Source organism: Pseudomonas sp. MS19 (genome assembly GCF_013277615.1).
In the GTDB taxonomy this organism is placed as follows: Bacteria; Pseudomonadota; Gammaproteobacteria; order Pseudomonadales; family Pseudomonadaceae; genus Aquipseudomonas; species Aquipseudomonas marincola.
Window position 1 is genome coordinate 56,961 of the sequence record NZ_VBTO01000011.1, and the last position, 56,594, is coordinate 113,554.

At 57.9% G+C, this 56,594-nt stretch carries 54 protein-coding genes (2 of these 54 cut by a window edge); 18 read left to right on the forward strand and 36 right to left on the reverse strand.

Annotation, left to right across the window (positions count from 1 at the left end):
• The 8 genes from FEZ62_RS12225 to FEZ62_RS12260 all read right to left on the reverse strand — a co-directional run.
• Nucleotides 1–798, reverse strand: the 5' portion of a protein-coding gene (locus FEZ62_RS12225) for an OprD family porin (RefSeq protein WP_090512837.1). Its footprint begins 441 nt before the window's first position; the window shows 798 of its 1,239 coding nt (coding positions 1–798); its start codon is at nt 796–798; its stop codon lies off the left edge, out of view.
• Between the two features lie 554 nt (nt 799–1,352).
• Complete coding sequence (locus FEZ62_RS12230) at nt 1,353–2,243, reverse strand: aldose 1-epimerase (protein WP_172927813.1); 891 nt, start codon at nt 2,241–2,243, stop codon at nt 1,353–1,355.
• Between the two features lie 57 nt (nt 2,244–2,300).
• Complete coding sequence (locus FEZ62_RS12235; protein ID WP_172927814.1) at nt 2,301–3,212, reverse strand: DMT family transporter; 912 nt, start codon at nt 3,210–3,212, stop codon at nt 2,301–2,303.
• A gap of 72 nt (nt 3,213–3,284) precedes the next feature.
• Nucleotides 3,285–4,565: a TRAP transporter large permease gene (locus FEZ62_RS12240; RefSeq protein WP_069900409.1), complete on the reverse strand. Its 1,281-nt coding sequence runs from the start codon at nt 4,563–4,565 to the stop codon at nt 3,285–3,287.
• Nucleotides 4,565–5,095 (reverse strand): TRAP transporter small permease, encoded by a 531-nt coding sequence (locus tag FEZ62_RS12245; protein WP_172927815.1) that lies wholly within the window; start codon nt 5,093–5,095, stop codon nt 4,565–4,567. The genes FEZ62_RS12240 and FEZ62_RS12245 overlap by 1 nt, the downstream gene beginning before the upstream one ends.
• Nucleotides 5,096–5,162: 67 nt before the next feature.
• Nucleotides 5,163–6,134, reverse strand: a complete 972-nt coding sequence (locus FEZ62_RS12250; protein WP_069900407.1) for a TRAP transporter substrate-binding protein — start codon at nt 6,132–6,134, stop codon at nt 5,163–5,165.
• 75 nt (nt 6,135–6,209) lie between these two features.
• Nucleotides 6,210–7,091: an SMP-30/gluconolactonase/LRE family protein gene (locus FEZ62_RS12255; RefSeq protein ID WP_172927816.1), complete on the reverse strand. Its 882-nt coding sequence runs from the start codon at nt 7,089–7,091 to the stop codon at nt 6,210–6,212.
• Nucleotides 7,092–7,139: 48 nt separating this feature from the next.
• Nucleotides 7,140–7,961 carry an NAD(P)-dependent oxidoreductase gene (locus tag FEZ62_RS12260; RefSeq protein ID WP_172927817.1) on the reverse strand — a complete coding sequence of 274 codons (822 nt, stop codon included), beginning with the start codon at nt 7,959–7,961 and terminating at the stop codon, nt 7,140–7,142.
• 390 nt (nt 7,962–8,351) lie between these two features.
• Here FEZ62_RS12260 and kdgD point away from each other — a divergent pair, with 390 nt between their 5' ends.
• From kdgD to FEZ62_RS12295, 7 genes are all read left to right on the forward strand, one after another.
• Nucleotides 8,352–9,263 (forward strand): 5-dehydro-4-deoxyglucarate dehydratase, encoded by a 912-nt coding sequence (gene kdgD / locus FEZ62_RS12265; RefSeq protein WP_069900404.1) that lies wholly within the window; start codon nt 8,352–8,354, stop codon nt 9,261–9,263.
• Between the two features lie 87 nt (nt 9,264–9,350).
• Complete coding sequence (locus FEZ62_RS12270; protein WP_069900403.1) at nt 9,351–10,793, forward strand: aldehyde dehydrogenase family protein; 1,443 nt, start codon at nt 9,351–9,353, stop codon at nt 10,791–10,793.
• Between the two features lie 99 nt (nt 10,794–10,892).
• Nucleotides 10,893–12,248 carry a glucarate dehydratase gene (gene gudD, locus FEZ62_RS12275; protein ID WP_150548602.1) on the forward strand — a complete coding sequence of 452 codons (1,356 nt, stop codon included), beginning with the start codon at nt 10,893–10,895 and terminating at the stop codon, nt 12,246–12,248.
• A 140-nt stretch (nt 12,249–12,388) separates the two neighbouring features.
• Entirely contained in the window at nt 12,389–13,756 is a 1,368-nt protein-coding gene (locus tag FEZ62_RS12280; protein ID WP_069900401.1) for an MFS transporter, read from the forward strand.
• 18 nt (nt 13,757–13,774) lie between these two features.
• On the forward strand, nt 13,775–15,331 hold the full coding sequence (garD, locus tag FEZ62_RS12285; protein WP_172927818.1) for a galactarate dehydratase: 1,557 nt from the start codon (nt 13,775–13,777) through the stop codon (nt 15,329–15,331).
• Between the two features lie 24 nt (nt 15,332–15,355).
• The gene (locus FEZ62_RS12290; protein ID WP_172927819.1) at nt 15,356–16,294 is read left to right on the forward strand and encodes a 2-hydroxyacid dehydrogenase; all 939 of its coding nucleotides are present in this window, start codon (nt 15,356–15,358) and stop codon (nt 16,292–16,294) included.
• A 202-nt stretch (nt 16,295–16,496) separates the two neighbouring features.
• Complete coding sequence (locus tag FEZ62_RS12295; protein ID WP_069900398.1) at nt 16,497–17,357, forward strand: LysR family transcriptional regulator; 861 nt, start codon at nt 16,497–16,499, stop codon at nt 17,355–17,357.
• A gap of 26 nt (nt 17,358–17,383) precedes the next feature.
• Here the strand turns inward: FEZ62_RS12295 and FEZ62_RS12300 are convergent, their stop codons facing one another.
• The 6 genes from FEZ62_RS12300 to FEZ62_RS12325 form a co-directional block, all read right to left on the reverse strand.
• Entirely contained in the window at nt 17,384–18,526 is a 1,143-nt protein-coding gene (locus FEZ62_RS12300) for an HPP family protein (RefSeq protein ID WP_172927820.1), read from the reverse strand.
• 119 nt (nt 18,527–18,645) lie between these two features.
• The gene (locus FEZ62_RS12305; protein WP_172927821.1) at nt 18,646–18,873 is read right to left on the reverse strand and encodes a hypothetical protein; all 228 of its coding nucleotides are present in this window, start codon (nt 18,871–18,873) and stop codon (nt 18,646–18,648) included.
• Between the two features lie 10 nt (nt 18,874–18,883).
• Nucleotides 18,884–20,335, reverse strand: coding sequence for a cytochrome-c oxidase, cbb3-type subunit I (gene ccoN, locus FEZ62_RS12310; RefSeq protein WP_172927822.1), 1,452 nt, complete (start codon nt 20,333–20,335; stop codon nt 18,884–18,886).
• A gap of 208 nt (nt 20,336–20,543) precedes the next feature.
• Entirely contained in the window at nt 20,544–21,245 is a 702-nt protein-coding gene (locus tag FEZ62_RS12315; protein WP_172927823.1) for an anti-sigma factor, read from the reverse strand.
• The gene (locus FEZ62_RS12320) at nt 21,242–21,796 is read right to left on the reverse strand and encodes a sigma-70 family RNA polymerase sigma factor (protein WP_242454950.1); all 555 of its coding nucleotides are present in this window, start codon (nt 21,794–21,796) and stop codon (nt 21,242–21,244) included. The genes FEZ62_RS12315 and FEZ62_RS12320 overlap by 4 nt, the downstream gene beginning before the upstream one ends.
• A 109-nt stretch (nt 21,797–21,905) precedes the next feature.
• Nucleotides 21,906–22,448, reverse strand: a complete 543-nt coding sequence (locus FEZ62_RS12325; protein ID WP_172927825.1) for a DUF3455 domain-containing protein — start codon at nt 22,446–22,448, stop codon at nt 21,906–21,908.
• A gap of 253 nt (nt 22,449–22,701) precedes the next feature.
• Between FEZ62_RS12325 and FEZ62_RS12330 the strand changes: the two genes are divergently transcribed.
• From FEZ62_RS12330 to FEZ62_RS12340, 3 genes are all read left to right on the forward strand, one after another.
• Nucleotides 22,702–22,884 (forward strand): PLD nuclease N-terminal domain-containing protein, encoded by a 183-nt coding sequence (locus FEZ62_RS12330; RefSeq protein ID WP_069901022.1) that lies wholly within the window; start codon nt 22,702–22,704, stop codon nt 22,882–22,884.
• Between the two features lie 37 nt (nt 22,885–22,921).
• Nucleotides 22,922–23,452, forward strand: coding sequence for a histidine phosphatase family protein (locus FEZ62_RS12335; RefSeq protein ID WP_172927826.1), 531 nt, complete (start codon nt 22,922–22,924; stop codon nt 23,450–23,452).
• A 270-nt stretch (nt 23,453–23,722) separates the two neighbouring features.
• Entirely contained in the window at nt 23,723–24,391 is a 669-nt protein-coding gene (locus tag FEZ62_RS12340; protein WP_172927827.1) for a TIGR04211 family SH3 domain-containing protein, read from the forward strand.
• Nucleotides 24,392–25,118: 727 nt separating this feature from the next.
• On the opposite strand, the gene FEZ62_RS12345 is transcribed toward FEZ62_RS12340, so the two are convergent.
• From FEZ62_RS12345 to FEZ62_RS12365, 5 genes are all read right to left on the reverse strand, one after another.
• Entirely contained in the window at nt 25,119–26,270 is a 1,152-nt protein-coding gene (locus FEZ62_RS12345) for an acyl-CoA dehydrogenase family protein (protein WP_172927828.1), read from the reverse strand.
• A gap of 54 nt (nt 26,271–26,324) precedes the next feature.
• Nucleotides 26,325–27,416 (reverse strand): enoyl-CoA hydratase/isomerase family protein, encoded by a 1,092-nt coding sequence (locus tag FEZ62_RS12350; RefSeq protein WP_172927829.1) that lies wholly within the window; start codon nt 27,414–27,416, stop codon nt 26,325–26,327.
• 2 nt (nt 27,417–27,418) lie between these two features.
• Entirely contained in the window at nt 27,419–28,312 is an 894-nt protein-coding gene (gene mmsB / locus FEZ62_RS12355; protein ID WP_172927830.1) for a 3-hydroxyisobutyrate dehydrogenase, read from the reverse strand.
• A 57-nt stretch (nt 28,313–28,369) separates the two neighbouring features.
• Entirely contained in the window at nt 28,370–29,143 is a 774-nt protein-coding gene (locus FEZ62_RS12360) for an enoyl-CoA hydratase (RefSeq protein ID WP_090512785.1), read from the reverse strand.
• A 62-nt stretch (nt 29,144–29,205) separates the two neighbouring features.
• The gene (locus FEZ62_RS12365) at nt 29,206–30,717 is read right to left on the reverse strand and encodes a CoA-acylating methylmalonate-semialdehyde dehydrogenase (RefSeq protein ID WP_172927831.1); all 1,512 of its coding nucleotides are present in this window, start codon (nt 30,715–30,717) and stop codon (nt 29,206–29,208) included.
• Between the two features lie 180 nt (nt 30,718–30,897).
• Here FEZ62_RS12365 and FEZ62_RS12370 point away from each other — a divergent pair, with 180 nt between their 5' ends.
• Nucleotides 30,898–31,803, forward strand: coding sequence for a LysR family transcriptional regulator (locus tag FEZ62_RS12370; RefSeq protein WP_172927832.1), 906 nt, complete (start codon nt 30,898–30,900; stop codon nt 31,801–31,803).
• Here FEZ62_RS12370 and FEZ62_RS12375 read toward each other — a convergent pair.
• The 13 genes from FEZ62_RS12375 to FEZ62_RS12435 all read right to left on the reverse strand — a co-directional run bounded on the left by FEZ62_RS12375 (nt 31,800) and on the right by FEZ62_RS12435 (nt 44,807).
• Nucleotides 31,800–32,705, reverse strand: coding sequence for an allantoinase PuuE (locus FEZ62_RS12375; RefSeq protein ID WP_172927833.1), 906 nt, complete (start codon nt 32,703–32,705; stop codon nt 31,800–31,802). The genes FEZ62_RS12370 and FEZ62_RS12375 overlap by 4 nt on opposite strands.
• A gap of 46 nt (nt 32,706–32,751) precedes the next feature.
• Complete coding sequence (locus FEZ62_RS12380) at nt 32,752–33,624, reverse strand: MurR/RpiR family transcriptional regulator (RefSeq protein WP_172927834.1); 873 nt, start codon at nt 33,622–33,624, stop codon at nt 32,752–32,754.
• Nucleotides 33,625–33,655: 31 nt separating this feature from the next.
• The gene (locus FEZ62_RS12385) at nt 33,656–34,891 is read right to left on the reverse strand and encodes a cysteine desulfurase-like protein (RefSeq protein ID WP_172927835.1); all 1,236 of its coding nucleotides are present in this window, start codon (nt 34,889–34,891) and stop codon (nt 33,656–33,658) included.
• Nucleotides 34,892–34,910: 19 nt separating this feature from the next.
• Complete coding sequence (locus FEZ62_RS12390; protein WP_274600630.1) at nt 34,911–35,645, reverse strand: amino acid ABC transporter ATP-binding protein; 735 nt, start codon at nt 35,643–35,645, stop codon at nt 34,911–34,913.
• Nucleotides 35,642–36,319 carry an amino acid ABC transporter permease gene (locus FEZ62_RS12395; RefSeq protein ID WP_069900996.1) on the reverse strand — a complete coding sequence of 226 codons (678 nt, stop codon included), beginning with the start codon at nt 36,317–36,319 and terminating at the stop codon, nt 35,642–35,644. Before FEZ62_RS12395 ends, FEZ62_RS12390 begins: the two co-directional genes overlap by 4 nt.
• Nucleotides 36,320–36,385: 66 nt before the next feature.
• Nucleotides 36,386–37,162, reverse strand: a complete 777-nt coding sequence (locus tag FEZ62_RS12400) for a transporter substrate-binding domain-containing protein (protein ID WP_069900994.1) — start codon at nt 37,160–37,162, stop codon at nt 36,386–36,388.
• A 329-nt stretch (nt 37,163–37,491) separates the two neighbouring features.
• Nucleotides 37,492–38,502, reverse strand: coding sequence for an NAD(P)-dependent alcohol dehydrogenase (locus FEZ62_RS12405; protein WP_172927840.1), 1,011 nt, complete (start codon nt 38,500–38,502; stop codon nt 37,492–37,494).
• A 78-nt stretch (nt 38,503–38,580) separates the two neighbouring features.
• The gene (locus tag FEZ62_RS12410; protein ID WP_172927842.1) at nt 38,581–39,615 is read right to left on the reverse strand and encodes an NADP-dependent oxidoreductase; all 1,035 of its coding nucleotides are present in this window, start codon (nt 39,613–39,615) and stop codon (nt 38,581–38,583) included.
• 181 nt (nt 39,616–39,796) lie between these two features.
• Entirely contained in the window at nt 39,797–40,381 is a 585-nt protein-coding gene (locus FEZ62_RS12415) for a TetR/AcrR family transcriptional regulator (protein ID WP_150548616.1), read from the reverse strand.
• An 82-nt stretch (nt 40,382–40,463) separates the two neighbouring features.
• The gene (gene mapR / locus FEZ62_RS12420; RefSeq protein ID WP_172927880.1) at nt 40,464–41,873 is read right to left on the reverse strand and encodes a GntR family transcriptional regulator MpaR; all 1,410 of its coding nucleotides are present in this window, start codon (nt 41,871–41,873) and stop codon (nt 40,464–40,466) included.
• Nucleotides 41,874–41,939: 66 nt separating this feature from the next.
• Nucleotides 41,940–43,355, reverse strand: a complete 1,416-nt coding sequence (ccoG, locus tag FEZ62_RS12425; protein ID WP_172927845.1) for a cytochrome c oxidase accessory protein CcoG — start codon at nt 43,353–43,355, stop codon at nt 41,940–41,942.
• Nucleotides 43,356–43,553: 198 nt separating this feature from the next.
• A complete protein-coding gene (locus FEZ62_RS12430; RefSeq protein WP_172927848.1) occupies nt 43,554–43,955 on the reverse strand; it encodes a hypothetical protein in 402 nt (133 codons plus the stop codon).
• Nucleotides 43,956–44,063: 108 nt separating this feature from the next.
• A complete protein-coding gene (locus tag FEZ62_RS12435) occupies nt 44,064–44,807 on the reverse strand; it encodes a siderophore-interacting protein (RefSeq protein ID WP_172927851.1) in 744 nt (247 codons plus the stop codon).
• 71 nt (nt 44,808–44,878) lie between these two features.
• Between FEZ62_RS12435 and FEZ62_RS12440 the strand changes: the two genes are divergently transcribed.
• Nucleotides 44,879–45,319, forward strand: a complete 441-nt coding sequence (locus tag FEZ62_RS12440; RefSeq protein WP_197737969.1) for a MarR family winged helix-turn-helix transcriptional regulator — start codon at nt 44,879–44,881, stop codon at nt 45,317–45,319.
• Nucleotides 45,320–45,381: 62 nt separating this feature from the next.
• Here FEZ62_RS12440 and FEZ62_RS12445 read toward each other — a convergent pair whose 3' ends face one another.
• The 3 genes from FEZ62_RS12445 to FEZ62_RS12455 all read right to left on the reverse strand — a co-directional run bounded on the left by FEZ62_RS12445 (nt 45,382) and on the right by FEZ62_RS12455 (nt 47,526).
• Nucleotides 45,382–46,239 carry an alpha/beta hydrolase gene (locus tag FEZ62_RS12445; RefSeq protein ID WP_172927853.1) on the reverse strand — a complete coding sequence of 286 codons (858 nt, stop codon included), beginning with the start codon at nt 46,237–46,239 and terminating at the stop codon, nt 45,382–45,384.
• Between the two features lie 165 nt (nt 46,240–46,404).
• On the reverse strand, nt 46,405–46,953 hold the full coding sequence (gene thpR / locus FEZ62_RS12450) for an RNA 2',3'-cyclic phosphodiesterase (protein ID WP_090512754.1): 549 nt from the start codon (nt 46,951–46,953) through the stop codon (nt 46,405–46,407).
• A gap of 15 nt (nt 46,954–46,968) precedes the next feature.
• Nucleotides 46,969–47,526: a cysteine hydrolase family protein gene (locus tag FEZ62_RS12455; protein WP_172927855.1), complete on the reverse strand. Its 558-nt coding sequence runs from the start codon at nt 47,524–47,526 to the stop codon at nt 46,969–46,971.
• Nucleotides 47,527–47,690: 164 nt separating this feature from the next.
• On the opposite strand from FEZ62_RS12455, the gene FEZ62_RS12460 reads away from it, so the two are divergent.
• Together FEZ62_RS12460 and FEZ62_RS12465 are read left to right on the forward strand one after the other, a co-directional pair.
• Complete coding sequence (locus FEZ62_RS12460; protein ID WP_172927858.1) at nt 47,691–49,307, forward strand: 5-guanidino-2-oxopentanoate decarboxylase; 1,617 nt, start codon at nt 47,691–47,693, stop codon at nt 49,305–49,307.
• A gap of 127 nt (nt 49,308–49,434) precedes the next feature.
• Complete coding sequence (locus FEZ62_RS12465; protein WP_075723368.1) at nt 49,435–50,460, forward strand: LacI family DNA-binding transcriptional regulator; 1,026 nt, start codon at nt 49,435–49,437, stop codon at nt 50,458–50,460.
• 78 nt (nt 50,461–50,538) lie between these two features.
• Here the strand turns inward: FEZ62_RS12465 and FEZ62_RS12470 are convergent, their stop codons facing one another.
• Nucleotides 50,539–51,435, reverse strand: coding sequence for a LysR substrate-binding domain-containing protein (locus FEZ62_RS12470; protein ID WP_345940444.1), 897 nt, complete (start codon nt 51,433–51,435; stop codon nt 50,539–50,541).
• 176 nt (nt 51,436–51,611) lie between these two features.
• Here FEZ62_RS12470 and FEZ62_RS12475 point away from each other — a divergent pair, with 176 nt between their 5' ends.
• The 4 genes from FEZ62_RS12475 to FEZ62_RS12490 all read left to right on the forward strand — a co-directional run.
• On the forward strand, nt 51,612–52,352 hold the full coding sequence (locus FEZ62_RS12475) for a class II aldolase/adducin family protein (protein ID WP_172927860.1): 741 nt from the start codon (nt 51,612–51,614) through the stop codon (nt 52,350–52,352).
• A 130-nt stretch (nt 52,353–52,482) separates the two neighbouring features.
• Nucleotides 52,483–53,820: a YjiH family protein gene (locus FEZ62_RS12480; protein ID WP_172927862.1), complete on the forward strand. Its 1,338-nt coding sequence runs from the start codon at nt 52,483–52,485 to the stop codon at nt 53,818–53,820.
• A gap of 128 nt (nt 53,821–53,948) precedes the next feature.
• A complete protein-coding gene (locus FEZ62_RS12485; protein ID WP_172927869.1) occupies nt 53,949–55,685 on the forward strand; it encodes an amidohydrolase in 1,737 nt (578 codons plus the stop codon).
• A gap of 50 nt (nt 55,686–55,735) precedes the next feature.
• On the forward strand, nt 55,736–56,594 hold the 5' portion of the coding sequence (locus FEZ62_RS12490; protein ID WP_172927871.1) for a GTP-binding protein. 110 nt of this gene lie beyond the right edge of the window; only the first 859 of its 969 coding nucleotides appear in the window; its start codon is at nt 55,736–55,738; the stop codon falls past the right edge of the window.

The window sequence follows — 56,594 nt, forward strand, 5'->3', positions numbered from 1 at the left end:
GTCCATCTTGCCGGCCAGTTCGCTGCCGTCTTCGCCGCCGATGAAGTAGCCGAGGTTGGCGCCCAGCGTCCAGTCGCCCACCGGTTGGGTGTGCACCAGATTGAAGAACTGCTGGTTGTACACATCTTTCAGTTCCGCGCCCCAGACGCCAATCATTGTGCGGTCTTCGTTGAAGCGGAATTCACCACCGCCGAAATTGAAGCGGTCCGAAACGCCTTTGCCAAAGGTCATGTCGTCCATGCTGGCGTCATCGCGTGGGCTGTTGCCACGGAACTGGCCGCCGTAAAGGGTCAGGCCAGCAATTTCGCTGGAGGTCAGTTGCCCGCCCTGAAAGGTTTGTGGCAACGAACGACCATCGTCGGATCGCAGAATCGGCAGCACCGGCATCCACTCACCAATCTTCAATTCGGTCTTCGAGATACGCGCCTTGCCGGCAATACCAAGGCGGCCGTAATCATCCGCCGGGCGACCGTCATCATGCACTGGCAGCAAACCGGTTCTGGTTGTGCCGCGGCCGCCATCGAGTTTGATCGCGGTCAGGCCAAGTACGTCGACACCAAAGCCGACCGTGCCCTCGGTGAAGCCCGAGCGCGCATCCAGAATGAAACTCTGGGTCCATTCTTCAGCCTTGCCCTGCGGGTAAGCCGGGTTGGTGAAATTACGGTTGATATAGAAGTTGCGCAGGCCAAAGTTGACCTTGGCATCATCTGCAAAACCAGCAGCCTGGCTGCTCAGTGGCAGTGCAGCTGCGCCGATGGCGCTGAGTACAGCAAGAGAGAGGGCGTTGCGTGCAGTCATTATTATTTTGCTCCAGTGTGTGACCGAGTTGCATCCGTCATCGAAACCGCGCGCAGGGCTGTTCTACAGGCAATAAGTGCGAGCCGGTTCGGGGTGCGGATAGTTTTTTTGGGGTTGAGTGACAGCTACTGGGCGCAATTCGCCAGGCTGAAATTCGCCAGTATCGGGCGGTGCAATTGAGTGATGCGAACAAGCGACAGATGGGGAGTGCGGATTGATAGCTTCATGCTGAACCTGTTTTTTGTGATTATTATTGGTGTTATACGTCGTCGTACAACTTGCCTGATTATTCATAGCTGGGTTTGTTGTTGTCAATGTCTACTTTTGGCTAATTTGAGATGTTTTTTTTGTTTTATAACCCTTTTTTTGCTGATTTTCGGCTTTATTTCGGCCGAATTTAGCCTGATGTCTGATTTTTAAGATCAGCCACTGGGTTAGGGGTTGGTAATGCTAAAAAACTTTAGTTGTAGGATGACATCGTGTTTTCTTCCCTCGCGTGAAGCATCGGTAAGCATTGTGCTAACGCGCCAGCGTTGGCCCTGAATCTCGCCCGGTCAGCCTGTTTCGAGCGGCGCGTTTAACGGCTGGTAGTGCAGGCTGAAATCCAGTTCGGCTGCCTCATTCTTGCGCAGCAAGCGCAAGCCGGGTCGGCCTGGCAAGTGATGCGCGTTGATCGGGTGGCTCACAGGTTCAAAGCAGAAGAACTCGCTGCCTGGAGGGCAGAACAGCAAAAAGTAATCCGCGCCGCTGGCCCGACAGCTCAGTTGGTAGCCGGCGTCTTCCTGGCTAATCACGCAGCGGCCATCCCAGCCGCTGAAGGCATGATCAACTAGCGTGTCTGGCAGGCAGTTGCGTTGCCCGAAGTCCCATTGCGCGGGTATCGCGCCCGGCTGACTGGGCAGCTCGCCGGATGCGCCAAGCCACACTTGGCTGGCCAATGCCTGTAAGCGCGTTGCGGCGGTGCGGGGTAAATAGGGGTGCAAGCCCAGACCATGCCACGCGGGTTCATCGGCCAGATGAGTGACCTGTAAGCGCAGACGCAAACAGCCTTCATCCAGCGAAATATCCAGCTCGGCGCGGTATGCAAAGGGTTCGCGGCTATCGAGGCTCAGGCGTGCATGACCGGCGCTGTGTTGTTCAACGTGCCACGCCTGTTGCCAGGCGCTGCCATGAATCGGGTAAGGATCGTGATCAGTATTGGCCGAAAGTGCCAGCCAGCCGTCGGGGCAGTCGAATCCGCCGTTGGCAATCCGGTTCGACCAGGGCGCCAGTGGGTAGCAGGCCAGTCGCCTCGGCGTGCCAGCTGCAAGCGCGGCGTCATCGCTGGGGCGCAGCAGCGGCTGGCCTGTGGCCTTGATTGTCCAGTTGACCAGGCTGGCGCCTCGCTCCGGGAGCAGGCTCAGGCGGGTCAGCGAATCTTCGAGATACAGTAATGCGGGTTGCATGCTTGATCCCCAGTTGAACGCTGCCGGTTTCGGCGGCGCGCTATTCAACGTTGCTGATTACTTTTGCTTGCTGTAGGCCAGCAGCACCACAGCGCAGACCACGATAAGGCCGCCGATGATCTGTATGCCGTTAAGATGCTGATCGAGAATAAGCCAGCCAAACACCAGGCCCGCCACCGGCTCCATGTTCATCACCGGAGCATTGCGGGTGATGTCGAGGCGCGAGACGAATATAAACAGGGTGGAGAAGGCTGCCCCGTAAAGCAGAACCAGGCAGGCGAGGGCGATCCATCCGGTGGTAGCGCTTGGCAAGTGCATGCCGTTCTCGACCACGCCACTGCTGCCGACCAGAGCTGCAGCGACAAACACCACAAGCAGCGTCAGCACGCTGCGCACCATGCCGGGTACAGCGTGTAATTTGTGTTCGGTAATCCACAGGGCAAAAGCAAACACCACAGCGCCTGTGACGCTGAACATCACGCCTTCGATCCAGCGTGCGTCGATTTCGGTTTGGCTCGAAAGCTGTTCTGCAACATTCAGTGCCAGGACCAGGCCGAATAAAATCAGGCCCATTAATATGGCCGCGCGGCGGGTGGGTCTGGGCCCGCCCAATGCCCAGTTGAGCAGGGCGAGAAAAATCGGCGCCATGTTTACCAGCAACAAGGCGAGCGCCACCGGAATACGCATCACGGCGGAATAGATACAGAAACTCTGGATGGCAATGAGTAAGCCGAGTAGCAGTTGCCAGCCCCATGTTGTGCGGCTCAGAGCAACCCATTCACGGCGATAGAAGATCAGTGCGGCGAGCGCCAGCATTGTCACGCCAGCGCGGCAGAGCATGGCCAGCAACAGGCCAGTATCGTGATCGAAGGCGATGCGCGCAGCAATGTGATTGCCCGCGAACGAGCAGGCTAATGATGCCAGTAGCAGCACGGCAATGTGCCGTGGCAGCGGGGTTGAAATAGACATTGCGGGGTTTGCATCCTTGGCCAATTCAAGCATGCGCCGCCCGCAGGCGGCGCTCCCTGAGTTATGCAGCGCTTACAGCAGCGCGTGCGGTAACCACAACGAAATAGCCGGAATGTAGGTCACGGCCATCAGTACCATCAGCAGCGCGGCATAGAATGGCAGCAATGCTTTGACGGTGTTTTCGATGGTCACTTTGCCCACGGCTGCGCCGACGAATAACACGGCGCCAACGGGCGGGGTAATCAGGCCAATACCCAGGTTCACCAGCATGATCATGCCGAAGTGCACCGGATCGATGCCCAGACCGGTAATCACTGGCATCAGAATCGGCGTGAGAATGAGGATCAGCGGCGCCATGTCCATCAAGGTGCCAAGTACCAGCAGCATGGCGTTGATACACATCAGGATCACATAGCGGTTATCTGACAAGGTCAGGAACGCGGTGGTGATTTTCGCGGGGATCTGCATCAGGGTCATGATGTAGCCGAAGCTGGCGGCGAAGGCGATCAATACCATCACGATCGACAGCGTGCGCACGGTGCGGTGCATCAGCTTGGGCAGGTCACGCCATTTATAGTCGCGATAAATGAACATGGTCACGAAGAACGCCCAGACCACGGCGATGGCTGCGGATTCTGTCGCGGTGAACACGCCGCTGAGAATGCCGCCGAGAATGATGAACATGGTCATCAAACCCCAGAGTGCTTCGACGCAAATCTTCAGCGCCTGCTTGAGCGGGATCACTTCGCCTTTCGGGTAGCTGCGGCGTTTGGCGAAGAACAGGCACATGCCCATCATCACGCAGGTGAGCAAAATCCCCGGCCCGATTCCTGCAATGAACAAGGCTGAGATCGACACCGTGCCGCCTGCTGCCAGCGAGTACAGCACCGAGTTATGGCTGGGCGGCGTCAGCAGTGCCTGCACCGAACCGCTTACAGTTACGGCTGTCGAGAATTCACGCGGATAACCCTTGCGGGCCATTTCCGGAATCAGCACCGAGCCCACCGAGGCGGTGTCGGCAACTGACGAGCCGGAGATCGCGCCGAAGAACGCCGAAGCCATGATATTCACGAGAGACAGGCCGCCACGGACGAATCCGACCAGCACGCTGGCAAATGCGACCAGGCGCCGGGACATGCCGCCCTCGGCCATGATCGCGCCGGCAAGAACGAAAAATGGAATGGCCAGCAGGGAGAATTTATTAACCCCGCCCGCGACCTGAATCATCACCGCATGAAACGGGATATTGATCCAGAAGGCGCCTGCCAATGCCGACAAACCGAGGGCGTACGCCACGGGCATGCGCAGCACGATGAGCAGAATAAAGGTGCCAAGAAGTATAAAAGCGTCCATTACGACAGGACCTCACTGCTTTCTTCGTGTTGTTCGTAATTGACCGCTTTGCGGTGGCTCTGGTCGCCAAACACCATGCGCTCGACAATGAAAATCAGAGTCAGCGCACCGCCCAGCGGGATCGGCGAATAGCACAGGCCGACGCGCAAACTTGGCAGAGACGGGTTGAACTGGTTCCAGGTGGCCGCGCACAGTTTGATGCCCCAAATGAGCATGAACAGGCAGATGGTCGCCATCAGCAGTTGCACCAGCACTTCTAAATAGCGCTGAACATGTTGCGGCATGCGATCGGTGGCCATCGACACGGCCATGTGCGCGCCTGCGCGGTAGCTGGCAGCAGCACCGATAAAGGTGAACAGCACCATCAGCAAAATCGCCACGGGCTCGGGCCAGCTGGAACCGCTGCCGAGTGCGTAACGGGTGAAAATGCCCCAGGGAATAATCAGGGCCATGGTCGCAACCGACAGACCTGCAACCCAGATGCAACTGGTGTAGATCACGTCGTTGACGCGTAAGAAGGTATCTTTCATCAGGCTTCACCACTGCCTTGGCGACGCATTGCAAACCGCCGCCAAGGCGCTTTCAGGGAGTAGGGTATTACTCGACAGCTGCAATGCGCTTCATCAGATCGGCGTAAGGCGCGCCGTACTTCTCGCGTACTGGAGCGGTGGCATCAAAGAAAGGTTTTTTGTCGACCGTGATGAACTCGACACCGGCGGCTTTGAGCTTCTCTTCACTGGCTGCGGACTTGGCATCCCAGAGTTTGCGCTCTTCGAGTTGGGCTTCCTTGGCCACTTTCTTGACCAGCGCCTGCTGCTCTTCGCTCAACGAGTTCCAGGTGTCCTTCGACATCACCACCGGCTCCGGCAGAATCAGGTGGCCGGTCAGGGTGTAGTACTTGGCGTTCTGGTAATGGTTGTGCTCAAGCATGGTTGGCGGGTTGTTCTCCGCACCGTCGATTACCCCGGTCTGCAGGGCACTGAAGATCTCGCCGGTGTCCATGGCAATGCCGTTGGCGCCCATGGCCGTCATCATGTCGATGAACAGCGGGTTACCTTGAACACGGATTTTCATGCCTTTGAGGTCTTCGATGTTGCGCACCGGCTTCTTGGTGTAGAGGTTGCGGGTGCCGCCATCCATCCAGGCCAACGCGACCAGGTTGAATTCGGAGTTGGTGATCTTGTCGAGAATTTCCTGACCGATTTCACCGTCGATGATCTTGCGCATGTGCGCCTGATCGCGGAACACGAATGGCATGTTGAAGACGTTCACGTCCGGTACAACCGGGCCGACAATGCCGAGGCTGACGCGGGTCATCTGAATCGCGCCGATCTGAGTCTGCTCGACAACTTCTTTTTCCGAGCCGAGTACGCCGCCTGGGAACATCTTGAAGCTGATGTCGCCGTTGGTGGCCGCTTCAAGCTTCTTGCCCATCGCCTCTTCGGCTACAACGGTTGGATAACCTGCCGGATGAATCTCTGCGAATTTGATTTCCAGTGCGTGAGCAGCACCCGACATGCAGAACATCAGAGGAAGGGCAGCGACGAGCAACTTGCGTTTGAAGTTCATTGGAATCTCCAGTTTTGTTTTTGTTGGTATGCAGTGTTGCGAACAGCGTTGGTTACAGCAGAAAACCCTGGGGCCTTAGCCCCGGAAATCAGGTTCGGGCAAGCCTTTCACCCCCGGTTGCAGAGCAAACACGCCGCCAGCCAATGGCTGATCGGAGAGGTCGCCGCCGGGACGGATCGAGGTGACGAACAGGGTGCTCAGATCCGCGCCGCCAAAGGCGCACATGGCTGGTTTTTTCACCGGTACGGCGAGTGAGCGATCCAGCTTGCCTTGCGGGGTGAAGCGATGAATCAGGCCTTCATCGTTACCGCAGATCCAGTAGCAACCGTCGGCATCGACCGCCGCGCCATCCGGGCGGCCAGGGAAATGATTCATGTCGACGAACACGCGGCGGTTATGCGCCGTGGCGGTGTCGGTGTCGTAATCGAATGCCCAGATGAGTTGCATGCTCGGGTGAGAGTCAGACAAATACAGGGTGCGGCCATCCGGGCTGAAACCGAGGCCGTTGGGCACGATGAAGCCGTCGAGTTGCTGGCTCAGTTGGCCATCGGCAAACCGATAAAGCGCGCCGGCTGGAATACCCGCTGCCATGTCGAGCAGCATGCTGCCGACCCAGAAGCGGCCTTGCCGGTCACAGCGGCCGTCATTGAAGCGCATATCAGCGTGGCTGTGATTGACGTTCGCCAGCAAGCGGCTTTGCAGGGTGCCGTCGGCTTGCGGTTGCAGGTCGAAAATGCCGCTCTGCATCGCGCCAATCCAGCCTTTGTTGTCTGCACGATGAGCGATACAGGCGAGCATTTCATCGGCCTGCCAGCTTTGGCTCTGGCCGCTTGCGGCGTGCCAGCAATGCAGGCGGCGCGCCGGAATATCGGCCCAGTAAAGTGCTTGCTGCTGAATGTTCCAGACCGGGCTTTCGCCGACGGCATTTCGGGCGTCGAGTATCAATTCGGCTTGCATGGAGGCGTCTCTTATTATTGTTCGCGGGCCGGGTTAAGTCGCGTCGACTTATTCGAACGGGCCAGCGGCAACAAAAGCGCCACCCTGATACACCGCCGCCGGATCATCGGCGGCAACAGGCGGCTGCGCCTCGACCTTGTCGCGGAATACTTCGGAGCTGTCCTTGGCGTGGAAGCCGAGGTGTGCTGCGTAGCGATTGTCCCACCAGACTTTGGCGTTATCGGACATGCCGTAAACAATGGTGTGGCCGACATTAGCTGTGAACAGGGATTTTTCGAGCAGTTGGGTGAGGTCGTCAAAGCTCAGCCAGGTGGACATCATCCGGCGGTTTTGCGGTTCCGGGAACGATGAGCCGATACGGATGCTGACTGTTTCGATGCCGTAGCGATCGAAGTAAAAACTGGCCATGTCTTCGCCGTAGGATTTGGACAGGCCGTAGTAGCCATCCGGGCGGCGAGGGGAGAGTGCGTCCAGTTCCTGATCCTGCTTATAGAAGCCGATCACATGGTTGGAGCTGGCAAACACCACGCGTTTAACGCCGTGGCGCCGCGCCGCTTCATAAATGTGGAAGGTGCCGCTGATATTGGCGCCAAGAATCTCTTCGAACGGGCGCTCTACTGAAACACCACCGAAATGCAGAATCGCATCAACGCCTTCTACCAGTGCGTGCACGGCGGCTTTATCAGACAAATCGCACGGCACAACTTCTTCGTGTGGGCCGCTGGCAGGTTCCAGCTGAGCAATGTCGGAGAGGCGCAGGATGTCGGCATACTGGCCCAGACGCTGGCGCAGTACCTTGCCGAGGCCGCCGGCAGCGCCGGTCAGCAGGAGGCGGTTAACACGTGGTTGGGCTGATGAGGTAGGAGTCATTAGGCGGCCCTGAATCAAAGATTGTTATTGTTTGTACGGTCATACGTTGTCGTATGACTTGAAGTTGGCTGATTTCAACAGGACTTGTTTGGGATGTCAACGTGACTAAAGTCGAAAAGGCTTGCACATGCGCGTTACGTTAAAGGGTGTAAATCTAGCCAGATGCAGTGAATTGCTGGGCTTATGCGGTGATTTGTGGCCTGTGGATGGCGGTTATATCCATGTTATATGACCGAAATACCAGCGTAATTATTTGCAGCAGCGAACGGTATTCTGTCGGTTGGGGGTGAAAATCCAGTTGGCAATATGCGTAGTTGTACGATAACGTATTTCTTCAGTTTAGTACCTGTACTGACTCACATAACCGTTTTCCCCCAGGGTGTTCGAATAATGAATCCACAAGAACTGAAGTCCATCCTCTCTTCCGGTCTGCTGTCTTTCCCGGTGACCGACTTTGACGCTGCCGGCAATTTCCGTGCTGACACTTATGCGCGTCGTCTTGAGTGGTTGTCGCCTTACGGCGCGTCTGCATTGTTTGCTGCAGGCGGCACCGGCGAGTTTTTCTCGCTGGCCCCCGATGAATACTCCGCAGTTATCAAAACAGCTGTTGATACCTGCGACGGCGGTGTGCCGATCCTGGCCGGTGTCGGCGGCCCGACCCGTCTGGCGATTCAATACGCTCAAGAAGCCGAGCGTCTGGGCGCCAAAGGTTTGCTGCTGTTGCCGCATTACCTGACCGAAGCCAGCCAGGAAGGCGTTGCGGCTCACGTTGAAGCGGTGTGTAAGTCAGTGAAAATCGGCGTGGTGGTCTACAACCGCAACGTTTGCCGCCTGACGGCGCCGCTGCTGGAGCAGCTGGCTGAGCGTTGCCCGAACCTGATCGGCTACAAAGATGGTCTGGGTGATATCGAGTTGATGGTGTCGATCCGTCGCCGCCTCGGTGATCGCTTCAGCTATCTGGGCGGTCTGCCGACTGCCGAAGTCTATGCCGCTGCTTATAAGGCTTTGGGCGTACCTGTTTACTCGTCTGCAGTGTTCAACTTCATCCCGAAAACCGCGATGGATTTCTATCAGGCGATCGCCCGTGACGATCACGCCACCGTTGGCAAGATCATTGATGACTTCTTCCTGCCGTACCTGGATATCCGCAATCGCCGTGCAGGCTACGCGGTGAGCATCGTTAAAGCCGGCGCCAAAATCTCAGGCTTCGATGCTGGCCCGGTTCGCGCCCCGCTGACAGATCTGCTGCCTGAGGAATACGAGCAACTGGCTGCTCTGATCAAGGCACAAGGCGCGCAGTAATAAACCCCGGAACCCCTGTGTTGTTCGGGGTTCACTTACATTCGACGTGCCGTTGCATTGCAGCGGCCTGTTATCAGGAGGTCACTTGTGGCTGAGACAAAACGCTTTGAAAACTTCATCGGTGGCGAGTGGGTGGCTGGCGCTACTTATTCGGTAAATCGCAACCCATCCGATCTGGCTGATGTAATCGGCGAATTCGCTCAAGCTGACGCGGCGCAAGTTGAACAGGCTATCGCTGCAGCTCGTGCAGCATTCCCAGCCTGGTCGACGTCTGGTATTCAGGCGCGCAGCGACTCACTGGATAAAATCGGCAGCGAAATTCTCGCGCGCCGCGAAGAGTTGGGCACTTTGCTCGCTCGCGAAGAAGGTAAAACCCTGCCTGAAGCCATCGGCGAAGTCAGCCGTGCCGGTAACATCTTCAAGTATTTTGCCGGCGAATGCCTGCGCCAAGCCGGTGAAGTGCTGGCGTCGGTTCGCCCTGGCGTATCGGTTGAAGTCACCCGCGAGGCATTGGGTGTTGTTGGCCTGATCACGCCCTGGAACTTCCCGATTGCAATTCCGGCCTGGAAAATCGCGCCGGCGCTGGCTTACGGTAACTGCGTGGTGATCAAGCCGGCTGATCTGGTGCCGGGCTGCGCCTGGGCCATTGCCGAAATCATTTCGCGTTCGGGCATCCCGGCTGGCGTATTTAACCTGGTTATGGGCAGCGGCCGGGTGGTGGGCGACGTTATCGTCAACAGCCCGAAGGTCGACGGTGTCAGTTTCACCGGTTCGGTTGGCGTTGGCCGTAGCATCGCTGCCACCTGTGTGGGGCGTCAGGCCAAGGTTCAGCTGGAAATGGGCGGCAAGAACCCGCAAATCATCCTCGATGACGCCGACCTGAAAACGGCGGTCGAACTGGCTGTGCAGAGCGCGTTTTACTCGACTGGTCAGCGTTGCACAGCGTCCAGCCGTTTGATCGTGACAGCGGGTATTCACGACAAGTTCGTTGAGGCGATGGCCGAGCGCATGCGTTCGATCAAGGTGGGTCATGCCCTGCACAAAGACACAGATATTGGCCCGGTTGTTTCGCAGTCGCAGTTGGATCAAGACCTGCGTTACATCGACATCGGCCGCGATGAAGGCGCGCGTCTGGTCAGCGGTGGCGGCTTAGTAACGTGCGACACCGAAGGTTACTTCCTGGCGCCGACGCTGTTTGCCGACAGTTCTGCCGACATGCGCATCAGCCGTGAAGAGATCTTTGGCCCGGTGGCCAACGTGGTTCGCGTTGCCGACTACGAGGCGGCACTGGCGATGGCCAACGACACCGAGTTCGGTCTGTCTGCCGGTATCGCAACCACTTCGCTGAAGTACGCCAACCACTTCAAACGTCACGCTCAGGCGGGGATGGTGATGGTCAACCTGCCGACCGCCGGGGTTGATTACCACGTGCCGTTTGGTGGCCGTAAAGGTTCGTCCTACGGCTCCCGCGAGCAAGGCCGTTACGCGCAAGAGTTCTACACCACTGTCAAGACGACCTATATCGGCTGACTGTAAACGCCTCCCCTCCGTCACAATAGGCGGGGAGGCGCTGCTGCACGGTTTCATGGAATACGCAGACCCTTTATAAAAATAATTTGGGACCCGCTTATGAACGCTTCCGCAACTGCACAAACTCGCGCAACTGCCCCCAAAATTACCGAACTGACTGTCGTGCCGGTTGCCGGTCAGGACAGTATGTTGATGAACCTGTCCGGGGCTCATGGCCCGTATTTCACCCGCAATATCCTCATTCTCAAAGACAGCGCCGGTAATGTCGGTGTTGGCGAAGTACCGGGCGGCGAGTCCATCCGCCAGACCCTCGAAGATGCACGCGCTTTACTGGTTGGCCAATCCATCGGCAACTACAACGAAATTCTCAACCGAGTTCGCCGCACTTTTGCCGACCGTGATTCGGGCGGTCGCGGCCTGCAAACATTCGACCTGCGCATCACCATTCATGCGGTGACTGCACTGGAGTCGGCGTTGCTCGACCTGCTCGGCCAATACCTCGGTGTGCCGGTTGCAGCCTTGCTCGGTGAAGGCCAGCAGCGCGATGAAGTCGAGATGCTCGGCTATCTGTTCTATGTCGGTGATCGCAACCAGACCGACCTCGATTATCGTCAGGAAGACAACGCCGACGACGCCTGGGAACGTGTGCGCAATATGCAGGCGTTGTGCCCGGAAACCATCGTGCGTCAGGCCGAAGCGGCGCATGCGCGTTACGGCTTCAACGATTTCAAACTCAAAGGTGGCGTGCTCAGCGGCGAGCAGGAAGTCGAGGCGATTCGCGCACTGGCTGCGCGTTTCCCCGAAGCGCGTATCACTCTGGACCCGAACGGCGGCTGGTTGCTCAAGGATGCGATTCGCCTGTGCCGTGATCTGCACGGAATTCTGGCCTATGCCGAAGACCCATGCGGCGCTGAAAACGGTTACTCCGGGCGTGAAGTCATGGCTGAGTTCCGCCGTGAAACCGGCCTGCCAACCGCCACCAACATGATAGCCACCGACTGGCGTCAGATGGGCCATTGCATTCAGTTGCAGTCAGTCGACATCCCGTTGGCCGACCCGCACTTCTGGACCATGCAAGGTTCTGTGCGCGTTGCGCAAATGTGCAACGAGTGGGGGCTGACCTGGGGCTCGCATTCGAACAATCACTTCGATATCTCGCTGGCCATGTTCACCCACGTCGCTGCCGCTGCGCCGGGTAAAGTCACGGCCATCGACACCCACTGGATCTGGCAGGACGGCCAGCACCTGACTCACAATCCTTTGCAGATTGTGCAGGGCAAGGTGGCCGTGCCTAAAACCGCCGGTCTCGGTGTGCAACTGGATTGGGATGCATTGGCCAGAGCTCATGAACTTTATCAGCAAAAAGGGCTGGGTTCTCGCGATGATGCGATTGCCATGCAGTACCTGATCCCGAACTGGAAGTTTGATAACAAGCGCCCCTGCCTGGTGCGCTGAACCCTGGCGTTAGGCCATCACCCGCACACTTTTCCGGTACACGTTTACAGGGCTCTCTGGCCCTGTAAGCAAACCCTCTGGGTGTGGGGTGGCGGTCGCTGTACTCCGTTATAAAAATAAGCTGTAGGAGTGTTCGTTCCGTGCAAGACCTGAAACAAACGCGCGTGCGTTACCTGATTTTGCTGATGCTGTTTCTGGTAACAACCATCAATTATGCCGACCGTGCGACCATCGCCATTGCCGGTTCCAGCCTGCAGAAAGACCTCGGTATTGATGCTGTCACTCTGGGTTATGTGTTTTCGGCTTTTGGCTGGGCATACGTGCTGGGGCAAATTCCGGGCGGTTGGTTGCTGGATCGCTTCGGCTCGAAGAAGGTCTATGCGCTGGGCATTTTTACCTGGTCGTTTTTTACCCTGTTGCAAGGTTATATCGGCGAGCTGAACGCCTCTACCGCAGTAGTTGGCCTATTCATGTTGCGCTTTCTGGTTGGCCTGGCCGAGGCACCATCTTTTCCGGGTAATGCGCGCATCGTGGCCGCGTGGTTCCCTACCGCCGAGCGCGGTACTGCATCGGCGATTTTCAACTCGGCGCAGTACTTCGCCACTGTTTTGTTCGCCCCGCTGATGGGCTGGATTGTTTATACCTTCGGCTGGCAGCACGTATTTATCGTCATGGGCGCTGCCGGAATTATCTTCTCGGGCATCTGGCTCAAAGTTATCTACAGCCCGCGCGAGCACCCGCGAATCAACGCGGCTGAGTTGGATTACATCGCCAGTAATGGCGGTCTGGTGGATATGGACCAGCCGAAAAAGGCGGGCGCCGATGCCGGGCCAAAGTGGGATTACATTCGTCAGTTGCTGACCAACCGGATGATGCTCGGCGTCTATCTCGGCCAGTACTGCATTAACGGCATCACCTATTTTTTCCTGACCTGGTTCCCGGTGTATCTGGTGCAGGAACGCGGCATGACCATTCTCAAAGCCGGTTTCATTGCCTCGCTGCCTGCGGTGTGCGGTTTTATCGGCGGTGTACTTGGCGGGGTGATTTCCGATTACCTGCTGCGCAAGGGCCATTCCCTGACATTCGCGCGCAAGGCGCCCATCGTCTGCGGCTTGCTGCTCTCGACCAGCATGGTGCTGTGTAATTATGTCGAGGCCGAGTGGATGGTGGTCGGCTTCATGGCGCTGGCGTTTTTCGGCAAGGGGGTCGGTGCGCTGGGTTGGGCCGTGGTTTCAGACACCTCGCCCAAGCAAATCGCCGGGCTCAGTGGTGGCCTGTTCAATACCTTTGGCAATCTGGCTTCGATCACCACGCCCATCGTCATCGGTTACATCATCAGCGCCACCGGTTCGTTCAAATGGGCGCTGGTGTATGTCGGTGCCAATGCCTTGATTGCAGTTATCAGTTATCTGGTGATTGTGGGTGATATCAAGCGGGTTGATCTGCAGGAGCCACCTGTTGATTCAGCTAAACCCGATTCCGATACCGCCATCCTTTCTCACGCCTGATTTGTAGGAGTCTGCGTTATGTCGCAGTTAATTGAACATTCTGACTCGCCGCGTTTTATTCGCCTGCATCCACAGGACAACGTGATGGTGGTGGTTAACGATCAGGGCGTTCTGGCCGGCACCGCGTTTGCCGAAGGCCTGGTCACCGTTGATCACATCCCGCAGAGCCATAAAGTGTGCCTGGAAGATGTTCCCGAAGGCGGGCGCATTATCCGATACGGCCAGACCATCGGTTACGCCAAGCAACTGATCCCGTGCGGCAGTTGGGTGCGTGAAGATCAGTTGCGCATGCCGACCGCGCCGGAGCTGGCCAATCTGCCGCTTTCAACCGACGTGCCTGAAGCGCAGGAGCCACTCGAAGGCTATACCTTCGAAGGCTATCGCAATGCCGATGGCACTGTCGGGACGCGCAACATTCTCGGTATTACAACCACCGTGCAATGCGTGACCGGCGTGCTGGATCATGCGGTCAAGCGCATCCGTGAAGAGCTTTTGCCCAAGTACCCGAATGTGGATGACGTGGTCGCGCTGACCCACAGCTATGGCTGCGGCGTGGCGATCACCGCCACTGACGCTTACATCCCGATTCGTACCGTGCGCAACCTGGCGCGCAACCCTAACTTGGGTGGCGAGGCGCTGGTGATCAGCCTGGGCTGTGAAAAACTTCAGGCCGAGCAGGTTATGCATCAGGGCGACAGCTCGGTTGATCTCACCGACCCGTGGTTGTATCGCCTGCAAGACTCGTCGCACGGCTTCGCTGAAATGATTGAGCAGATCATGGAGTTGGCTGAAGTCCGCCTGCGCAAACTGGATCAGCGCCGCCGCGAAACCGTGCCGGCCAGTGAGCTGATTCTGGGTATGCAGTGTGGCGGCAGCGATGCCTTTTCGGGGATCACCGCCAACCCGGCATTGGGCTATGCCTCGGACTTGCTGCTGCGCGCCGGTGCCACGGTCATGTTCTCGGAAGTCACCGAAGTACGTGACGCCATTTACCTGCTGACCTCACGTGCCGAGAACAAGGAGATTGCCAGCGAACTGGTGCGGGAAATGGACTGGTACGACCGTTATCTGGCCAAGGGCGAGGCGGATCGCAGCGCCAACACCACGCCGGGCAATAAGAAGGGCGGCTTGTCGAACATTGTGGAAAAATCGCTGGGTTCAATCGTCAAATCCGGCAACAGCGCGATCAATGGCGTACTTGGCCCAGGTGAGCGCGTGACCCGCAAAGGCCTGATCTTCTGCGCCACACCGGCCAGTGATTTTGTCTGCGGCACTTTGCAGCTGGCTGCCGGCATGAACCTGCACGTATTTACCACCGGGCGCGGTACGCCGTATGGTTTGGCCATGGCGCCGGTGGTTAAGGTATCCACCCGTACCGAGCTGGCGCAGCGCTGGCCAGACCTGATCGACGTTGATGCCGGTCGCATCGCCACTGGCCGCGCGAGCATTGAAGAGTTGGGTTGGGAGTTGTTCCACTATTACCTGGATGTGGCCAGCGGCAAGAAGAAAACCTGGGCTGAACACTACAAACTGCACAACGACATTACCCTGTTCAACCCGGCGCCAATCACCTGATCGAGCCTGCTAAAAGGAGTGTGTATGCAACGTCTCAATGTGCTGCAAGTGGGCGCGCTTACCGAGCGTTTCAATCAGCGTCTTGCTGACGAGTACAACGTGACTGCCCTTTGGCAGCAGACTGATCCGCAGGCGTTTCTGGCCCAGCACGGCGGTGAGTTCGAAGTGGTTGCCACTTCGGCGCGCTTCGGCTGCAGCGCTGAATTATTGGCGCAACTGCCCAATGTGAAGGCCATTTGCAGCTTTGGTGTGGGCACCGATGCGTTGGCGGTCGACGTTGCCCGTGATCGCGGCATTGCCGTGAGCAATACCCCTGATGTGCTCAATGACTGCGTGGCCGATCTGGCCATGGGCCTGATTATCGACACCGCACGCGGCATGAGTGCGGCGGATCGATTCGTGCGTGACGGCGGCTGGCTGATGGGCAACTTCCCGTTGGCGCGCAGCGTGACCGGCAAGCGTTTGGGCATTGTCGGCCTGGGCCGCATCGGTCAGGCCGTGGTCAAGCGTGCGAGCGGTTTCGACATGCAGGTGCGTTATCACAACCGTCGTCAGGTTGCAGGCTCACCGTTAACCTACGAAGCGGATTTGCTGGCGCTCGCCGAGTGGGCGGACTTTCTGGTCCTGACCTGTCCCGGCGGCGTTGCCACGCATCATCTTATTTCGGCAGCCGAACTGGCCGCGCTCGGCCGCAACGGCATTCTGATCAACGTGGCGCGCGGTTCGGTGGTCGATCAGCAGGCCTTGGTCAGCGCTCTGAGCAACGGCACGCTGGGCGGCGCCGGTCTCGATGTATTTGCCGAAGAGCCGTTGGTGCCAAGCGAGTTGCTGGCGCTGGATAACGTGGTGCTTCTGCCGCACGTTGGCAGTGGCACCGCCGAAACGCGCTTGCGCATGGAAGAGTTAGTGCTGGCCAATATGCTGGAATATGCCCGTTACGGGCGATTGGTCACCCCGCTGTAAAGGTCCTGGGTTATACCTGATTCGTCGAGACGCACGCCGTCCGGCAAATACACTTCACTGGCCACAAGCCTTTGCGGTGTTCTTATCAGCAGTTCAATCTGCAACATCCCCAAGGGTGCGCCACAAGCGCACCCTTTTTAATGGGCGTGCGGCTGGGATGGTTTGGCTACAATAGCGATTCATTTCTTGCGCAGTGCAGCCCATGGATATCGACCTGACCCGTACTTTTCTGGAAATTGCCCGGCACGGCAGTTTCATTGCGGCGGCCGAGCGTCTGCACCTGACCCAGACGGCCGTCAGTGCGCGGGTTCAAAAACTGGAGAGCCACCTCAATTGCACACTGTTCATCCGTAATCGGGCCGGGGCGAAACTTACCGCCGATGGTGAAGCATTTGTCGTGTTTGCCACCCAGATGCTTGAGACGTGGGACGCGGCGCAGCGTGAGCTGCCGCTACCTGACGGTTTCCACCATGTGTTGCATCTTGGGGCGGAGGTCAGCTTGTGTAATCCGCTGATGCTTAAGTGGATTGGTGCGTTGCGCGAGCAAATTCCCAGCTATGCAATCCGCACGGAAATGGCGGAAGGCATGACGCTGTTGCGCTTGCTGGAGCGCGGTGTGCTTGATGCCGCCGTGGTGTTCAAACCCGAATACTGGCCTGGCCTGCAGGTTGAGCAGTTATTCGAAGAAAAGCTGGTCATGGTGCGTGCGGCCAACCCAGACCCTTATGTTTATGTGGACTGGGGCGAAGGCTTTCGCCGTCAGCACGACAGCGCCTTGCCTGACAAGGCCAAAGCTTCGGTGAGTATTAACCTCGGCCCCTTAGCGCTGCAGCACATTCTTGAAAATGGTGGCTCGGGCTATTTCCGCTCCCGCGTGGTCGAAAGCTACATCGAGAAAGGTTATCTGCAACGTGTACCCAAGGCGCCGGAGTTTAGTTTTCCGACGTATTTGGTCTATTCACGGGAGCGTGACTCCCAGACGCTGCAACACGCGTTCAGCGCGCTGCGCGAAGTGGTCGCCAGTGATACCGACTGGTCGCAGCGTTGGGAGCCGCTGATTTAACAAGGCAGCGACTCAAGCGTATTTGCTCAGCCCAGATGGCTGAGCAAATCGCGGTGCAGGGCAGCGATCAAGTCGGACTGAGTAATGACGCCGACCATCTTGCCATGCTCAATTACCGGCAGGCAGTGTAAGCCGCGATCAGACAGCAGCGGAATCAGCTCAACGGCGTGGGCATCACTGTTTACGCAACTCACCGGGCTGCTCATGATGTCGCTGAGAACGACCTCATCACGTTTGCGCAAACCGATCCAGCGGCGCTTTTTCGCCATTCTCAGGCTGGGCGTGACCAAGTCGACCAAGCTGACGATGCCGACCAAGTGGTATTTCTCATCGAGAATCGGCAGGGCTTTCAAATGGTGCAACAGCAGCATGCGCAGGCCTTCTTGCGCACTCGTCTGCGGATTGGCCCAGATCACATCGCGCGACATGACCTGTGACGCGCGAATATCCCCCATGCTGCGGCGCAGCGCGTGTTTCTCGGTGCTGCGGATAATCGTTTCGAGGTCCTCGCGGGTTACGTCAACAAACTCGCCAAGTTCATCCAGCGCCTGATCCAAATCTTTGCTGGTAATACCCACGCGCGACTGCGGTGCAGGGTCACGCGTGTGGTGATCCCCGGATGCTGGCGCTGCTGCTGGCTGGCGCGGATAGCGCACACGCGTGAGGTTGTTGTAAATCAAGGCGCAACAAAGCAAGCACGCACCACTGACGATCACCGGCAAAAATGCCTGCAAACCCATTTGACTGAGTTTGGGGTTGGCGAATACCACGCAGAGTGTCAGTGCGCCGCCGGGTGGATGTAAGCAGCGGACGGTGCACATGAGTATCAGTGTGAGGGTCAATGCGGCGCTGGCGCTGAACAGGCTGTAGCCAAAAAAATGGGTAATGCCGAGCGCGACCAGAGTGGCGACCAGATAGCTGCCAATAATTGACCAGGGCTGCGCCAGTGCGCCGGATGAAACGGCAAACAAAAGCACGGCTGAGGCGCCCAGAGGGCCGACCAGATGCTGGGCTGTTTCAAGGCCAAAGAGAACACTGCACAACGAACTGCTCAACAGCAGCGCGGCTCCGGCGCCGAGAGCAGCACGGATCCATTCGCTGGGACGGGTATGTATCGGGGCCGGTTTGAAGGCACGCAGCCAGGCCGTAAAATGTTGTGAACGAGTCATAAACCAAGGTGCTTTCGACAATAGAGTAAATATAAAAAAGGCTCACCATCATACTGGAGAGCCTAAGCCGTGCCTAAAGACACCGCAGGTACCATCCCTGGTTATGGAACTGTTGCGTGTTAAGCGTCAAAGAAATCGCCGTGTTCGAGCTCTGTTTCAGCGACGGGGTTGAACACATGATCACAATGCAGGCCGGTTTTCGCTTCTACGCGTTTGGCAGCATCGGGATCGTCAGCAAACGGTAGCAAGCCCGCTTGTATCAACTCCTCGTCATTGTTCAGGTAAAGACTGCGATACAAGCCCCAGACTGAAATCACGCTGGCGATACAGATAATCAACAGGTGCATGGTTGTCTCCTCAGGCCACTGCCGGTTCGTGAGCGGCATCGATGCGCAGGTTTTCCACGGCGTGCCCAGCACGGATGGTCATCCAGGCGTTGAAAGCCATCAGCAGCATGCCGCTGGCGAAAATTCCGCCGCCGATCAGGCGCACCAAGTAGCCGGGGTGACTGGCTTGCAAGCCCTCAACGAATGAATAAGTCAGCGTGCCATCGGCGTTTACTGCACGCCACATCAAACCTTGAGTGATGCCATTGACCCACATGGCCGCCAAGTACAGCACGGTGCCAATGGTTCCCATCCAAAAGTGCACGTTGATAAGCCGGACGCTGTACATCTGGCTGCGCCCATACAGCTTGGGCAGCATGTGATACAGCGCGCCAATGGAGATCATCGCGACCCAACCCAGAGCTCCAGCATGCACGTGGCCAATGGTCCAGTCTGTGTAATGCGAGAGCGAGTTGACGGTTTTAATCGCCATCATCGGCCCTTCAAACGTCGACATGCCGTAGAACGCCAAGGCCACCACCAGGAAGCGCAAAATCGGGTCTTCGCGCAATTTATGCCACGCCCCTGAAAGCGTCATCATGCCGTTGATCATGCCGCCCCAGCTGGGCGCCAACAACACCAGCGACATGGCCATGCCGATAGACTGCGCCCAATCGGGCAGTGCGGTGTAATGCAGGTGGTGCGGGCCAGCCCAAATGTACAGGGTGATAATTGCCCAAAAATGCACAATCGACAGGCGATAGGAATAAATGGGGCGCTCGGCTTGCTTGGGCACGAAGTAATACATGATGCCGAGAAAGCCTACGGTCAGAATAAAGCCGACCACGCTGTGGCCATACCACCACTGAATCATGGCATCGGTGGCGCCGGAGTAAACCGAGTAGGATTTGAACAGGCTTACCGGAACAGACATGTGATTGACCACATGCACCATGCCCGTGACGATGATGAAGGCGCCAAAGAACCAGTTGCCGACGTATATGTGCTTAACCTTTCTACGCGCAATCGTGCCAAAGAATAAGTAGCCATAAGCCACCCAGACCACTGCAACTAAAATCGCAATCGGCCATTCCATCTCGGCGTATTCCTTGGACGTGGTAATGCCCAGCGGATAGCTGATGACCATTGCCAGAATGCAGGCCTGCCAGCCCCAGAATACAAAGCGGGCCAGGCCATCGGAAATAAGCCTGATCCTGCTGGTGCGCTGCACCACATACAGCGAGGTGGCAAACAGCGCGCTGCCGCCAAAGGCAAAAATCACCACGTTGGTGTGAATCGGCCGCAGACGTCCGAAAGTCGTCCACTCAAGGCCGAAGCTCAGCTGCGGCCAGACCAGCTGGGCGGCGATAAACACGCCCATGAACATGCCGATAATCCCCCAGAACAAGGTGGCCAGAGTAAAACGTCTGACAACCTCGTAGTTATAGGATTGGTCAATTTGGGTACTGCTTTGAATAGGCATTTTAATCCGTCGCACGCAAAGGTTCTAAGGGCCTTGCCTTCGGCTTTTGGTGAGGTAGTTGGTAGTGCCGAAGGCCTGAGACGGTCGTTTCAGGCCATGCGCAAGGGCTAGACGGATAGTGTGCGGGTTACGGATAGAATCATCCAATGAATGATATTGGCTTATAAGTGCATTTTTATTGATATTAAATACTGGGCTCGAGGGAGAACTAAATCACCTTAACGGCGCGGCCAATAAACTGGATCGGGCCAGTCGGTTTGCCTGTTGGTGAACCGGTCGGGCTCTCCAGCGTTAGCTCGAACAATTGGTTGGGCGCCAAGGGCGGTAGCTTGTCCAGCGAGATCGACAAGCTTTGCCCCGGCGTCACCAGACCCAGCGAAACCGGCGCTTGCCAGTCATCCCCTTTGGTCCAGAACTGCAGGGCTTTGTCTTGCGGGATTTCTGCCACCCCTAACGGAATCAGCTGAATTTCCTCGCGGTTACTGGCTTGAACCACCCAGCCCGGCGCTTTGTCTTGCGGGGCAACCAGCACCACCAGATAACTCGGCTCACTCACCGCCGCGCCGCGCAGCATCAGCACGCTGGCCAGAACCACGCTGGCAGCGATGCCGGCACCGGCGAGGCCGCGCCAGAGTGGCAGCATGTTCCACCACGATTGAGTGTTTGACTGCGCAGGGGTTTGCCTGCGGGCACTGTTAACGCTGCGTTCGATCCGCCGCCACAACAGCGGCGAAGGTTGTTGGCTTTCAGCTTGCGCGGTGAGGTCGAGCAAACGCTGTTCCCACGCGTCCACGGCCGCGCGCAACTCAGGCTCGCTGGCCAGGCGCTGGCGTACCTCGTCGCGTTGTTCGGCGCTGAGCGTGCCGAGCACGTATTCACTGGCCAGTTCGTCGATTGCTTGCGGGCTCATCCCATGCACTCCCGCAGGGCCGAAAGGCTGCGCTTGATCCAGGCTTTGACGGTGCCTAACGGGGCGCCCAGTTTCGCGGCGATTTGCGCATGCGAATAGCCGTCAACGTAGGCATGCAGAATGCAGTTGCGGCGCGCCGGTTCGAGCAGGTCGAGGCAGTTGTAGATTCGTCCGCTGTGTTCACGGTATTCAAAGGAATCGGCGATAACCGTTGCCGAGTCGTCGGGCAGAGCGTTTTCGTCAAGCTCGCTGGCCGAGGCATTGCGGGCGTTATCGCGCATGAAATTAAGCGCCAGATGGCGGGTCACGCTGAATATCCAGCCACGGGCGGAGCCTCTCGATGCATCATAGCTGGCCGCACGCGCCCAGATTTTGATGAACGCATCATGCACGATGTCTTCAGCCAGAGCAGTGTCGCGCACGATGCGCAGAGCCACGCCGAGTAGGCGGGCACTTTCCTGATCGTATAGGTTGTGCAGCGCTTGCTGCTCGCCTCGGGCGCAATCAGCTAAACACGCTTCGTAGTCGAAGGAAGGCTCAGGTACGGACAATAGTTTCGGGCGCCGGCAGTCTTTGGATACCCCAGCCTGTTCGGCCGGGGAGGTGTCTGAGCAGATTAGCCGAGTTTGCACCGTGCGTAACCTGCTCATGTCTACCAGCTTAGCTGGCGGTCCAGAAAATGTAGTCGGCCTGATACTTGACGATTTCCTGGCTGCCCTTGTTGGCGGTGGTGCACGGCTTGCTCGGCGCTACGCCGCCCTTGATAGCAACGCGCTGGATATAGCTGACGCCACTCATTGCGCCCTTGCCCTCGGCAGGATTGGCTTTGACCAGCTGGTAGGGAATGTTGCCATCGCCCGCAGGCGCGACAGCCATTTGTGTGCCGGTGATTTTCGAGCCGTCTTTGGCCTGCCATGTGGCTGGTGGGCCGAAATAGTCGCCAACCTGTTTGCCGCTGCGATCATTCAACGCCGCTTTTGGCCCGACAAATACCCACTCGGTTTCGCCTGCGGCACTGGCCTTGTCGCGGCACTCATAGGTAATTTCGCCGACGCCTACTGTTTCCAGCGCAATTTTATTGCCGGCGGGGACCTTAATGGTTTCTGGCAGGTCCATTTGTGCATAGGCGGTCGAAGTACCAACCAACAGGCTGCTGGCGATGAGGGTGATACTGGCAAGGCCGAGATTCTTTTTAACGTTCATGCGAGTCACTCCAGAGTGGCAAAAGGAGCAGCAAATTAGTGGCTGCTACTGGTACTACCCGCCAGAGCGGCAATTGGATGCAGGCAAAAGAAAATATTTTTTTGCAGCGCTCCAGATTGATGCCACATCCGCCACCAAAGTTGTCCGGAAGGTGCGAACAGGCCGCTTCTGAAGAGTTGTCAGTCAACTGCGACGTGTGTTTGGTCGTAGCCGTCTATTCTCTAAATTCAAACCAAGAGCCAGGAGTATTCAAATGGGATCGGAAATCATCGGGCTGATAATCCTCGCGCTGGATATCTGGGCGATTATCAACATCGTTAAAAGCAACACGGACACTGGCAAGAAAATCTTGTGGGCGTTACTCGTCCTGTTCCTTCCGGTAGTCGGTTTGATTATCTGGGCGCTGATGGGGCCTCGGGGGAATGTTAAGGTCTAGCGTCTGGGGGCGATTCGCGGCGCTTGTTTTGTGCTGCGTGTGCGCCCCCGCAAGTTTTGCTCAAACCACTGTTGAAGCGGCATGGCAACAACTGCGTAGCGGGTCTGCGCTGCTGTTGCTGCGCCATACAGATGCGCCGGGGCTTGGCGATCCGGCCAACTTTAGCCCTGGCGATTGCTCCACTCAGCGAAACTTGAGCCCGCTTGGCCGTGAGCAAGCCGCGCACTGGGGCAGGTTGTTGCAGCAGCAGGGCATAGCGCCGCTGCGTATTCTTTCCAGCAGTTGGTGCCGCGCGATTGATACCGGTAAAGGCATGCAGGCGGGTAAGGTCGAGACGCTGCAAGCGCTCGATTCGTTTTTTACCGAGCGAGACAACGCAAACCGTCAAACCCAGGCGCTTATTGCCCAGATCAACGCTCTTGAGCGCAGCCAGCGGCTGGTGCTGATTTCCCATCAGGTCAACATCACAGCCCTTAGCGGCATCTATCCGGCGTCTGGCGAGGGGCTGATTCTGGCTTTGCCACTCACCCAGCCACCCACGGTGCTGGCGCGCATCGCGGCGCCCTGAGTCGAGCGCTTTGAAGTACGTTCAGCGTAAACCTGCAAATCCGCTGTTTTGCGCCACCCATCACATGCACTGAATCCGCAGTGAACTCAATCCAATTTACGGTTGTCAGTCTGTAGTCGGCCTCGCGGAAGGGGGATGGCCAGTCGCCATTTGGTGGCTGCGCGATCGCCGTTCTTCACAACGCTCAATGCCTAAAACAAATGGCCGGGCCGATTGTTATCACGCTCGTTTTTCGGGCTTCATTTTTAAGCTACGTGAAGATATTTACCCATGTCCCTATCTCGTCATTTCTCCGCTTGCGTCTCCTCCTTCCAGAAACCTGTACTCGGCGCCTGCTTGCTAGGCGGCTTGCTGATGGGCGGTACCCAGGCACAAGCCGAGGAGAGCAATGACAATGCACGCTGGGTCAGTGACAGCCTCAGTACCTACGTTCGCAGCGGCCCCACGGATGGCTACAGGATTGTCGGAACACTCACCTCGGGTGAACGCGTCGAACTGCTCAACACCAAAGGTGATTACAGCCAGGTCCGCGGGCAGAGTGGCAGCACCGTGTGGATTCCGAGCCGCGACCTGCAAGACGTACCGGGCCAGGCCGAGCGCCTGCCGATGTTGGAGCAGAAGGTCACCGAGTTGAGCACAGAGCTGGACGGGATCAACGAGACCTGGAAAACCCGCGTCAAAGGCATGCAAGAGACGATGGACTCACGCAAGAAACTGATTGATGAGCTGCAAGCCGCGCGTTCATCGCTGGACAGCGAATTGACTCAGGCGCAGTCGCAAGTGCGTGAGTTGCAGGCGCAACTCGGCGGCGAAAACAAACAAGTGCTCATGCAGTACATGATCTACGGCGGCAGCATCGCCGGCGGTGGATTGTTGGCCGGTTTGATCTTGCCGACGATGTTGCGCGTGCGCCGCAAGCGTAATGATCAGTGGGTTTGATGCCTCAGCGGTGACGTTTTAACCGGTGGTTGGAATCCGCAACGCGGCTTCCGACATGACGGTCAGACGGTTTGATCCGTGATTTGTGCGGTTGGGTGAATGGTCTGACGGATCGCGGCTCTTTGCTTCGCCATCCATCCTCCGGTTTTGTGTGGGTTGCGTGGGTTGGGTGGTTTTGGTTTTGTGGTTGCGGAGGTTGGAATCCGCAACGCGGCTTCCGACATGGCGGTCTGACGGTTTGATCCGTGATTGTTGGGGGGCGTGTATGGCCTGACGGATCGCGGCGCTTCGCCATCCATCCTCCGGTTTTGTGCGGGTTGCGTGGGTTGGGTGGTTTTGCGGGTTTTGGCTTTGTGTTTGCGGAGGTTGGAATCCGCAACGCGGCTTCCGACATGACGGCCTGACGGTTTGATCTGTGATTGGTGGGGTGGCGTGAATGGCCTGACGGATCGCGGCGCTTCGCTTCGCCATCCATCCTCCGCATATACGTGGGGTTTGTGGGTTGGGTGGTTTTGCGGCGTTTCGGTTTGGTTGCGGAGGTTGGAATCCGCAACGCGGCTTCCGACATGACGGCCTGACGGTTTGATCCGTGATTGGTGGGGTGGCGTGTATGGCCTGACGGATCGCGGCGCTTTGCTTCGCCATCCATCCTCCGGATATACGTGGGGTTTGTGGGTTGTGTGGATTGCGGCGATTGGGCCGCAATCCTTTCTTCGACTCTGCGGTTTTAAATGCCGTAATTCGCCAATTCTCTTGCGATCAACAGGCGCTGCACTTCGCTGGTGCCTTCGTATATCTGCGTGATGCGGGCGTCGCGGTAATATTTCTCTACCGGATAATCTTCCAGATAACCGTAGCCACCATGTATCTGTACGGCGCTGGAGCAAACCTTTTCGGCCATCTCCGAGGCAAACAACTTGGCTTGCGAGGCTTCGGATAAACACGGCAAGCCTGCGGTCTTGAGACGCGCTGCATGCAGGATAAGCAGCCGTGCGGCGTTGAGTTGCAGATGCATGTCGGCGAGCATGTTACTGATGCTTTGATGCTCGCTAATCGGTTTACCGAACTGGGTGCGTTCACGCGCATAGAGCAGGGCGGCTTCGAATGCGGCGCGGGCGATACCCAATGCCTGGGCCGCGATACCGATGCGTCCACCTTCCAGATTCGACAAGGCAATGGCCAGGCCTTTGCCGCGTTCGCCGAGCAAGTTGGCGGCCGGGATACGGCAATCAGTCAGCGTCACCGCGCAGGTGTCCGAGGCCTTGATGCCCATTTTGTGTTCTGTACGCTCAACGCAGAATCCGGGCGTATCCGTCGGCACCAGAAATGCCGATAAGCCTTTCTTGCCCAGCTCTGCATCCGTTACCGCAAACACGATTGCCAGTTGCGCACGCTTGCCGTTGCTGACGAATTGCTTGGCGCCGTTAAGCACCCATGCTTCGCCTTGCAGTTCGGCGCGGGTGCGCAGGTTGTGCGCCTCGGAACCGGCCTGGGGTTCGGTCAGGCAGAAGCAGCCAATGGCTTTACCGCTGGCCAGATCAGCCAGCCAGGTTTGTTGCTGCTCGGTGCTGCCGTATTTAAGCAGCGGCCCGCAGCCCACCGAGTTGTGGATGCTCATCAGCGCGCCCACAGCGCCATCGCCAGCTGAGATTTCCTCAACCGCCAGCGCGTAGGCAACGAAGTCGATGTAACTGCCGCCCCATTCTTCGGGCACCACCATGCCGAGCAAGCCAAGCTCGCCCATTTGCGTGACCAGTGCGTCGTCGATCCAGCCGGCTTTTTCCCAGGCTTGTGCATGGGGCGCGATTTCGCGGCGGGCAAAGTCACGGGCCATGTCGCGGATCATCCGCTGGTCTTCTGTGAGTTCGAGGTCGTGCATCACATTTCTCTCTTGTTCTACTGTGCTGCGAATAAACCTGAAGCGCTGCGCGAGCTATGCCTTGGCAGTGCGTGCGGCGTTCTTGTGGGTTGCCTGGGGGCTGAAAAAGCCATCGACCCAGTTCGGGTCAATTTCATCGAGTGTGGCGGGGTTCCAGCGTGGTTGTCTGTCCTTGTCGATAATCAACGCGCGAACGCCTTCCATGATGTCGCCCTTGTCGAACCACTGATCACCCAAATGCAGTTCCATGGCAAAGCACTCGGCAATTTTCAGTTGGCGACCACGACGCAGCATTTCCAAAGTCACGCTCATGGCCATTGGCGAGCGCTGCTCGAAAATCTCAAGCGTGGCCTGTGCCCAGGCTGTGTAGGGTTCGCGCGACTCATTGCGCAGCGCAGTGCGCATAGACGGCAGATCGGGCAAGGCAAAGACCTGATCAATAACCGCCTGCAGACCCTGCAACTCGGGCGCTGGCAGCTTATTTACCGCGAGTGTGGCGATCAGGCTGCGCAGGGCTTCGCGGGGATGATTGGACCACTGCATGTTGTCGAGGCAGCGGTCGAACTCCTCCAGCATGCTGGCGGGCAGGCAATAGTCGGCGAGCCGGGCATATAGCGCATCCTGAGCGCGGACTTGCAGGCCGGTAACGCCCAGATAAGTGCCCAGTTCACCCGGCAGACGCGACAGGAAATAGCTGCCGCCGACATCCGGGAAATAGCCGATTGCGGTTTCCGGCATGCCCATTTTTGTGCGCTCGGTGATCACCCGCAACGTGGCGCCCTGAACCAGGCCCATGCCGCCACCGAGTACCAATCCGTCCATCAGGGCGACCACGGGTTTCGGATACGCGTGAATCACCTGATCGAGTACATACTCTTCTGCGAAGAATACTTCGTGCTCGGTTTCACCGGCCTTGACGCTGTTGTAGATGGCCCGTACATCGCCCCCGGCGCAGAAGGCTTTTTCACCGTTTGCGCGGATCACTACCGCGAGCACATTCGGGTCGTTTTTCCAGGCCTCGAAGCGTTCGGCCAACAGGCGCACCATCGGCAGCGTCAGTACGTTCAGGCCGTCCGGACGGTTGAGTGTCAGATGGCCAATGCGGTTGCGTACTTCGGCCAAAACCGGTGCCTGTGCATCATTCATATTCAACCCTCTTGCTTGCTGTACAGCTTGATGATGGCAGAGAAGTCCAGGCCGCCATTACCTTGCTGGCTGAAGGTTTGATAAATCTGCTGGGCTGCTGCGCCAAGCATCACCGGTTGGCGGGCTTGCTTCGCCGCCTCGGTGGCAAGGCCCAGATCCTTGAGCATCAAGTCTGTGCCGAAACCGCCGGTATAACCGCGTGAAGCCGGCGCCGTTTCGATGACGCCGGGGAATGGGTTGTAAGTGTCGGTGCTCCAGCAACGGCCACTGGAGGTGTTGATAATCCCGGCGAGGACTTTCGCGTCCATGCCCAGCGACACGCCCAGATTCATCGCTTCGGCGGCGCCGATCATCGAAATCCCCAGCAGCATGTTGTTGGCGACCTTGGCCACTTGGCCGTTACCGGCGCCGCCGCAATAAACGATGTTCTTGCCCATGGCCGCGAGAATCGGTTGCGCGCGATCAAAGTCGGCCTGCTCGCCGCCGACCATAAAGGTCAGGGTGCCTGCTGCTGCGCCGCCTGTGCCGCCGGATACCGGCGCATCGAGCATCGGATTACCGTGCTTGACCGCAGCGCCCGCCACTTCACGGGCGCTGATCGGGTCGATGGTTGAGGAGTCGATCAGCAACACGCCGGCTTTGACATGGGCCAGCAGGCCGTCTTCGCCAAGGTACACAGCCTTCACGTGTTGCGAGGCCGGGAGCATGGTGATGATCACTTCGCAGTCGCCCTTGGCCATCTCGGCTGGCGAGCCGACAGCGCTAGCGCCCGCTTCGACAAGGTGCTCGACCGAGGCTGCAACGAGGTCGAATACACTCAGTTGGTGGCCCGCTTTCAGCAGGTTGAGGGCCATTGGCCCACCCATGTTTCCCAGACCCAGAAAGCCGATTTTCATGATCGTTACCTCTTGATATTGTTGTTATCGGAACGCTGCCAGCAGCGTTTTAACTGTTCAGCGGTGTTTGAATTCGGGCGCTCGCTTGGCGACAAAGGCGTTCATGCCTTCTTTCTGATCGGCGCTGGCGAAGATGCCCTGAAACACCCGGCGCTCGAAACGCACGCCTTCACTGAGGCTGGTCTCGAAAACGCGATTGATACATTCCTTGGTCAGCAGCACGCTTGGCAGCGATTTTTCAGCAATGCCCTGCGCCAGCTTCAAGGTTTCTTCAAGCAGCGTATCGGCTGGGAAAATCCGCGCGACCAGACCGGCACGCTCGGCTTCTTCGGCGTTCATCATGCGCCCGGTCAGGCACATGTCCATGGCTTTGGCTTTGCCCACGGCGCGGGTTAAGCGCTGGCTGCCACCAATGCCCGGCAGCACGCCGAGATTGATTTCCGGCTGACCGAAGCGGGCGTTGTCGGCGGCGTAAATCAGGTCGCACATCAGCGCCAGTTCGCAGCCACCGCCCAAAGCGTATCCGCCAACTGCCGCGATCAGCGGTTTACGCCGCGCCGCGATGCGGTCGGCCGGGCCAAACAAATCGTCCAGATAAGTCTGCGGGTAGCTGAGTTCAGCCATTTCCTTGATGTCGGCGCCAGCAGCGAAGGCTTTGGCCGAACCGGTAATGACCATGCAGCCAATATTCGGGTCTTGCTCAAGCTGATCGAGTGCGAGATTGACTTCGCGTACCAGCTCACTGTTCAAGGCGTTGAGCGCTTGTGGCCGGTTAAGAGTGATCAGGCCAACTCGGCCCTGGATGTCCAGCAGGATGGTTTCGAATTGCACGCGATAACTCCTGTTCAGCAGATGGCAAAAGGGCGGCTGTATTCACACAGCCGCCCAGCAGATTACTTGAGGGTGATGGTGGTGTTCACCGTCGAGCCTGTTTCATCCTCATCAAACCAGCGCTGCGTAACGGTTTTGGTTTGTGTGTAGAACTGCACCACTTGTTTGCCGTAAGGCCCCAGATCGCCGAGTTTGGAGGCGCGTGAACCGGAGAACGAGAACAGCGGTACAGGCACTGGAATCGGCACGTTGATGCCGACCTGACCTACATCAATGTCTTCCTGGAAGCGTCGTGCAGATGCGCCCGAACGGGTGAAGATAGCGGTACCGTTGCCATTCGGATTAGCGTTGATGATGTCGATGGCTTCATCCATGGTCGCCGCGTTGATGATGCACAGCACGGGGCCGAAAATTTCTTCGCGGTAGATGCTCATCTCGGGGCTGACGTTGGTGAAGATGGTCGGGCCGACAAAGTTGCCGTTGGCGTAACCGGCAACCTGCGGATTGCGACCGTCAAGCGCCAGCGTTGCGCCTTCTTGCTCGCCGGTGGCGATCAGGCTGCTGATACGGTCCAGCGCCGCGCACGACACCACAGGGCCAACATCGGTGCCGGCTTCGGCGCCCGCATTGACCTTCAGTGTCTTGGTCTTTTCGATCAGTTCCGGCACCCACTTCTGCGCCTCACCGACCAGAATCACCACGCTCAAGGCCATGCAACGCTGGCCTGCGGCGCCGAATGCTGCACCGAGCAGGTTGTTCAGGGTTTGTTCTTTATTCGCGTCCGGCATGATGATCGCGTGGTTCTTCGCGCCCATCATGCACTGCGCGCGCTTGCCGTTTTGCGTGGCGCGGTTGTACACATGGGTGCCGACTTTGGTTGAGCCGACGAACGACACCGCTTTGATATCGGGGTGATCGCAAATCATGTTCACCACGTCCGCGCCGCCGTGCACCACGTTAAGCACACCGGCTGGCACGCCCGCTTCCATGGCCAGTTCGGCCAGACGCATGGTCACCATTGGGTCTTGCTCGGAAGGCTTGAGGACGAAGGTATTGCCGGTGGCGATGGCCATCGGGAACATCCACAGCGGAATCATGGCCGGGAAGTTGAACGGCGTGATGCCGGCGCACACGCCAAGCGGCTGGTTCAGGGTGTAGGTGTCGACGCCGTTGGCGACGTTATTCGCCAATTCGCCGAGTTGCAGGTTACCGATGGCCGAGGCGTGCTCGACCACTTCGAGGCCGCGGAATACATCGCCTTCGGCATCCGGCAGGGTCTTGCCTTGTTCGGCGGTAAGAATGGCCGCCAGTTCCTGCATGTTTTCGCGGATCAGTTGCTGGTACTTGAGGAAGATTCGCGCCCGCGCGCCAATCGGGGTCTTGCGCCAGGTCTTGAAGGCTTCCTTGGCGCTGGCAACTGCCGCATTCATCTCGTCTGGCGTGGCAAACGGTACGCGGGCCAGGACTTCCTGAGTGGCAGGGTTGACGATGTCGCGCCACTGGCTGGTCTTGGACTCGACCAGTTTGCCGTCGATGAGCAGCTGGACGGTAGGCACTTGAGTAGTCGTATTCATTGTTGTTATGACTCCTGTAGAAAACAGCGCAGAGGTAATTGTTCTCAAAGCAGGTGCTACCTCAACAGCCAGCGGTGCAGTGAGAGGTCTTGAGTTGATCCTAGCAGCGCGTTTTTACCCGTATCAATTGGCATATCTGCACTGCTATTCTGCGTTTTTGCACAGTTAGGCGTAGTCGGCATGGATTGGGACAACCTGCGTTACTTCCTTGAACTCTCCAGAACGCGCAAGTTAACGGCGGCAGCGCGGCGTTTGGAGGTCGATCACACCACTGTTTCGCGGCGTATCCAGGCGCTGGAGAAAAGCCTCGGTGCCCAGCTTTTTACCCGCGAAACCAGTGGTTACAGCCTCACAGAAGCAGGGCGCAGCCTGTTGCCACAAGCGGAGGCGATGGAAAGCGCGTGCTCGGCGATTGAGCGCGAGCGCGAAGAGCAAACCGAAATGCTCTCCGGCCATGTGCGCATTGGCGTCACCGAGGGCTACGGTTCGGTCATGCTGGCGCCGCAGCTCGCCGAATTTACCCAGCGTTATCCGCACCTGGGGATTGATCTGCTTGCGGTGCCGAGAACCATGCACTTGTCGCGGCGCGAAGCCGATATCGTGATTACTCTGGATCGCCCGGAGCGCGGGCCGTTCATCATTACCCGGCTGACCGATTACGTGTTGCGTCTGTACGCCTCGCCGAGTTATTTGCAGGCGCATGCGCCGATTACCAGCCGCGAAACCCTGCGCAGCCATCGGTTTGTCAGCTATATCGACGACCTGCTCTACAGCAAAGAATTGTTCTATCTGGATGAAATCGGCAAGCCGTTGCAGGTGTCACTGCGCAGCACCAGTATTCTGGCGCAGCAACAGGCGGCTGCGGCGGGGGCGGGGATTGCGATTTTGCCGGCGTTTGCGGCGGAGGCCGATCCGCGATTGCAGCCGATTCTCAGCGATAGCATCGAATTCACGCGCACGTTCTGGATGCTCATGCCGATTGAGCTGAAGGATATTGCGCGGATGAAAGCCACCTGGACCTATCTGCGCGAGATGGCCGACTCCCAGCAGGATCTCCTGCTGGGGCGGGCATCCGAGCGCTTTTAGCGGGGTTCGCTGCGCTCAAGCCAGGCGCGGGCAATTTCCTCACGCGTGGCAAACCAGACGCCGCTGTTCTGCAGGGCGTACTCGATGAATTGCTTGATCGCGCGTACCCGACCAGGGCGCCCGACCATGCGCGGGTGCAAACCGATCGACATCATGCGCGGGCCATCGGCGGACTCTTCATAGAGCACGTCGAAGCTTTCCTTCATGTACTCAAGAAAATCCGAGGCTTGCGACAAACCCGGTGAGTTCCAGTAGCGGAAGTCGTTAACGTCGGCGGTGTAGGGCACCACCAGATGCTGCTTGCCTTCGACGTCGACAAAGTACGGTACGTCATCATTGTAGGCGTCTGAGTCGTAGAGGAAACCGCCTTCCTCGGCGACCAGTTTGCGCGTGTGAACGCTGGCGCCGTAACGGCAATACCAGCCCACCGGACGCTTGCCGCAAGTGCGCTCGAACGATTCAATCGCCAGGCGCATGTGCTCGCGCTCTTGTTCTTCGGTTAAGCGGAACACTTCTTCCCAGCGATAACCGTGGCTGCAAATCTCGTGGCCTCCGTCGACTGCGGCGCGGGCGACGTCTGGGTTTTGCTCGAACGCGACGGCGCAGGCGTGGAAGGTGGCGCGCACTGACTGCTCATCGAGAATGTCGAGAATCCGCCAGATGCCTACGCGCGAGCCGTATTCGTACATCGACTCCATAGCCAGATTGCGCGTGCCGTCGGGGATCGAATAGCTGCCCCATTCGGTCATCGATTCCTGATCCGGATCGCCCATCGCAAGTGAGCGCTCGGAGCCTTCTTCGTAATTAATGACCAGGCTGATGGCCAGTCGGGCGCCATTGGGCCAGGTGCCTTTTGGGCGTTGTCTGCCGTAACCAATCAAATCGCGTGCAGGTGAAACCATCGGGGCAGTCTCCGGAGCCAGTGGCTCAATCAATAGGGTTAAGTTGTTAGCAGTCGATGTCTTCGAGGCGTTCATGGCTGAGCGAGCCGTTGATTTGCCACTCTCGAAATGCCAGACCCATGGCTAAGGTTTGCGCCACGCAGAACGAGGCTGTCAGCGAGCGGAAGCCGAGCAGTTCAGCGTCACTTACGACAATCACGGTATCGGCCATCTGGCCAATGGGGCTCAGCACCGAGTCACTGATGACCACCAGCTTGACCCCGCGCTCGGTGGCCTGTCGGCACGCCTCAATGGTGTCCTGCGCGTAGGGCGGAAAGCTCACTGCAATCAGCAGGTCGTCGGTGGCAACCGCACTGATTTGTTCGGGCAATGTGCCGCCAGCGCCACTGATGTGCACGGAACGCCGGCCGACACGGCTGAGCGCGTAGCTGAGATAGGCCGCCACCGGAAACGCCCGGCGCAGGCCGATCACAAACGTAGTGCGAGCCGTTTGCAAGTGGGCAATCGCCGCTTCGATATTGGCCTGTTCGCCACCCTCGGCCAGGTGTTCGAGGGAGACGATATTGGCCTGGCTGAATTCACGCAGAATACCGCCGACATCGCTGGGGTCTTCGAGCAGTTTTTCGCCGCCGTAGTGACGAATCCGCTCACTGTAATGGGTGTCTGCGGCCTGTTGCAGCGGCGCACGAAACAGCCGCTGCAAATCCTTGTAGCCGGCAAAACCCAGCGCCTGAGCCAGGCGAATGTAAGCCGATGGCGCAATATTCGAGCGCTTGCCCAGCTCGGCCACTGTGGTCAATGCAACCTCATGCGGGTTGTCGATCAGGTAGCGCGCGGCATCGCGCAAGCGTTCTGTCAGTTGCTCTTGTTGAGCCGTGATGGCGTCACGCAACTGCGCCAGGTTTTCCGGTAAGGCCATAAGTCAGGCTCGTTCAGGTTGAGAGGTGCGCTTAGCGCAGCGAATCAATGGCTTGATCCAGCGCCATTATGAGTCGGTCAACCTCATCGAGGGTGTTGTAATGTGCCAGCGATACGCGCACCACGGCGCCGTATTGGCTCAAGCCCAGCGCTTCGATCAGGCGGCGGGCATAAAAGTCACCAAAACGGATGCCGATGTTGTGCGCATCGACCTGACGCACGATGGCTTCGGACTGCATGCCCTCAACCACGAAGCTGATGGTGGGCACACGGTCTTGCGTGTCGGGCTTGCCGATAATGCGCACGCCCGGGCATTCGCGCAGAAAGCCCAGCAGACGTTTGGCGAGCAAATCTTCCTGCACTTCAAAGGCATCAAAGGCGGCTTGCATACGCTCGCGCTCGCTGCCGGTTGCGCCGATCTTGTCGGCGACATCGAGCAGATAGTCGGTAATACCGATGCAGCCGAACGACAGCTCATAGTTGACGTTGCCAGGTTGCAGTTTGTACGGCACAACATCCTGACCAATGAAGAAGTGGTTCAGGCTCGGAAGTTCCAGCAGCAATTCACGACGGCCCCAGAGCACGGCGAAGTGCGGGCCGAAGGTTTTGTAGAAGCTGTAAACGTAGTAATCAGCGCCGCTGGCTTGCACATCAACCAGGCGGTGCGGCGCGTAGGCAACCGCATCGACGCAAAGTTTGGCGCCGGCGGCGTGAACCAGCTTGGCAACTTCGGCCACTGGGTTGACCGAGCCGAGAATATTCGAGGTGTGGGTCATGGCCACATAACGGGTGTTGCTGTTGAGCAGTGCTTTCAGGTCGGCCAGTTCCAGCTCGCAGGTGTCGAGGCTGACTTCCCACACGCGCAAGGTCGCGCCGGTCGCTTCACACAGTTTGATCCACGGGCCGATGTTGGCTTCGTGGTCGCAGTTGGTGACGACAATTTCATCGCCTGCGCCCAGCGACGGCGCCAGTGCGCGGCAGAGAATCTGCAGCAGGTGGGTGGTCGAGCCGCCCATGATGACTTCTTCAGGGTGAGCGGCGTTGATCAGTTGCATCACCGAATGCCGCGCCTGCATCACGCGCGCGCCGGCATCCACCGAAGGCTGATACGAGGCACCCAATTGCACGCTGCTGTTGAGCAGGTAGTCGCTTATACGCTCGGCAACTTGCTTGAGCACCATCGAGCCGCCGGCGTTATCCATGTAGGCGTAACCGCTGGCAAGGCCCGGAAATTGTGCGCGAACGTAGTCAATATCAAGAGCTTTCAAGGTGTTCTCCTGGCAGAAATCAATGATGCAAAATGGCTTGCAGGAACGCTTGGGTGCGAGGTTCCTGTGGCGCAGTAAAGAAAGGTTCCGGGGTGTTTTGTTCGACGATTTTCCCGCTTTCCATAAATATCACTCGGTCCGCAACGCGGCGGGCAAAGCCCATTTCGTGGGTAACCACGACCATGGTTACGCCAGAACGGGCAAGGTTCTGCATGACATCCAACACCTCGCCGACCATTTCCGGGTCGAGCGCAGAGGTTGGCTCGTCGAACAGAATGGCGCGGGGTTCCATCGCCATGGTGCGGGCGATAGCTACGCGTTGTTGTTGGCCGCCAGAGAGCTGGCTGGGGTATTTATGCGCGTGATCACCCATCCCGACCTTAATCAGCAGTTCTTTGGCGCGGGCCTGTGCGTCGCGCTTGCTGAGCTTGCGCACCCGAATCGGGGCGAGGGCGACGTTATCGAGTACGCTCAAGTGCGGATACAGGTTGAAACCCTGAAATACCATGCCGACTTCGCTGCGAATATCGGCCAGATTCGGGCCGTGTTCGACGCGTTCGCCCGCAACCAGAATGTCGCCGCCTTGATAGTCTTCAAGCAGATTGATGCAACGGATCAAGGTTGATTTACCTGAGCCGGATGGCCCGAGAATCACCACCACTTCGCCTTGCTCGACTTGCAGGTTGATATCGCTCAAGGCCTGGAAGTTGCCGTAGAACTTGTCGAGTTTGTTAATTTCGATCAGCGTGCTCATGCGGTCTTGCCTCCGGCTGCATTGCGTCGTTCAACCCAGCTGACCAACTGCACCAGTGGTAACAGCAACAGCAGGTACAAAATGGCCGCGCCTACCAGCGGCGTCGGGTTGGCGGCAAGCGCCTGGGCTTGCGTGGCTTGCTTGAGCAAATCAGGCATGGCCACAACCGAGGCCAGTGCGGTGTCTTTCATCACGTTGATGCAGTTGCTGGTCATCGGCGGCATGACGATGCGGATGGCCTGCGGCAGGATGACATCGCGCATGGTGTTGAAAAAGCTCATGCCTTGCGAGGCCGAGGCTTCAAACTGACCACGCGGAATGGCTTCAATGCCAGAGCGGAAAATTTCGGCGCTGTAGGCGCAGGAAACCAGTGACAGCGCAGCGGTGGCAGCGGCGAATGAAGACAACCGAATGCCAACGAAGGGCAGCGCGTAGTAAATCAGAACCAGCAACACCAGCAGCGGAATCGAACGCATGATGTCGATGTAGATCCGTGCCAGCGCCCGAATCGGGGCATACGAATACAGCCGCAGCAGGGCTAGCACCAAGCCGCCGGCCAGGCCGAGGATGATGCTGGTCACGCCGAGCAGAATGGTCACGCCCAAGCCGCGCATCATCAGTGGAAGCGACTCGACGAGCACGTTCCAGTTAAAAAATGTTTGTAACAGATCCATTAGCAACCTCGATCAAGGCGAGCGGCGAACTTGCGTCCGCCGCTTTCAAACCGGTACGTGCGTGGCTTACTTGAGCACCGCAGTAACCTTCACAGTGCTTGAGTCTTTGTCCGCTTCGGCGCCAAACCACTGTTGGTGGAATTTGCCCATGGTGCCGTCTTCTTTCATCTTGGAGATGATGTCGTTGACCTCGTCCGCCATTGCCCAGCCCTTGGCGTGCATCAGCGAGTAACGCTCGCCGGTAGGGATGCGCGCGACGACGCTGTATTGCGGCTTGTCTTTGATGTAGTACTGCAGCGCCGGAATGTCGCTGATGTAACCGTCGATGCGACCCGATGCCAGGTCGAGCATGGCCGGCGACAACCCTTCATAGCGCGAGACGTCGGCAAACTTGTATTCGCCTTTGTGCGTGCCTACCCACATATCGCCGGTTGAGCCGGTGTCTACGCCGACTACCTTGCCGTTCATGTCATCGAGGCTTTTCACCTTGGAGGTAGAAAGGGCGGTCAGCGACTGGTCGCTGTCGTAGTACGGTTGTGCGAAGGCGACCGACTCAAGACGCTTGGGCGTGATGGTGATCGACGAAATGGCGATATCTACGCGGTTGGATTGCACGGCGCTGAACAGGCCGTTGAATGGGATATTGATGAACTCGACAGTCTTGCCCGCGCGCTTGGCAACCTCTTTGACCACATCGACTTCAAAGCCGACGATGTCGCCTTTCTTGTCCTGAAATTCCCACGGTACGTTGCCGACGTTTGCACCTACAGTCCAGTCTGCAGCCCAGGTAGGCAGCGCAACTGCGGCTGTCATGAACATTCCCAACATTACTTTTGCTTTCATGTTTGCTCCCCGTTCACTGTTTTTTTTAGGTGGTCACCGCAACGTTTGCGGGCGACTTGGGAACTGAGACTAGGGCAATGAATTAAATAATTCAAATAATAATTTTATTGAATATTTCGCTCCATTAGAAGGCTTTGAACGTCCAAAATGGTGCATTCCTTCAAGCCCCGCAACCGCGTGTTTACACGCAGTCAAACGCATTGCTGCGCGTTGACGTGCGCCATCAAAGTGCGTGGGTAAATTGGGAAAACGCTGCCAGCGAAGGGCAGATATGCAAAGCCCGCGACTGTTGCAGCAGTCGCGGGCTTTGGGTAAAGCGTGTGCCGCCTTTAGATATCCAGACAGATCTTGCCGAAATGCTGATTGGATTCCTGATAGCGGAACGCCTCGACAATTTCACTCAGTGGAAAGTGACGGTCGATAATCGGGTGCATACCGTTGGCATTGATCGCCCGCACCATGGCTTGCTGCTGGGCACGGCTGCCGACCAGAACACCTTGCAGGCGCAGTTGCTTGATCAGCGCAGGGACGAATGCCAGATCACCGGTGACTCCGCCGAGAATGCCAATGACCGAGATTTGCCCTCCAACGCGGGCAGCTGCCATGGATTGCTCCAAAGTTGCCGGGCCGCCGACATCAATGACGTGATCAACTCCATAGCCGCCCGTAAGCGCAAGCGCGGTTTCGCCCCACTTCGGGTCTTTGCGGTAGTTGATGACATGGTCGGCGCCAAGGTCGCTGAGGCGCTTGAGCTTTTCATCGCTGCTGGAGGTGGCGATAACCGTTGCGCCGGCCATCTTGGCGAACTGCAGGGCGAAAATCGAAACGCCACCAGTGCCCTGAATCAGCACGGTATCGCCCGGCTGCAAAGCGCCGTCGTCCATGAGCGAACGCCATGCAGTGAGGCCGGCGGTGGTCAGTGTGGCCGCTTCTGCGTGGCTCCAGCCGTTTGGCGCAAGGGTGAACGAATTGACGCTGGCAGTTACCTGCTCGCGGGCATAGCCGTCGATGCCATCGCCCGGCACCGTTGTGAATCCAAGCACATGCGGCCTGCCGTCAACCCACTGGGGGAAGAAGGTACTGACCACGTTGTCGCCTACTTTAAACTCATCAACGCCCGCGCCAACCGCAGTGACAACACCCGCGCCATCGGCCATGGGAATGCGATCTTCGGTCGGGCCCCAAACGCCGCTGACAACGGCGAAGTCGTGGTAATTGAGCGAGTTGGCGTGCAGGCGCACGCTGATTTCACCGGCTTGCGGGGCGCGTACTTCACTGTCGCGCTCAACAACTTTGTCGTAGCCGCCACCGGCTTCGACGTAAATGGTTTTATTGCTCATGATAATCCTTGATCAGGCAGGGCTGGCTGCGCAGGGCAGTCCAGCCGTGAGTGGGTGTGTCGCGTGCCAATGCGGGATTTATTCCTCGCCGACCTGTACCACCAATTTGCCGAAGTTCTTGCCTTCGAGCAGACCGATAAAGGCTTGCGGGGCGTTCTCCAGTTCGCTGACACGGTCTTCCAGGAACTTGACCTTGCCTTCGCTGAGCCAGGTGCTCATGTCTTTGGCGAACTCGTCGTAACGGTGAGCGTAGTCATCAAAAATAATGAAGCCCTGAACCTTCAGGCGCTTGGTCAAAATAGCCCGGGTCAGCTGGGGCAGACGGTCAGGGCCGTTGGCCTGGGCGGTCAGGTTGTAGTGGGAAATCAGGCCGCACACCGGCATCCGCGCGCTGGTGTTGAGCAACGGCAACACCGCTTCAAACACCTTGCCGCCGACGTTTTCAAAGTAGACGTCGATGCCTTTCGGGCAGGCTGCTTTCAGCTGTTCGGCGAAGTCATCGCTGTGATGGTCGATGCAGGCATCGAAGCCAAGTACTTCAACGGCATGCCGACATTTCTTGGCGCCACCGGCAACACCCACCACGTGGCAACCTTTGATCTTGCCGATCTGGCCGACTGTTGCGCCCACCGGGCCAGTGGCTGCGGCGACGACCAACGTCTCGCCAGCTTTTGGCTGGCCGATATCGAGCAGGCCCATGTAGGCAGTAAAGCCGGGCATGCCGAGTACACCCAAGGCGTAGGAAGGATTGCTTGGATTGCTGCCCAGCTTGTTCAGGCCGGTGCCGTCGGAGATTGCGTAATCCTGCCAGCCGTTGGCCGAAAGCACCCAGTCACCTTCCTTGAAATCTGGATGACGCGAGGTTGCAACCCGGGAAACGGTGCCGCCACACATCGTCGCGTCTACTTCAACCGGTGCGGCGTAAGAGGGCGCATCACTCATGCGACCGCGCATGTACGGGTCGAGCGACATGTACACCGTGCGCAGTAAAACTTCGCCGTCTTTCGGCTCAGGGATTGGGTTCTGCTCAAGGCGGAAGTCGCTGGGTTTCGGCGCACCGTGTGGACGTGAAGCGAGAACGATTTGACGGTTAACGGTCTGGTTCTGGTTCATGCGGGCAGTCCTCTAATGAGTGATAAAAACTGACATTCAAGGTGTATTGAACCCAATAAAGCCTCGATGTTCAGTTTGACAATTAAACCGGGCCAGCCGGTTATGCAGTGATATAACTGAATGAAATAGACTGGTCGTCTAGCTCATGGGTGTAGCAAAACGGGTGCAGCAAAAGCTGCGGTCAGGTCATTAACATTTGGCGTGTGGTGAGCATGGCATGCTCAAGAAATACCGGTGTGCGCTGAATCTTGGTCAGCAAGCTTGCGCCCAGCCAAAGCGAATACAAAGCAGCAGCTGTTTGCTGCGGATCGGCCTGATTCATCGAACCATCCGCGTTGCCCGTCTCGATGCATTCGGTGATGCAAGCCACCACGCGGGCGGTGCCATCGCGTAGTGCCAGACGCATCGGCTCGGACAAATCAGCCACCTCGGCGCTTAGCTTCACCACCAGGCAACGCTGCTCGCCGGTGCCAGCGCTGTAACTGTCGAACCACCTCTGCCAGTAGCCCATCAGGCGTTCAGGCACAGGCTGTTCGGTAAGAGCAAAGCGGCCGCTCAACTCCTCGAGGTAGCGCTTGAAGTAGTCCTCCAGCAGCGCCTGACCGAATTGCTCTTTGGATTTGAAATAGTGATAGAACGAACCCTTGGGCACACCCGCTTCCTGCAGCAGCTCATTGAGCCCCACGCCGGAAAAACCTTTAGCCGCCATGACCCGGTGACCGGTGTCGAGAATGTGCTGGCGAGTGTCGTCTGTGGCTGTCTTCATGTGGTGCATCCTAAACCCGATTAGACCAGTCGTCTAGCTCCAATCTGCTCAACACGTTTCTGCGGTCATGCGCCGTAGCTATTCAAAACCTGCGAATCAGCCCGCCGAGTGTAGCCATGGCCGCCTCACATTGCGGGCTCCACGGGTGGCCGTAGTTGAGGCGGATGAAGTTGCCAAAGCCGCGGCTGGCAGAAAATATCGGCCCCGGCGCGAGGCTAATGCCTTCGTTCAGCGCTTGCTGGAACAGTTGCAGGGAGTCGACTTGCTTGGGCAGTTCGAACCATAAAAAGTAACCGCCGGTAGGTCGTGTTACCCGGCAGCCCGGGGGGAAGTGCCGCGCAGCCGAGGCGAGCATCGAGGCTTGCTGGGTTTCCAGGGCGTGGCGAAGTTTGCGCAGATGACGATCAAAACCGCCGTGTTGCAGGTAGTCGGCAATTGCCGCCTGTGCAGGCACCGAAGGAGAGATAGTGGTCATCAGCTTGAGTCGGCGAATCTGCTCAGCAAAACGCCCACCCGCTACCCAGCCGACCCGATAACCGGGAGCCAGGCATTTTGAGTACGAGCCGCAATGCATGACCAGCCCGTCGCGGTCATAGCTTTTGAGGGGCTTGGGCGGATTGGCGCCAAAGTACAGTTCGGCGTAAACATCGTCTTCAATCAGCGGCACTTGATGGCGCTGAATCAAGGTGTAGACGGCGGCCTTTTTGGCCTCGTTCATGCTCGCGCCCAGCGGGTTTTGCAGGCTGCTCATGAACCAGCAGGCTTTGATCGGCAATTCATCCAGGCGCTGGCTGAGGATGTCGATGTCGATGCCTTCACGCGGATGCACGGGAATTTCAACCGCCTTGAGTTTGAGCCGTTCGAGCACTTGCAGGGTGGCGTAAAACGCCGGGCTTTCGATGGCCACCAGATCGCCTGGCTGGGTGACGCATTGCAGGCACAGGTTCAGCGCTTCGAGTGCGCCGGTGGTAATCACCAACTGTTCGCGTTGCAGTGCGACGCCGCTGCCGCCGTATCGCAGGGCGATCTGCCGGAGCAGGTTGGGGTTGCCTTCGGTCATGTCGGCGATGACTTCATTTGGCGCCATGTCGCGCAGGCTTTGCGCCATTGAGCGGGCGAGTCGCGGCAGCGGGAATAGACTCGGGCAGGGAAACGCCGAGCCAAAAGGCACGGTGTCAGGATTTTTTAGAGAGCCCAGCACCGAGAAAACCAACTCGCTGACATCGACCTCGGTGCTGGTGGCAGCGGTCGCGCTGATGTCTGGTTCTGCGAGGGGTTGTTGGGCGAGTTCGCGGACAAAATAGCCGGAGCGGGCACGGGCGATAATCAGGCCCCGGCTTTCCAGCAAGTAATACGCTTGAAAAACCGTGGAGGCGCTGATGCCGTAAGTGCGACTGGCGTGACGCACCGAGGGCACTTTTTCACCTGCGGCGAGTACGCCGGTTCTGATCAGCTCGGCAATTTCGTCGGCAAATTTCTCGTAGCGTTTCATGCGGTCCTGTAAGTTCGGCGCAGTCGGTAACGACACTTTACTGACCGCGCCTGAACATGCGAACACTTACCGGTTCAGAGGCGCAACAAATGCGCTCTTGGCACGCACGTGGCTGGCAATATCGTCGCTGTCGCTGACCGCAAAGTAGATCGGCACTGAGCTGCGTTCAGGCCTGTCGGCCAGCATAACCACGCTAACGGGGACATCGAGAATTTCACCCGGCTCAAGGCTTACTTGTTGTTGGCCGTTGAGCGCGAAGTCCGGCGAGTCGACCAAGGCAATTGCATAGTCGCGGGCTTGCTGGGTTTTGTTGATGACCTTGAGTACATAAATGTTCTCGATCTGGCCCTGACTGTTCTCGCGGAACAAACCGCGATCCTTGTGCACGTCCAGCGCAATCAGATCACGCTGCTCAAGGCCCCAGGCAAATGCGCCGAACATGACCAGCAAGGTGGCGGCATAGGCCACGAGGCGAGGGCGCAAGAAGCGAGTCTGGCCACCGGCCAATGCACGCTCGGAGGTGTAGCGGATCAGGCCGCGGGCATAGCCCATTTTATCCATCACGCTGTCGCAGGCATCAATGCACGCGCCGCAACTGATGCAGTCGAGTTGCAGGCCATCGCGGATGTCGATGCCGGTCGGGCACACCTGCACGCACACGGTGCAGTCAATGCAGTCGCCGAGCCCTGCGGCTTTTGGATTGATTTCTTTTTTGCGCGCGCCACGGTTTTCGCCGCGCCTGGCATCGTAGGTCACGAGCAAGGTGTCGCTGTCGAACATCACGCTCTGAAACCGCGAATAGGGGCACATGTCGCGGCAGACCTTTTCCCGCAGCCAGCCGGCATTCAAGTAGGTGGCGGCGGTGAACAGAAACAGCCAGACGCTTTCGCTGGTGCTCAGGTTGAAGCTGATAAGGTCGTGACTGAGCGCGCGTATCGGGGTGAAATAGCCGACGAATGCCAGCGCGGTCAGCAGGCTGACGCCAAGCCATAAGCCATGTTTGCTGGTGCGGCGCAGCAGTTTATTAATTGACCAGGGCGCGTTATCGAGTTTGATCCGCTGATGGCGCTCGCCTTCGGTGAAGTGCTCGATGCGCATGAACACCCAGGTCCAGACGCTTTGCGGGCAGGTGTAGCCGCACCACACGCGCCCGGCGAATACGGTGATGAAGAACAGGCCGAACGCCGCGATGATCAGGATGGCCGAGAGCAGCACGAAGTCTTGCGGCCAGAAGGTGGCACCGAAAATATGGAATTGGCTTTTGCTCAGGTCCCAAAGCACGGCTTGGCGACCGTTCCAGTTGAGCCAGGCCGTGCCGAAGTACAGCACGAACAAGGCCCCGGCCCCGTAAAGGCGCAGCGAGCGATAGAGCCCGGTGAAACTGCGGGTGTGAATTGCGCCTCCCGCCATGGCCGGCGTCTGGCGCAATGGGCTGGAGGAAGTTGCGGGTTCGATAAGTGTTGCGGGGATGCGCTCGCTCACGTCATGAGCCTCGTCTGGTTTTATCAGGCGAGCGCATGATCAGGTTGCGAGGTGTTTTATAACAGGCTCAGTTTTTTGTAAAAAAAGCATATCAGCCGGACGCGTTGTCGCACCCCGGCTGTGTTTGGCGCGCAATCAAGCGGCACATGACTGTCACTGGTGGTTATAGAAGATGCAGTTTCAGGTGGGCGCCCTGCGCTACGCGTCACGCAGCAAGTCGTGGGAATCCAGCAAGCGGTAGGCAATTTCCGGGCGCTGTTCCAGTGCGCGGCGAATAGCGGCGGGGATGGCCTGGCGGGTTTTACGGCACAGGCCGATTTGCTCGGCGATGTCGATGACGATACCGCGCATGCTGCGCACCTCGTTAAAACCCGGCGCGATGGACACCCGGATGCCAAGTTGCTGGTACATGCGTCGTTGCATGTGTTCCAGGTCTTCCAGGCTACTGACTGACTCGAGTCGTTCAAGCAGGCGTTTCTCTTCGCTGCGGGTGAGCAGCAATATCCGTGTATCGCCGCCCGGGATTTCCACAAGCTGCTCGCGCTCGCAATTGCAAGCGCCGGGCGGGCAGGGTTGGCGGGTGGTGTTGGACGAATTCATGGCTTGATCATAGCGGTTTGTCAGGCCGTTTTAGAAGTCATCAAGCTACAGGTGCTTGCCGAGTGTTACGGGTTGCGTGGCTGACAGGTAATCAGCCACGTTCAGGATTTACTCGGGTTGGCTGAGCTCTTCATGGAAGTCGCTCGCCCCGTGACGCCAGTAAGCGGCCACGCGCATGGCTTGCTTGGAGTGACCTTTGTCGTCGGCCAGAATCTTGCGCACCTTGGCCATGCTCGAGGCTTCACCCGCGCCCCAGGCGAAACCATCGCCTTCGGGTAATTGCAAAGCGACCACCGCATCGATCAGCTCATCGGCGTTTTGCACCCACTGCACCTGCACATTGGCCTGTGCGGCAAATTTGCGTTGATCCGCTGCATCGGCAACCTGGGCGATAACGATGGCGTGGCTGTTTGCCGGCAGCTCTTCGAGGCGACGGCTGACGGCAGGTAGGCCGGTTTCATCGCTGATGAACAAATGCCAGGCGTAATCCATCGGCACAATCATCGAGCCGCGCGGGCCACCGATAATGGCGTTTTCGCCGACTTTGGCATTGCGCGCCCACTCCGACACCTGGCCATCGCCATGCAGGGCAAATTCGACGGTGAGTTCATTGGATACGGGGTCGAAGTGGCGCGGTGTATAGTCGCGGCGCACGGTTTCGCCATCGGCGTCGGCGAACATGAATTTGATGTGATCATCAAAGCCCAGCGAGGTGAAATCCTGCAGAGCCTCGCCGGCAAATGTCAGGCTGACAAAGCCTGAACCAATCGGATTGATACGCGTGACCTGGACATCGCGACGGCGTAATTCGTGACGTACGCGTTGCACGCGGCGCTCTTGGGTAGTTGCCATGGTTGTACCTCGGTGGGTTAAGTTGATAATATCAACAATCATAATTTCACATGGTTGATAAAGTCAACAGTATGAGCAGCGATATTGCCAATCAGGTTTTTGAGTCCATCCACTCGCTGATGCATTTGTATCGGGCGCAGCAATACCGCTCCTTGCGCGACGGGCCCTTTGAGCTGACGCACATGGAGTTCAAGGTGTTGGCTTTCTTTGCCCGTCATCCGGGCTCGACCCAGAGTGATCTGGTGGCCCACAGCGGGCGCGATAAAGCCCAGCTGGCGCGGCTGATGCAGGGCTTGAAGAGCAAGGGCTTTGTGCAGGGCTGCGCTGATCAGACCGACCGACGCAGTATTCGCATGGAGTTGACCGCGACCGGCCATGAGGTGTTCAACACCGTCGAGGAGCAAGGTCGCCACGTGTCGAACAGCGCGGTCAAAGGTCTGACCGACGCCGAGTGCCAGCAACTTAATGAATTGCTGGCGCGGGTGCGGGCCAATATCGAAAACGCCAACTGAGTTCGCGGGCGCTGCGCGGGAACCACGCATCGACCGCGCCGCCCGTTGCCAGCATGGGCGGGTTATTTGGCTTTGAGAAACTCCAGCACCGAGTCCGCAATGATTTGCGGTTGCTCCGCTATCAGCGCATGCCCGGCGTTATTGACCCGCTGCAGGGTTATCCGGTCGCCGAACTCTTGCTTGAGCAGTTCACCGTTTTCCGGCGTGGCGATCTTGTCCTGCTCGCCCTGAATCACCAGAACCTTGGCTTTGCCTGCGCCCCACCAGTCCTCTATAGGCTGCGCCTTGGCGGCAGTGATTTGCATTTTGGCGACTTTGGCGTGCCAGCCATCGCGCCAGACCTCGGGGTCATTGCCGGGTGCAAAGAAGGCGTAATTAACTGCGTCCATGTGTTGCTCGGGTGACAACTTGAGGTTGAAAGACGCCATCAGCGCGGCTTCAGCACCTGGCTGCATTGGCGCTTTGCCGCCGGCTGCGAGCATGACCACTCGTTTGATCTTCTCTGGATGGCGGGTTGCCAGCAAACTGCTGACACGCTGGCCGAACGCGTGGCCAATCACGATCAGCTCCTTGGCATCGGCAGGCACGGTGGCCAGTGCATCACCCGCCAGATCATCCAGCGTCAACGCTTGCATGGGGCCGGAACTGCCACCAATACCGCGTGGCTCCGGGCGGATAGTGCTGTAGCCGGCATCAACCAGCACCTGGGCCAGGTGATCATAATCACTGGCCGGACGGCCTAGCGATGCAATCATCAACACCGGCGGGCCCGCACCATCGACCTTGTACTCGATGGTGGCCTCGCCGTGTTTGACCGTTTGGCTGGCAGCCACTGCACTGGCAGCCACTGCGCTCGTAGCGCTAACAACATAGCTGGCGGCCAGCAGCGCCAGACTGATAAGTGATTTACAACTGCGCATGGGGAGTTTCCCTGAATGCTTGTTCGGGTGATTCGGCCACGTGGGTGGCCAAGAGAGCTTGCGCGTGGGCAATCAGGCAGGATTATCGAGTTAAGACAGCACTGCAAACCGGCGACCTTCACCGGTTGAGCAACACCCTAACAGGCTTGTTCATCGACTGCCGTGCTAAACCCCGTCGAGTGGCCAGCGGGCGATTTCACGGTAGCGGCCTTGATGGGATTCAAACAACGCAAAGTAATCACATTTTAACCAAAATTCAGGTTCGCTTGGAGATTCGGGAAGCGTTGAGTTAAAACGCCGCGACAGGGTGACATGCGGGCGAAACTCCTTGGCTTCGGCACCGAGCCCGAGCGGCAGGAGTGCTTGTTGCAAGGCGTAGGCTAATTGGCCGAGGGCTTTCGGCGGCTGGCTTGGCGTAAGCATTAACAGGGCGTTGCGCTGCCAGACCTCAAAGCGGTCGAGCGTGATGCGCAGCGGCGCTTGCGGACGACGCACGGTTGCTGCCGCCTGACAAACCTGTTCAATCTGGTCGAGTTCGACCGCGCCCAGAAACAATAAGGTCAGGTGGAAGTTCTCACTGGGCACCGGGCTGCCATTGCGCAGCCCCAACTCGCGTCGCCATTGGGCGATGGCCTTGCGTTGCGGTTGGGCGCAGGGCAGGGCGAAGAACAGGCGTTTTTGCGGCAGTTGAGGCTCGGGTGTAGATGGGCTCATGCGCGGGGCGTCCTCTCAGTTAGCAGGGCAAGTAGCAGGATCAAGTTGTAATTGGGCGGCGGTGATGCCAATCGCGCGCTTACCGAAACTTGAAATATTGGTCAGCGTGGCGTTGTGGTGAGCGATTATCTGCGCGGCGCTTAATACACCGTTATCGACTGTCGAGTGGGCATCGGTGATGAGCACTACATCGTAGCCGAGGGCCAGAGCGCGGCGGGTTGTGGTGTCGACACAAAAGTCGCTTTGCAATCCGCAAATCACCAGGCGATCGATGCCATGTGCGTCGAGCAGTGCGCTCAGTTCGGTGTTGAGAAACGAGTCCGGTGTGGTTTTGCGCACGCGAAAATCATTCGGGCCAGTTGCAAGTGTCGCCGCCAGTTGCCAGCCAGCACTACCAAATTGCAGCAAGCCACTGGGCTCCTCATGTTGGATGAAAACAACCGGCTGATTGGCGGCGTGCATCTGTGCGCTGATCTGGTTGATTGCCGCGATCACACGGTCAGCCTCAAAGGCTGCATATTCCCCCGTGCACAGTGCCTGTTGCACATCGATGATCAGTAACGCGGTGCCCATGGCGTCTCTCCATTAATGCCAGAGTGCGAGGTTATCAGGCTTGGGTCTGAGCTGGCAGAGGCGTTTTGTCGGTGATTTGGACAAATCTGATACGGCCTATGTTAGCGATAACATTTCGATGTTAGAGTACTGCCATCGCTTAATTATGTGCCTGGAGTGCTGTCATGCTGACGTGTGGAGAGTTGTTGGTCGAGATGTTGGAAGGTTTCGGTGTGGACACCGTGTTCGGGATTCCCGGCGTACATACCGTGGAGCTTTATCGCGGCTTGCCGGCCACCCAAATCACGCACATCACACCACGTCATGAGCAGGGCGCAGGCTTTATGGCCGATGGTTATGCGCGCGTCAGCGGTAAACCGGGCGTGTGCTTCATTATTACCGGGCCGGGCATGACCAACATCACCACCGCAATGGGCCAGGCGTATGCCGACTCGATTCCAATGCTGGTGATCTCCAGCGTCAACAACACCGAGCAATTGGCGATGGGCGGCGGGCGTCTGCATGAGTTGCCTTCGCAGAGTAATCTGGTGGCGGGAGTTGCAGCGTTCAGCCATACGCTGATGCGCGCAGATGAATTACCTGCGGTGCTGTCACGCGCCTTTGCGGTGTTCAACAGCGCCCGTCCGCGACCGGTGCATATCGAAATTCCGATCAATGTGATCACCGCGCCTGCCGATCACGTCAAGCGCAAGCTGGGCGCTGTGCCGAGCCGTCCGGCGCCATGCCCGGATGCAATCTTGCGCGCGGTAGACATGCTCAAGTCGGCCAAGCGCCCGCTGGTTCTGCTCGGCGGCGGCACAACCCATGCGTGCGCTGAGGCAGTGCGTCTGGTCGAGGCGCTGGATGCGCCCACCGCTTATACGATTAATGCCAAGGGCGTTTTGCCCAAGGGCCATCCGCTGGCGCTGGGCTCCAATCAGTCGCTGGTGCCGGTGCGCGAGCTGGTGCTGCAAGCCGATGTGGTGTTGGCGATTGGTACTGAACTGGGCGAGACTGACTACGACGCCGTGTTCGACGGTAACTTCCAGATTGAAAGCCAGTTGATCCGGGTTGATATCGACGCTGAACAGCTCAATCGCAATTACCCGGCCGACATCGCCATTCTCAGTGACTCGCGCCTGGCAATTAAGGCGCTGTTGGCAGGCTTGGGTGAAGTGCCGGCATTCAATCCGCAAGGCCCTGGCAGCAAACTTGCGGCGCAGGTGCGTGAGCAATTGGATACGCAAGTTCCTGAAACTTGGCGTGCGCAAAAGCGCGTGTTGGATGTGCTGCAGGAAACCTTGCCTGAGACGATTTTTGCGGGTGATTCAACGCAGATTGTCTACTCCGGCAATCACTTGTTTGAAGCCAATCAGCCGCGCACCTGGTTCAATTCATCCACCGGTTACGGCACCTTGGGTTACGGTTTGCCAGCAGCCATTGGCGCCAAATTGGCCGCTCCCGAGCGTCCGGTGGTGGCGCTGATCGGCGATGGCGGTATCCAGTTCACGTTGCCGGAACTGGCTTCGGCGGTGGAAGCCAATGCACCGGTGATCGTCTTGCTGTGGAACAACAGCGGTTACGGCGAAATCAAACGCTACATGCAAAACCGCGACATCCCGACCATTGGTGTCGATATCTATACCCCGGACTTCCTCACGCTGGCCAAGGGTTTCGGCTGCAATGCCGAGCGCGCTGAAAGTTTCGAGCAGTTGCGTGAGTTGTTGTTGAGCGCGGCTAAGGCTGACCGGCCAACGATTATCGAGATTCAGGAGCACGCCGAGTTCCTGTCCGCCGTGTAAGCAACTGCGCCGCAGTCACCGGTTGGCTGCGGCTTTTTGCCGTCAGCCACATGCAATTCACAGCCCTTATTGGCCTGCGCTCTGTTGATAGGGATAATCGTTGAGTGACCAATAGGGGACTGTTTGCGTGATCAAAAATAAACCCACCGTGCAGGATGTGGCGCGCTTGGCGGGCGTGTCCGGTATGACTGTGTCGCGCGCGCTGAGCAAGCCTGAGCTGGTTTCGGAAGAGACCCGCAACCGGATTGAACAGGCCGTGCGCGAGTTGGGGTACGTGCCCAATCTGGCTGCCAGTGCCTTGGTTACCCGGCGCAGCGGAGTCGTGGGCGCATTGATCACCACGATCACCAACCCGATTCTGGCGACCACCATCGAAATTCTTCAACAAGGCCTGAGCAAGGCGGGTTTGCACATGCTGATCGGCGAGACGCGTTTCTCGCCCGAAGAAGAAACCAAGATGCTCCGTGCGTTTCTCGGACGTCAGCTCGACGGGCTGATCCTCGCCTATGGCTATCACACCCCCGAAACCCTCGCGTTATTACAGGCGGCGCGCATTCCGGTGGTCGAGTTATGGGACTTACCAGAGGGCGATGAGCCGCGTACGCCGGTGGGGCAGGTGGTCGGCTTTTCGAACTGGGCGGCAGGCGCAGCAGCGGGTCAGCATCTGGTCGACTGTGGCTATCAGCGGCCGGCATTCTTCGGCTACGAAGATGCGCGTGAAAATCTGCGCTGGCAGGGGTTTCGCCAGGCTGTAGTTGAAGGGCTTGGCATCGAACCGCTGCGCTACAACACTTCGGCGATTCCGCATATTGATGACGGAGTTGCGGTGATTGAACGCTACGTGCGCGGCGAACTTGAGTTCGACGGCGCCTTCTTCACCAACGATATGCCGGCCATCGGCGCGTTGTTTACCTGTCAGCGTAATGGCATTGATGTGCCAGGCGAGTTGGGCATCTGTGGCTTCGGGGACTTGCCAATCGCCCGCGTGGCTTCACCGGCGTTAACCAGCGTGCGGGTGCCCGCAGAATTGGTTGCCAACACCACCGTGGAATTACTCACCCAGCAAATCAAGGGTGAAGGCGTTGGCGCGATGCTCAATGATGTCGGCTCTGAGTTGATTGCCCGCGAGTCTACCGCGCGGCGCAGCAGCTAGTTTTTGTCCGCAGGTGTATTAATGCGGCGATAGTAGGCTCAGGTTGCATTGGCGCAGCCTGTTTAGCCGCTGGGTTGGTTACGCTTCACGCCATTGCAGCAGCCATTGGGCGAAGTGATCGACCTTGGGCTCGCGGTTGTGTTTGGGGACTACGACGTAGTACTGGCCGCAGTTCAAAGGCTGCTCGCAGGCGATAACCAGCCGGCCAGCGTCTACCTCTTCGGTGATAAAAAAGCGCGGCAGCACGGTGGCGCCCAAACCATGTAGCGCGGCATCGCGGACAAACTGGAAGTGTTCCAGGCGTTGGCCCGGCAGCATTTCGATTTCCTTTTGCGAAAGCCCTGCTGCATCCAGCCATAGCTGGGTCGACGAGCGAAATTGCGCCGAGTGCGCAGCATGGTGCAAGAGCGGGTAGCGCAAGATGTCCCGGCGTTGGTGGATTTCTCCATAGCGCTCAAGCAGCTCCGGCGTGCACACCGCGAGCATGTCGGCATTCATCAAATGATATGCATCGAAACCGGGCCAGTTGCCGTCGCCGTAGAGAATACCGACGTCGTATCCCTCGTGGCCGTCATACAGACGACGCAGGTCATTCATGATTTCCAGGTCTATTTCGGGGTGCTGGCGAGCGTAATCACGAAGCTTGGGCAGCAGCCAGCGCGTGGTGAAAGAAGGCTCGGCGCCCACGCGCAAGTGCCCGGTATGGCTGCTGCGAACCTGATGGGTAGCCGCTTCGATCTGATCCAGCAGCAGGCTGATCTCTTGCGCGTACTGGCGACCCGTATCAGTCAGCAACAGGCGTTGCTTGACGCGTTCGACCAGCGAGCAGCCGAGCATGTCTTCAAGGTTCTTGATTTGCCGGCTCACGGCACTTTGCGTCAGGTTCAGTTCCGCCGCCGCCTTGGTCACGCTCATGTGGCGCGCGAAAGCGGTGAAGCAGCTGAGCGAGATCATGCTGGGAAGTTGTCGGCGCACAATAGTTCATGACGTTTTGGAATGAGTGTATCAAGGATAAATCGATATTTCTGACACAACAAGCGCCTTAACCTGACGCCCAGGGATGGCAGCTATGCGGCTGCACTGACTGAGCCTGCGTGCGGCATTGCATCAGTCAGTTTTCAGAGTGACATAACAAAAGGCGCAAATACCCGATGAGTGATTCAGTACACGAGCAATCGTTACGCACCGATCTGGCAGCAGCTTATCGCCTGCTCGACCTTAATGGCTGGAGCGATCAGGTGTTTACCCATATTTCAGCTCGCCTGCCGAGCGTCGAGCCGTCATTTCTGATCAATCAGTACGGTCTTGCACCTGACGAAGTCTGCGCATCGAATCTACTCGCTATCGACGTTAACGGCAAAAAGCTTGATCCGAGCCTGAGTGATGTCAATCCCGCCGGCTTCACCATTCACAGCGCCATTCATATGAACCGCCACGATGCGGTGTGTGTCATGCACACGCACACGTTGGCGGGTATGGCTGTGGCCGCGATGGAGGAGGGTCTGTTGCCGCTGAATCAGACCAATATGGCCTTCTACAACCGCGTGGCTTACTACGACTACGAAGGCATTCCGCTAGACCTCGAAGTGCGCGAGCGGATTGTTGCGGCGCTGGGTAACCGCAACTGCGCGATCTTGCGTAATCACGGTTTGTTGACCGTTGGGCGCAGCGTGGCTGAGGCCTACTTCTTCATGTTCTATCTCAACAAGGCGTGTGAGATTCAGCTGGAGGCCCTGAAAACCGGGCGACCTTTGATTCTGCCGTCCAGTGAAGATTGTGAAATGACAGCTCAGCAGTTCGAACACCCGGCTTATCACCAGGAGAGTGTTGAACTGGTTTGGCAGGCCGAATTACGCAAACTGGACCGTTTGGACCCGACGTTTCGCGACTGAATACACGCAACCGCGTGACTTTGAATGACTAGAACTGCGTGCAAACCAGGCAGCACCACAACTATAAAAAGGTGAAAACATGCTGGAATCAAGCGAGACACAAACCACGTCAAGTCAACATGGAGCGCCATTGGGACCCTACACCACCAAGCAATTACTGCGTTTCATCATTCCAACTTTGTTTGGTATTTTGTTGTTTCTGACGCCATTGAGCGTGGATGGCCGCATTACGGTGATGATTGCGTTCATCATCGACTATGTAAACGATGTGCTCAAACCGATGATGGTGCCGGCCACCGTTGCTGTGGCGACGATTCCCAGTTTGATTACCTTGCTGGTGCGATTCAGCCCGCTGAAAAACAACCCCAATCGTTTTATCCAACTGTTCAATCCGAGCCTGGCTTGGACTGCCGTCAGGGTGATTGGTGCGGTGCTGATGTTGATGGTGTTTTTCGAGGTCGGCCCTGAGTGGATCTGGAGCCGCGACACTGGCGGGGTGATGTTGTACGACGTTGGCCCGGTGGTGTTGGCGATTTACTTGCTGTCCGCCATTTTGTTGCCGCTGCTGACCGACTTTGGCTTGATGGAGTTCATCGGCACCTTGGTCAGCCGTGTGTTCGAGAAGCTGTTCGGCCTGCCGGGTCGCGCGGCGGTTGACTGCGCGGCGTCGTGGTTGTCGGCGTCCAGCGTGGGCATCATGCTCACCACCCAGCAATACCGAAACGGCTTCTACTCCAGTCGTGAAGCCTGCGTGATCTCGACCAATTTCTCGATCGTATCCATTGCCTATTCCTACCTGCTACTCAAGCTGATTGGCATGGAACATGTGTTTATTCAGTGGTATCTCTCGGTAGCGATTACCGGAATTATCTGCGCCCTGATCGTGCCAAAACTGCCGCCACTGCGTGGCAAGCTCGACACCTACGCCCCAGGTGTTGGCAAGCAACTGGTGACCGATGACGACCATGGGCAGGGTTTGTTTGCCCTTGGCCTTAGCCGCGCAATCCAGCGCGCTGAAAAAGCCAGCAGTCCGCTGGAGTTGATCAAGCAAGGCGTGCACATCAGTGCCGACATCGCGATTTCGGTGTACCCGGCAATGATGTTGATCGGCTGCGTCGGCCTGTCGCTGATCAAATACACCACGGTGTTTCATGTGTTGTCGATGCCGCTGGTGCCCTATCTGGAACTGCTGCAGATTCCGCAGGCCGCTGAGGCAGCTCCGGCGCTTCTGGCGGGTGTTGTCGACAGCATCATGCCGTCGATTCTGGCGTCTGGGATTGAGAGCGAAATCACCCGCTTTGTGCTGGTAGGCGTTGCGGTTACCCAGATCATCTTCTTCACCGAGGCGGCCATCATTCTGGTCCGGGCCAACTTCGGTCTGCGCTTGCGTGACCTGTTGGCGATCTATCTGCTGCGCGTGCTGATCTCCTTGCCCGTGCTGTCGCTGATGGCGCACCTGGTGCTGTAGTCCGGCAATTTTCCCACCTTCACCCAGACACCCGAGTGGCGTCTGAGTGAAGGTTTTTTTATTCGCTATTTACTGCGCAGAGGGTTTTTCGTAGCACCCGCGCGCTTTGAACATGTGAGAACTATCCAATGGCCAAGTCTGATCAATATCTCTCCTCCAATATTGTGGGCGCCATCGGCGCTGCCGAGTTGGTGCTTTTCAATGGCCGTATTTACACGGTCAATGAGCAGCAGCCTTGGGTTGAGGCCGTCGCTATTAAACATGGCCGGTTTGTCGCGGTGGGCAGCTACGCCGATGTGCAGCCATTGATTGGCGAGCGAACGCGAGTGTTGGACCTGAATGGCCGCTTTGCCATGCCGGGTCTGTACGACATGCACACCCATCCCGATCTTGCGCTGGCGCCCGGCTATTCCGGCGATTTGAACATCGGGCTGGATGACCCGACGCCTGAGCAGGTCAAACAGGCGGTGCTGGATTACGCGGCGGCCAACCCCGGTGATGGCTGGATCTACGGGCAGTATTTTGTCCGTTACACCTTCAAGCAAGCAGGCCTGGTGGCGGATCGCGAATGGCTGGACAGCTTTATGCCGGATCGTCCGGTAGCAATTCTCGACCGTTCATGGGGCTGCATGATGGTCAACTCCAAGGCATTGGAGCTGGCAGGCATTGATGCCGACACCATGGATCCGCGCCACGGTTATATCGAGCGCGACAGTGTGACCGGCGAGCCTAGCGGGATTTTGGTGGACGGTGCATACGCGTTGATCCACGCCGCCATGCCGCCAACCCCGCAGCATGCCTTGCAGCGTGCATACCGCGAGGGTGTGCAGTTTCAGAGTGGCCATGGCGTGGTGGGAACCAAGTATGTGCATGTTTGCGAGCACCGCCTGAATGCGCTGAAAGCTATTGATCAGGCCGGTGAGTTAACCGTTCGGGTCGAAGCCGCAATCAGTTGGCAGGACGATATTTTCCCGGTCAAGCGGCGTTGGGAGTTGCTCGCGGGAGAGCGGCATTTTTATCGCAGCGCCCGACTCAATGCCAACGCGGTGAAGTTCCATTTCGACGGCACTCATGAGTCGCGTTCCTCTTACCTGTCGAGCGCATGGCCGGGTGAAACCAGCTGGCGCGGGCATCTGAATCTGACGCCTGAGCATATCAGCGACATGGTCGTGGACATGGACCGAAAAGGCGTGCGGGTTATTGCCCATTGCACCGGCGATGGCGCGTCTGATTTGTTTCTCGATGCAGTGGCTGAAGCGCGTCGGCGTAATGGCGACAGCGGTGTTCGTCACCAATGTGCGCACAGCACGACTCTGCTCGATGCCAACCTGGAACGCTTCGCCCAGTTGCAGGTAACCGCTGAATTTTCCCCGGTGGGCTGGTTTCCGTCCTCCTTTGCCAACGCCCGTACGGTGTTCGGTGAGGAACGCATGCAACGCGCCTATAACTTCAAAGGCGTGCTCGATGCTGGCGGCGTAGCCGTGATGGGCACCGACTGGCCGGTATCCAGCATCAATCCATGGATCGGCTTCGAGGCGATGATCACCCGCGAAAATCCATTTGGCAGCGAAGAGGGCAGCTTTTACGGCAACCCGATTACGTTGGAGCAGGCCATCCGTGTAATGACCATCAATGGCGCCTGGTGCATGGGTATGGAAGATAAGGCCGGCTCCATTGAAGTCGGCAAGTCGGCGGACTTGATTGTGCTCGACCGCGATCTGTTCGCACGCTCGGCCAAGGGCAATATTCATGACACTCAAGTTCAACTGACCTTGCTTGAGGGCGAGGTGATGTGGGATCGACAGGGCGAGTTCAACAACACCGACCATGCCGCAGTCTGGCAGGGCGAGTTGCCAAACTTCTGATTGATCGGGTCAGGGCCTGGCCCTGACTGTAAGCCAAGAGGCGGAAATCTATGCACAGGCGAGAAAGTATTCCGGTCACCATCGTTTCCGGATTTCTGGGGGCAGGCAAGACCACCCTGTTGAATCGCATTCTTAACAGCGATCACGGGTTGCGTATGGCCGTCATGGTTAATGACTTTGGTGCCATCAATATCGACAGCCAACTGATCGTCAGCCAGACACAGACGACTGTCAGTCTGGCCAATGGCTGTATCTGTTGTACGGTCGAAAGCGACTTGATCGAGCAGATGGGGCGGCTGCTGGACAACCGCGAGAACCGGCCCGAGTACATCGTGATCGAGGCGAGTGGTGTGTCCAATCCGGTCAAGATTGCCAGCACTTTGCGTTATCCACAGTTTCGCAACGCTTTGCATATCGACAGTATTCTGACGGTGGTCGATGCCGCGCAATTCGAAACACTTGAGGGTGACATGGCGCAGTTGGCCATGGAGCAGTTGGATGCGGCAGACATTATTGTGTTGAACAAGATTGATCAGGTCAGTCCGCAGCAGGTGGACGCCCTGCGTTCGCGCTGGTTGTATCCCAATGTCCGGCTATTGCAAACCGTTGAGTGTGATGTGCCGCTGGAGTTAGTGCTTGGCGTTGAACGTTTCAAATCGGCGCAAACCTTCAGGCCACTTAAGGCCGCTGCACCCTCAGTTAAAACGCCGGGTGTGACGGATCATGCGGCGCTATTTGCGAGCTGGAGTTGGCGCAGCGACAAGCCATTGTCGCTCAAAGCCTTGCGCCAAACCCTGGCATCGCTGCCTGCCGACATCTACCGGGCCAAAGGTGTTTGTAATCTGGTTGAGGTGGCAGACAAGCGCTGTGTGCTGCATTTGGTTGGCAGCCGTAGTGAAATCAAGCCGC

What these genes read in the sequence shown, in the direction of transcription:
- FEZ62_RS12485 (WP_172927869.1), top strand. Translation starts at nt 53,949, where the DNA reads ATGGCCAAGTCTGATCAATATCTCTCCTCCAATATTGTGGGCGCCATC.
- FEZ62_RS12235 (WP_172927814.1), bottom strand. Translation starts at nt 3,212, where the DNA reads ATGTCTATTTCAACCCCGCTGCCACGGCACATTGCCGTGCTGCTACTG.
- FEZ62_RS12230 (WP_172927813.1), bottom strand. Translation starts at nt 2,243, where the DNA reads ATGCAACCCGCATTACTGTATCTCGAAGATTCGCTGACCCGCCTGAGC.
- FEZ62_RS12350 (WP_172927829.1), bottom strand. Translation starts at nt 27,416, where the DNA reads ATGAATGATGCACAGGCACCGGTTTTGGCCGAAGTACGCAACCGCATT.
- FEZ62_RS12460 (WP_172927858.1), top strand. Translation starts at nt 47,691, where the DNA reads ATGCTGACGTGTGGAGAGTTGTTGGTCGAGATGTTGGAAGGTTTCGGT.
- FEZ62_RS12370 (WP_172927832.1), top strand. Translation starts at nt 30,898, where the DNA reads ATGGATTGGGACAACCTGCGTTACTTCCTTGAACTCTCCAGAACGCGC.
- FEZ62_RS12290 (WP_172927819.1), top strand. Translation starts at nt 15,356, where the DNA reads ATGCAACGTCTCAATGTGCTGCAAGTGGGCGCGCTTACCGAGCGTTTC.
- FEZ62_RS12440 (WP_197737969.1), top strand. Translation starts at nt 44,879, where the DNA reads ATGAGCAGCGATATTGCCAATCAGGTTTTTGAGTCCATCCACTCGCTG.
- FEZ62_RS12435 (WP_172927851.1), bottom strand. Translation starts at nt 44,807, where the DNA reads ATGGCAACTACCCAAGAGCGCCGCGTGCAACGCGTACGTCACGAATTA.
- mapR (WP_172927880.1), bottom strand. Translation starts at nt 41,873, where the DNA reads ATGAAACGCTACGAGAAATTTGCCGACGAAATTGCCGAGCTGATCAGA.
- mmsB (WP_172927830.1), bottom strand. Translation starts at nt 28,312, where the DNA reads ATGAAAATCGGCTTTCTGGGTCTGGGAAACATGGGTGGGCCAATGGCC.
- FEZ62_RS12475 (WP_172927860.1), top strand. Translation starts at nt 51,612, where the DNA reads ATGAGTGATTCAGTACACGAGCAATCGTTACGCACCGATCTGGCAGCA.
- FEZ62_RS12260 (WP_172927817.1), bottom strand. Translation starts at nt 7,961, where the DNA reads ATGACTCCTACCTCATCAGCCCAACCACGTGTTAACCGCCTCCTGCTG.
- FEZ62_RS12345 (WP_172927828.1), bottom strand. Translation starts at nt 26,270, where the DNA reads ATGCACGACCTCGAACTCACAGAAGACCAGCGGATGATCCGCGACATG.
- FEZ62_RS12325 (WP_172927825.1), bottom strand. Translation starts at nt 22,448, where the DNA reads ATGAACGTTAAAAAGAATCTCGGCCTTGCCAGTATCACCCTCATCGCC.
- FEZ62_RS12250 (WP_069900407.1), bottom strand. Translation starts at nt 6,134, where the DNA reads ATGAACTTCAAACGCAAGTTGCTCGTCGCTGCCCTTCCTCTGATGTTC.
- FEZ62_RS12410 (WP_172927842.1), bottom strand. Translation starts at nt 39,615, where the DNA reads ATGAACCAGAACCAGACCGTTAACCGTCAAATCGTTCTCGCTTCACGT.
- FEZ62_RS12455 (WP_172927855.1), bottom strand. Translation starts at nt 47,526, where the DNA reads ATGGGCACCGCGTTACTGATCATCGATGTGCAACAGGCACTGTGCACG.
- FEZ62_RS12415 (WP_150548616.1), bottom strand. Translation starts at nt 40,381, where the DNA reads ATGAAGACAGCCACAGACGACACTCGCCAGCACATTCTCGACACCGGT.
- FEZ62_RS12400 (WP_069900994.1), bottom strand. Translation starts at nt 37,162, where the DNA reads ATGAAAGCAAAAGTAATGTTGGGAATGTTCATGACAGCCGCAGTTGCG.
- FEZ62_RS12365 (WP_172927831.1), bottom strand. Translation starts at nt 30,717, where the DNA reads ATGAATACGACTACTCAAGTGCCTACCGTCCAGCTGCTCATCGACGGC.
- FEZ62_RS12375 (WP_172927833.1), bottom strand. Translation starts at nt 32,705, where the DNA reads ATGGTTTCACCTGCACGCGATTTGATTGGTTACGGCAGACAACGCCCA.
- gudD (WP_150548602.1), top strand. Translation starts at nt 10,893, where the DNA reads ATGAACGCTTCCGCAACTGCACAAACTCGCGCAACTGCCCCCAAAATT.
- FEZ62_RS12330 (WP_069901022.1), top strand. Translation starts at nt 22,702, where the DNA reads ATGGGATCGGAAATCATCGGGCTGATAATCCTCGCGCTGGATATCTGG.
- FEZ62_RS12445 (WP_172927853.1), bottom strand. Translation starts at nt 46,239, where the DNA reads ATGCGCAGTTGTAAATCACTTATCAGTCTGGCGCTGCTGGCCGCCAGC.
- FEZ62_RS12390 (WP_274600630.1), bottom strand. Translation starts at nt 35,645, where the DNA reads ATGAGCACGCTGATCGAAATTAACAAACTCGACAAGTTCTACGGCAAC.
- FEZ62_RS12430 (WP_172927848.1), bottom strand. Translation starts at nt 43,955, where the DNA reads ATGAATTCGTCCAACACCACCCGCCAACCCTGCCCGCCCGGCGCTTGC.
- kdgD (WP_069900404.1), top strand. Translation starts at nt 8,352, where the DNA reads ATGAATCCACAAGAACTGAAGTCCATCCTCTCTTCCGGTCTGCTGTCT.
- FEZ62_RS12295 (WP_069900398.1), top strand. Translation starts at nt 16,497, where the DNA reads ATGGATATCGACCTGACCCGTACTTTTCTGGAAATTGCCCGGCACGGC.
- FEZ62_RS12315 (WP_172927823.1), bottom strand. Translation starts at nt 21,245, where the DNA reads ATGAGCCCGCAAGCAATCGACGAACTGGCCAGTGAATACGTGCTCGGC.
- FEZ62_RS12300 (WP_172927820.1), bottom strand. Translation starts at nt 18,526, where the DNA reads ATGACTCGTTCACAACATTTTACGGCCTGGCTGCGTGCCTTCAAACCG.
- FEZ62_RS12395 (WP_069900996.1), bottom strand. Translation starts at nt 36,319, where the DNA reads ATGGATCTGTTACAAACATTTTTTAACTGGAACGTGCTCGTCGAGTCG.
- FEZ62_RS12380 (WP_172927834.1), bottom strand. Translation starts at nt 33,624, where the DNA reads ATGGCCTTACCGGAAAACCTGGCGCAGTTGCGTGACGCCATCACGGCT.
- FEZ62_RS12305 (WP_172927821.1), bottom strand. Translation starts at nt 18,873, where the DNA reads ATGCACCTGTTGATTATCTGTATCGCCAGCGTGATTTCAGTCTGGGGC.
- FEZ62_RS12245 (WP_172927815.1), bottom strand. Translation starts at nt 5,095, where the DNA reads ATGAAAGATACCTTCTTACGCGTCAACGACGTGATCTACACCAGTTGC.
- FEZ62_RS12255 (WP_172927816.1), bottom strand. Translation starts at nt 7,091, where the DNA reads ATGCAAGCCGAATTGATACTCGACGCCCGAAATGCCGTCGGCGAAAGC.
- thpR (WP_090512754.1), bottom strand. Translation starts at nt 46,953, where the DNA reads ATGAGCCCATCTACACCCGAGCCTCAACTGCCGCAAAAACGCCTGTTC.
- ccoN (WP_172927822.1), bottom strand. Translation starts at nt 20,335, where the DNA reads ATGCCTATTCAAAGCAGTACCCAAATTGACCAATCCTATAACTACGAG.
- FEZ62_RS12240 (WP_069900409.1), bottom strand. Translation starts at nt 4,565, where the DNA reads ATGGACGCTTTTATACTTCTTGGCACCTTTATTCTGCTCATCGTGCTG.
- FEZ62_RS12405 (WP_172927840.1), bottom strand. Translation starts at nt 38,502, where the DNA reads ATGAGCAATAAAACCATTTACGTCGAAGCCGGTGGCGGCTACGACAAA.
- FEZ62_RS12340 (WP_172927827.1), top strand. Translation starts at nt 23,723, where the DNA reads ATGTCCCTATCTCGTCATTTCTCCGCTTGCGTCTCCTCCTTCCAGAAA.
- garD (WP_172927818.1), top strand. Translation starts at nt 13,775, where the DNA reads ATGTCGCAGTTAATTGAACATTCTGACTCGCCGCGTTTTATTCGCCTG.